This window comes from Pandoraea commovens, from assembly GCF_024704525.1.
GTDB lineage: Bacteria > Pseudomonadota > Gammaproteobacteria > Burkholderiales > Burkholderiaceae > Pandoraea > Pandoraea commovens.
Genome location: NZ_CP102780.1, coordinates 629,291 through 686,961, shown reverse-complemented (window position 1 = coordinate 686,961; position 57,671 = coordinate 629,291). Strand labels below are relative to the sequence as shown.

At 63.9% G+C, this 57,671-nt stretch carries 47 protein-coding genes (2 of these 47 running past the window's edge); 23 read left to right on the top strand and 24 right to left on the bottom strand.

Features of this window, described 5'->3' with window-relative positions; genetic code table 11:
• The 4 genes from NTU39_RS03545 to NTU39_RS03530 form a co-directional block, all read left to right on the top strand.
• Positions 1–650, top strand: the 3' portion of a protein-coding gene (locus NTU39_RS03545) for an AI-2E family transporter (protein ID WP_257959208.1). 379 nt of this gene lie to the left of the window's left edge; 650 of the gene's 1,029 nt are visible here — the last part of the coding sequence; its start codon lies off the left edge, out of view; its stop codon occupies positions 648–650.
• Between the two features lie 100 nt (positions 651–750).
• Positions 751–1,425, top strand: a complete 675-nt coding sequence (locus NTU39_RS03540; protein WP_257959207.1) for a helix-turn-helix transcriptional regulator — start codon at positions 751–753, stop codon at positions 1,423–1,425.
• A complete protein-coding gene (locus tag NTU39_RS03535) occupies positions 1,422–2,402 on the top strand; it encodes a threo-3-hydroxy-L-aspartate ammonia-lyase (RefSeq protein WP_257959206.1) in 981 nt (326 codons plus the stop codon). The genes NTU39_RS03540 and NTU39_RS03535 overlap by 4 nt, the downstream gene beginning before the upstream one ends.
• Positions 2,399–2,797: a RidA family protein gene (locus NTU39_RS03530; protein WP_039395603.1), complete on the top strand. Its 399-nt coding sequence runs from the start codon at positions 2,399–2,401 to the stop codon at positions 2,795–2,797. Before NTU39_RS03535 ends, NTU39_RS03530 begins: the two co-directional genes overlap by 4 nt.
• Before the next feature lie 110 nt (positions 2,798–2,907).
• Here the strand turns inward: NTU39_RS03530 and NTU39_RS03525 are convergent, their stop codons facing one another.
• A complete protein-coding gene (locus tag NTU39_RS03525; RefSeq protein ID WP_257959205.1) occupies positions 2,908–3,372 on the bottom strand; it encodes a hypothetical protein in 465 nt (154 codons plus the stop codon).
• Positions 3,373–3,405: 33 nt separating this feature from the next.
• On the bottom strand, positions 3,406–3,864 hold the full coding sequence (locus tag NTU39_RS03520) for a hypothetical protein (RefSeq protein WP_257959204.1): 459 nt from the start codon (positions 3,862–3,864) through the stop codon (positions 3,406–3,408).
• A 278-nt stretch (positions 3,865–4,142) separates the two neighbouring features.
• Between NTU39_RS03520 and NTU39_RS03515 the strand changes: the two genes are divergently transcribed.
• Positions 4,143–5,144 (top strand): hypothetical protein, encoded by a 1,002-nt coding sequence (locus tag NTU39_RS03515; RefSeq protein ID WP_257959203.1) that lies wholly within the window; start codon positions 4,143–4,145, stop codon positions 5,142–5,144.
• 74 nt (positions 5,145–5,218) lie between these two features.
• Here NTU39_RS03515 and NTU39_RS03510 read toward each other — a convergent pair whose 3' ends face one another.
• The 5 genes from NTU39_RS03510 to NTU39_RS03490 all read right to left on the bottom strand — a co-directional run bounded on the left by NTU39_RS03510 (position 5,219) and on the right by NTU39_RS03490 (position 11,450).
• The gene (locus tag NTU39_RS03510) at positions 5,219–5,767 is read right to left on the bottom strand and encodes a phosphonate degradation HD-domain oxygenase (protein WP_150665377.1); all 549 of its coding nucleotides are present in this window, start codon (positions 5,765–5,767) and stop codon (positions 5,219–5,221) included.
• Positions 5,727–7,553, bottom strand: a complete 1,827-nt coding sequence (locus NTU39_RS03505) for a Na/Pi cotransporter family protein (RefSeq protein ID WP_150665376.1) — start codon at positions 7,551–7,553, stop codon at positions 5,727–5,729. The genes NTU39_RS03510 and NTU39_RS03505 overlap by 41 nt, the downstream gene beginning before the upstream one ends.
• A 252-nt stretch (positions 7,554–7,805) precedes the next feature.
• Positions 7,806–9,260, bottom strand: a complete 1,455-nt coding sequence (gene phnY / locus NTU39_RS03500) for a phosphonoacetaldehyde dehydrogenase (protein WP_257959202.1) — start codon at positions 9,258–9,260, stop codon at positions 7,806–7,808.
• 116 nt (positions 9,261–9,376) lie between these two features.
• Positions 9,377–10,630 (bottom strand): phosphonoacetate hydrolase, encoded by a 1,254-nt coding sequence (gene phnA, locus NTU39_RS03495; protein WP_150665374.1) that lies wholly within the window; start codon positions 10,628–10,630, stop codon positions 9,377–9,379.
• A 94-nt stretch (positions 10,631–10,724) separates the two neighbouring features.
• Positions 10,725–11,450: a phosphonate utilization associated transcriptional regulator gene (locus tag NTU39_RS03490; protein ID WP_150665373.1), complete on the bottom strand. Its 726-nt coding sequence runs from the start codon at positions 11,448–11,450 to the stop codon at positions 10,725–10,727.
• Between the two features lie 415 nt (positions 11,451–11,865).
• Here NTU39_RS03490 and NTU39_RS03485 point away from each other — a divergent pair, with 415 nt between their 5' ends.
• From NTU39_RS03485 to NTU39_RS03455, 7 genes are all read left to right on the top strand, one after another.
• A complete protein-coding gene (locus NTU39_RS03485; RefSeq protein WP_150665372.1) occupies positions 11,866–12,906 on the top strand; it encodes a putative 2-aminoethylphosphonate ABC transporter substrate-binding protein in 1,041 nt (346 codons plus the stop codon).
• 97 nt (positions 12,907–13,003) lie between these two features.
• Positions 13,004–14,086, top strand: coding sequence for a putative 2-aminoethylphosphonate ABC transporter ATP-binding protein (locus NTU39_RS03480; RefSeq protein ID WP_257959201.1), 1,083 nt, complete (start codon positions 13,004–13,006; stop codon positions 14,084–14,086).
• 5 nt (positions 14,087–14,091) lie between these two features.
• On the top strand, positions 14,092–15,885 hold the full coding sequence (locus tag NTU39_RS03475) for a putative 2-aminoethylphosphonate ABC transporter permease subunit (RefSeq protein WP_150665371.1): 1,794 nt from the start codon (positions 14,092–14,094) through the stop codon (positions 15,883–15,885).
• 65 nt (positions 15,886–15,950) lie between these two features.
• Positions 15,951–17,084: a 2-aminoethylphosphonate--pyruvate transaminase gene (locus NTU39_RS03470; protein ID WP_150665370.1), complete on the top strand. Its 1,134-nt coding sequence runs from the start codon at positions 15,951–15,953 to the stop codon at positions 17,082–17,084.
• A 553-nt stretch (positions 17,085–17,637) separates the two neighbouring features.
• Positions 17,638–27,393, top strand: coding sequence for an autotransporter-associated beta strand repeat-containing protein (locus tag NTU39_RS03465; RefSeq protein ID WP_257959199.1), 9,756 nt, complete (start codon positions 17,638–17,640; stop codon positions 27,391–27,393).
• A gap of 118 nt (positions 27,394–27,511) precedes the next feature.
• Positions 27,512–27,892, top strand: a complete 381-nt coding sequence (locus tag NTU39_RS03460) for a DUF488 domain-containing protein (RefSeq protein WP_150665368.1) — start codon at positions 27,512–27,514, stop codon at positions 27,890–27,892.
• 317 nt (positions 27,893–28,209) lie between these two features.
• A complete protein-coding gene (locus NTU39_RS03455; protein ID WP_246184658.1) occupies positions 28,210–29,535 on the top strand; it encodes an MFS transporter in 1,326 nt (441 codons plus the stop codon).
• Positions 29,536–29,622: 87 nt separating this feature from the next.
• Here the strand turns inward: NTU39_RS03455 and NTU39_RS03450 are convergent, their stop codons facing one another.
• The 4 genes from NTU39_RS03450 to NTU39_RS03435 all read right to left on the bottom strand — a co-directional run bounded on the left by NTU39_RS03450 (position 29,623) and on the right by NTU39_RS03435 (position 34,811).
• A complete protein-coding gene (locus NTU39_RS03450) occupies positions 29,623–30,906 on the bottom strand; it encodes an MFS transporter (RefSeq protein ID WP_257959198.1) in 1,284 nt (427 codons plus the stop codon).
• A gap of 138 nt (positions 30,907–31,044) precedes the next feature.
• On the bottom strand, positions 31,045–32,145 hold the full coding sequence (locus NTU39_RS03445) for a M14 family metallopeptidase (RefSeq protein WP_257959196.1): 1,101 nt from the start codon (positions 32,143–32,145) through the stop codon (positions 31,045–31,047).
• A gap of 243 nt (positions 32,146–32,388) precedes the next feature.
• Positions 32,389–33,297 (bottom strand): LysR family transcriptional regulator, encoded by a 909-nt coding sequence (locus tag NTU39_RS03440; protein ID WP_150665365.1) that lies wholly within the window; start codon positions 33,295–33,297, stop codon positions 32,389–32,391.
• A 158-nt stretch (positions 33,298–33,455) separates the two neighbouring features.
• Positions 33,456–34,811 carry an MFS transporter gene (locus NTU39_RS03435; protein ID WP_257959195.1) on the bottom strand — a complete coding sequence of 452 codons (1,356 nt, stop codon included), beginning with the start codon at positions 34,809–34,811 and terminating at the stop codon, positions 33,456–33,458.
• Positions 34,812–34,924: 113 nt separating this feature from the next.
• On the opposite strand from NTU39_RS03435, the gene NTU39_RS03430 reads away from it, so the two are divergent.
• Both NTU39_RS03430 and NTU39_RS03425 read left to right on the top strand, forming a co-directional pair.
• Positions 34,925–35,935 carry an asparaginase gene (locus NTU39_RS03430; RefSeq protein ID WP_257959194.1) on the top strand — a complete coding sequence of 337 codons (1,011 nt, stop codon included), beginning with the start codon at positions 34,925–34,927 and terminating at the stop codon, positions 35,933–35,935.
• A 48-nt stretch (positions 35,936–35,983) separates the two neighbouring features.
• On the top strand, positions 35,984–36,664 hold the full coding sequence (locus NTU39_RS03425) for a GntR family transcriptional regulator (protein ID WP_174984882.1): 681 nt from the start codon (positions 35,984–35,986) through the stop codon (positions 36,662–36,664).
• Positions 36,665–36,712: 48 nt separating this feature from the next.
• On the opposite strand, the gene purU is transcribed toward NTU39_RS03425, so the two are convergent.
• From purU to NTU39_RS03410, 3 genes are all read right to left on the bottom strand, one after another.
• Entirely contained in the window at positions 36,713–37,585 is an 873-nt protein-coding gene (gene purU / locus NTU39_RS03420; protein ID WP_046290690.1) for a formyltetrahydrofolate deformylase, read from the bottom strand.
• Between the two features lie 150 nt (positions 37,586–37,735).
• Entirely contained in the window at positions 37,736–38,587 is an 852-nt protein-coding gene (locus tag NTU39_RS03415; RefSeq protein ID WP_150665361.1) for an NUDIX hydrolase, read from the bottom strand.
• 109 nt (positions 38,588–38,696) lie between these two features.
• Entirely contained in the window at positions 38,697–41,186 is a 2,490-nt protein-coding gene (locus tag NTU39_RS03410; protein WP_257959193.1) for a GcvT family protein, read from the bottom strand.
• Positions 41,187–41,451: 265 nt separating this feature from the next.
• Between NTU39_RS03410 and NTU39_RS03405 the strand changes: the two genes are divergently transcribed.
• Both NTU39_RS03405 and NTU39_RS03400 read left to right on the top strand, forming a co-directional pair.
• Positions 41,452–41,988 carry a dihydrofolate reductase family protein gene (locus tag NTU39_RS03405; protein ID WP_150665359.1) on the top strand — a complete coding sequence of 179 codons (537 nt, stop codon included), beginning with the start codon at positions 41,452–41,454 and terminating at the stop codon, positions 41,986–41,988.
• Positions 41,985–42,557, top strand: a complete 573-nt coding sequence (locus NTU39_RS03400) for a TetR/AcrR family transcriptional regulator (RefSeq protein WP_257959192.1) — start codon at positions 41,985–41,987, stop codon at positions 42,555–42,557. The genes NTU39_RS03405 and NTU39_RS03400 overlap by 4 nt, the downstream gene beginning before the upstream one ends.
• Here the strand turns inward: NTU39_RS03400 and phnN are convergent.
• From phnN to phnF, 3 genes are read right to left on the bottom strand one after another with little or no spacing between them, the layout of a single operon-like run.
• On the bottom strand, positions 42,531–43,103 hold the full coding sequence (gene phnN, locus NTU39_RS03395) for a phosphonate metabolism protein/1,5-bisphosphokinase (PRPP-forming) PhnN (protein WP_257959191.1): 573 nt from the start codon (positions 43,101–43,103) through the stop codon (positions 42,531–42,533). The genes NTU39_RS03400 and phnN overlap by 27 nt on opposite strands.
• On the bottom strand, positions 43,100–43,849 hold the full coding sequence (locus tag NTU39_RS03390; RefSeq protein WP_150665357.1) for a DUF1045 domain-containing protein: 750 nt from the start codon (positions 43,847–43,849) through the stop codon (positions 43,100–43,102). Before NTU39_RS03390 ends, phnN begins: the two co-directional genes overlap by 4 nt.
• A complete protein-coding gene (gene phnF, locus NTU39_RS03385; RefSeq protein ID WP_150665356.1) occupies positions 43,846–44,607 on the bottom strand; it encodes a phosphonate metabolism transcriptional regulator PhnF in 762 nt (253 codons plus the stop codon). The genes NTU39_RS03390 and phnF overlap by 4 nt, the downstream gene beginning before the upstream one ends.
• Before the next feature lie 94 nt (positions 44,608–44,701).
• On the opposite strand from phnF, the gene phnG reads away from it, so the two are divergent.
• From phnG to NTU39_RS03350, 7 genes are all read left to right on the top strand, one after another.
• Positions 44,702–45,193 carry a phosphonate C-P lyase system protein PhnG gene (gene phnG, locus NTU39_RS03380; protein ID WP_150665355.1) on the top strand — a complete coding sequence of 164 codons (492 nt, stop codon included), beginning with the start codon at positions 44,702–44,704 and terminating at the stop codon, positions 45,191–45,193.
• Positions 45,194–45,826: a phosphonate C-P lyase system protein PhnH gene (gene phnH / locus NTU39_RS03375; RefSeq protein ID WP_257959189.1), complete on the top strand. Its 633-nt coding sequence runs from the start codon at positions 45,194–45,196 to the stop codon at positions 45,824–45,826.
• Entirely contained in the window at positions 45,826–47,049 is a 1,224-nt protein-coding gene (locus NTU39_RS03370; protein ID WP_257959188.1) for a carbon-phosphorus lyase complex subunit, read from the top strand. Before phnH ends, NTU39_RS03370 begins: the two co-directional genes overlap by 1 nt.
• The gene (locus NTU39_RS03365; protein ID WP_150665352.1) at positions 47,046–47,972 is read left to right on the top strand and encodes an alpha-D-ribose 1-methylphosphonate 5-phosphate C-P-lyase PhnJ; all 927 of its coding nucleotides are present in this window, start codon (positions 47,046–47,048) and stop codon (positions 47,970–47,972) included. The genes NTU39_RS03370 and NTU39_RS03365 overlap by 4 nt, the downstream gene beginning before the upstream one ends.
• Complete coding sequence (gene phnK / locus NTU39_RS03360) at positions 47,969–48,784, top strand: phosphonate C-P lyase system protein PhnK (RefSeq protein ID WP_373275358.1); 816 nt, start codon at positions 47,969–47,971, stop codon at positions 48,782–48,784. The genes NTU39_RS03365 and phnK overlap by 4 nt, the downstream gene beginning before the upstream one ends.
• Positions 48,785–48,864: 80 nt before the next feature.
• Complete coding sequence (phnL, locus tag NTU39_RS03355) at positions 48,865–49,569, top strand: phosphonate C-P lyase system protein PhnL (RefSeq protein ID WP_052253167.1); 705 nt, start codon at positions 48,865–48,867, stop codon at positions 49,567–49,569.
• A 17-nt stretch (positions 49,570–49,586) separates the two neighbouring features.
• Positions 49,587–50,732: an alpha-D-ribose 1-methylphosphonate 5-triphosphate diphosphatase gene (locus NTU39_RS03350; RefSeq protein ID WP_150665351.1), complete on the top strand. Its 1,146-nt coding sequence runs from the start codon at positions 49,587–49,589 to the stop codon at positions 50,730–50,732.
• Positions 50,733–50,801: 69 nt separating this feature from the next.
• Here the strand turns inward: NTU39_RS03350 and phnE are convergent, their stop codons facing one another.
• The 7 genes from phnE to NTU39_RS03315 all read right to left on the bottom strand — a co-directional run.
• Complete coding sequence (phnE, locus tag NTU39_RS03345; RefSeq protein ID WP_150665585.1) at positions 50,802–51,608, bottom strand: phosphonate ABC transporter, permease protein PhnE; 807 nt, start codon at positions 51,606–51,608, stop codon at positions 50,802–50,804.
• Positions 51,609–51,756: 148 nt separating this feature from the next.
• Positions 51,757–52,725 (bottom strand): phosphonate ABC transporter substrate-binding protein, encoded by a 969-nt coding sequence (gene phnD, locus NTU39_RS03340; protein ID WP_233326784.1) that lies wholly within the window; start codon positions 52,723–52,725, stop codon positions 51,757–51,759.
• A 27-nt stretch (positions 52,726–52,752) separates the two neighbouring features.
• Complete coding sequence (phnC, locus tag NTU39_RS03335) at positions 52,753–53,622, bottom strand: phosphonate ABC transporter ATP-binding protein (RefSeq protein ID WP_150665349.1); 870 nt, start codon at positions 53,620–53,622, stop codon at positions 52,753–52,755.
• A gap of 554 nt (positions 53,623–54,176) precedes the next feature.
• Positions 54,177–54,932 carry a DeoR/GlpR family DNA-binding transcription regulator gene (locus tag NTU39_RS03330; RefSeq protein WP_039395533.1) on the bottom strand — a complete coding sequence of 252 codons (756 nt, stop codon included), beginning with the start codon at positions 54,930–54,932 and terminating at the stop codon, positions 54,177–54,179.
• 73 nt (positions 54,933–55,005) lie between these two features.
• Positions 55,006–55,620: a LysE family translocator gene (locus tag NTU39_RS03325; RefSeq protein WP_257959187.1), complete on the bottom strand. Its 615-nt coding sequence runs from the start codon at positions 55,618–55,620 to the stop codon at positions 55,006–55,008.
• A 59-nt stretch (positions 55,621–55,679) separates the two neighbouring features.
• Entirely contained in the window at positions 55,680–56,231 is a 552-nt protein-coding gene (locus NTU39_RS03320; RefSeq protein WP_084009576.1) for an adenine phosphoribosyltransferase, read from the bottom strand.
• A 124-nt stretch (positions 56,232–56,355) separates the two neighbouring features.
• A protein-coding gene (locus NTU39_RS03315) for a monovalent cation:proton antiporter family protein (protein WP_150665347.1) crosses the window boundary here: on the bottom strand, positions 56,356–57,671 show its 3' portion. 667 nt of this gene lie beyond the right edge of the window; 1,316 of the gene's 1,983 nt are visible here — the last part of the coding sequence; the start codon falls outside the window, past its right edge — the gene reads right to left on this strand; it ends in the stop codon at positions 56,356–56,358.

Genomic DNA, 57,671 nt, shown 5'->3' with positions numbered 1-57,671 from the left:
CGGATACCGACGACATTCATCAGGGCGTGACGGAATTCCTGAAGGATCACACGCAGGAGATGTCGCTTGTCGGCAAGGAAGCGCTGAACGCGATGGTGCACATCATCGTCGGGCTGGTGCTCGGCGCGCTCGTGGCGCTGTCGACGGTGCGTCCGGTGCAGCACATGCGCCCGCTGGCCGCCGCACTCACCCGCCGCGTGACGCTCTTCGGCGACGCCTTCCGTCGTATCGTCTTCGCACAGGTGAAGATCTCGCTCATCAACACGGTTTTCACGGCCATCTTCCTGATCGGTATCTTGCCGTTGTTCGGCATCCATCTGCCGCTGCGCAAGACGATGATCGTGGTGACGTTCGTGGTCGGCCTGCTGCCGGTCGTCGGCAACCTGATCTCGAACACCTTCATCGTGGTACTCGGTCTGTCGGTGTCGCTGTATGTGGCGATCTCGGCGCTGGTCTTCCTGATCGTCATCCACAAGCTCGAATACTTCCTGAACGCGCGCATCGTCGGCACGCAGATTCAGTCGCGTGCCTGGGAGCTGCTGCTGGCCATGATCGTGATGGAGGCCGCATTCGGCCTACCGGGGTTGATCGCCGCGCCCATCTACTACGGCTACCTCAAGAGCGAACTGGCGGAAAAGAAGCTCGTCTGAGCGCCTGACTGTACACAGCCACGCCCGCTGCCCACCGGCACCGGGCGTGTTTTTTGATGCGAATTTGACATTTCGTCACTCAATGACATAATGTCAAATCATGAAATCCACCAAATCTCCTGCTACGGGCAAGCTCGACGAGAACTCGCTGCTGTTGCGTGAGGGACGCAAGATCGTCGAAGCGCTCGGTCAGACCTTCGCACCGCTCGTGGAAGTGGTGCTGCACGACCTGACCGATCCCGACCATGCCATCGTGGCCATCGCCAACAATCTGTCAGGTCGCGAGCCAGGCGACGCCGTCACGGAGATGGGACTTGCACGTATCGCCGACCCGGCGTTTCCCGAGGTCATCGCGAACTACGCCAACCGGTTTCCGGATGGGCGTCCGGCCAAGAGCACGTCCATCGGGCTGAAGAACAGCGAGGGCGAGTACGTCGCCGCCATCTGTCTGAATATGGACATTTCGATGTTGGCGGCAGCGGCAGCGAGCATTCAGCAACTGGTGAGCGTGCCCAATCAGGCACCCGCCACCGTCAGCGAGACGCTGGCCAGCCGACGCCTCGACGACATCCGCCCGCTCATCGCCGACTTCGCGGCGCAGCGCAACACCACCCCGCAAGGCCTGACGCTCGCGCAACGCCGCGAAGCGATCCGTCTCATCGAGGCGCGTGGCCTGCTGGACCTGCGTCACGCGCATGCCGAAGTGGCGCGCACGCTCGGCGTAGCCCGTTCGACCGTCTACACCTACCTCTCCGACCCGAAAGGTTCCTCATGACTACCCCCACGTTGGCGATTACGTATGGCGATGTCGTCGCCGCTCACGACCGGATTCGCGAAGCGGCGCATCGCACGCCGGTGCTCACGTCGCGCACGGCCGACGCCATGACCGGCGCCCGCCTGTTCTTCAAGGCCGAGAACTTCCAGCGCATGGGCGCGTTCAAGTTTCGCGGCGCTTACAACGCGATTTCCCAGTTCACGGCCGAGCAGAAGCGCGGCGGCGTGCTGGCGTTCTCGTCGGGCAACCACGCACAGGCCATCGCATTGTCGGCCCGCGAGTTGGGCGTGCCCGCCGTCATCCTGATGCCGCAGGACGCCCCGCAAATGAAGATCGACGCCACGCGTGGGTACGGTGCGGAAGTGATCCTGTTCGATCGCTACAAGGAAGATCGCGAAGCGCTGGCGAAGCGTCTCGCCGAGGAACGCGGCATGACGCTGATCCCGCCGTACGACCATCCGCACGTGATGGCCGGTCAGGGCACAGCCGTCAAGGAACTCATTGAAGACGCCGGCGAACTCGACATGCTGCTGGTGTGTCTGGGCGGTGGCGGTTTGCTCTCGGGCAGCGCCGTCGCGGCACGCGCGCTCAATCCGAATATCGAGATCTACGGCGTGGAGCCGGAGGCCGGGAACGACGGGCAGCAGAGCTTGCGCACGGGCGAGATCGTTCATATCGAGACGCCCCGCACCATCGCCGACGGCGCACAGACGCAGCACCTCGGTCAGTACACGTTCCCGGTGATTCGCTCGCTGGTGGACGACATCCTGACCGTGACCGACGACGAACTCGTGCAGACGATGAAGTTCTTCGCGAGCCGCATGAAGATTGTGGTCGAGCCGACAGGTTGTCTCGCGGCCGCTGCCGCGATGCAGGGCAAGGTCGACGTTCGCGGCAAACGCGTGGGCGTCATCCTGTCCGGCGGCAACGTCGATCTCGCACGCTTTGCAAAACTTACGCTCGGGGAGGCCGTATGAGCACGCAGGAACGAGGTATCGAATCGGTGAACGTACCGACATTGCAACCGCCGCGAGGCCACTATTCGCACGGGGTTTGCGCGAACGGCTTCGTGTTCGTCTCGGGACAGTTGCCGGTCACGCCTGAGGGCGAGCGCCTGGTCGGCGCGCCATTCGCCGTGCAGGCAAAGCAGGCGCTGGACAACGTGGCGGCCATCCTTGCCGCCTGCGGCACGAGCGTCAGCCGTCTGGTGCAGGTGCGCGTGTACATTACGAACGTCGACGACTGGGGTCCGTTCAACGAGGTCTACGCCGAGTGGGCGGGCGAAGCGAAACCGGCGCGTTGTGTGGTGCCGGTGCCAGCGCTGAGTCATGGCGTTGCGGTGGAGATCGAGGCGACGGCGCTGGCGGGGTGAAGCGCATGCACGTCGGGACTCGCAAGACGGCGCATGGGGTGCACCACTTCGTGTGAATCAAAGTACAAATGCCCGCTTTCGCGGGCATTTGTCTGAGAGCGCCATATCCTCTATATCAGCTCATGTTCGGCCAGGCGCGCCCGCACGATATCCAATATTCGGACCATCTCCGCGTCGTCAGTGTTCTCTTCACACATCGCGCGCCAGGCCGCTTCGCGCTCGAACTTCGGCACGCCCAACAACTCCTCGAATACTCGAGTGATCTCACTCTCCATTTCCTCTGGGAGCGGCTCATCTTCGGTTGACGAGGGGCTCGTCATACGCGAACTTCGAAGGACGCCCGACGACTGCCCCATCTCGCCAGAACTCCCGTGCTGGGACAATAGTGCATCGCGAAGCTCGGCGGAACGAACGATCTTCGAATCGGCCATTACCGTGCCGCCTTCCGCCTCAGCCACATTTCGCGTTTGTTCAAAGTCAGTATCGAAACCCTCCGCAGGCGGCGATGTTGCCTCCGCCTGCTGTATGTCCGGCGTCGTGATTTTCTGAGCGGTTGCTTGGGTATTCACTTCCATGACGAATCTCCATCGTTGGGGGAGATTTCAGCTTCAGGTCGACGATTCCGGTTGCACACTCAAGCGCATTTCGGCGCTAGCAATGGCCGCTCTCGCAAGGTGCCAATCCTTACCATCGAACATCTGCGGAATTAGATTGCCTTTAAAGTAGGACTTGAAGGTTTCGAGCTCGCTTTTGTTGCAATCGCTCAACAGCTTTTCCCAGATCGCAATGCGCTCGGCAGCCGCCGCCTTCATCATGTCCACAATCCGCTGCCCGCACTCGCTTCCGCCTCCGCCTCCGGACGCGAGACCGCACGACATAGGTGCCAACAGCCCGGTGGCGCCGTCGACCTGAGCACCCGTCGTCGCCGCGCCATCTTCAAACCAAGCCACATTTCGCGTTCCTTCCAAGTCAGCATTGAAACCTTCCGCAGGTGGCGATGTTGTCCCGGCCTGCTGGATCTCGGACGTTGTGATTTGTTGAGCGACCGTTTGCGCACTCACGTTCATGACGAATCTCCGTCGGGTGGGGGGGAGATTTCATCGTGTCACCTATCGAACGCAAACCTTTGCGATTCGGACGGTCACCTTCGGGTTGACGTCTCCCGACAACGCAACTTGGGACCTTCCGCAAGATGGTGATGGGAAGACACATCATGGATCGATCGACGGCACGCCCGCTTACATCAACAACTCCAAGCGTTTGCGCCCGGCCCCGGGGAATTTGAGGCGGCCTGATCGATCAGACCGGTACACTTCGCTCTACGAATCCCAAAGTTCATCGAAACATGACGACACCCGATTTCCAGACACCGACACGCGCGCCTTCCGATGCCCCCTTCGCTCCTCCGTCTGCACCGCTGACTCAGCAGCGTATCGATGACGAACCGCTGCGGCTGGTCACGAGCTTTAACGACATCTTCGTCGTCGTCGCGTCGTGGCTGCTTTCGTTCGGCACGGTGTGGCTCACGGCATCGCTGCCCTCGTGGCTGCAGATGCTGATCGCCGCCGCCATCACGTGGGGACTCTCGGAGATCTTCGTGCGTCGCCGCCGTATGGCACTCCCCGCGCTCTGCTTCTCGTTCAGCTTCGTGAGCACCGCAGCAATGCTCGGTTTCGGGAACGCGTCACTGCTGCATCAGGGCGGAGAAAGCGTGCGTGCCTCGATGAGCTGGTGGACGCTCGTCGCCACCTGCGTCTGCACGGCGCTCGGTGCCACCCTCTTTTGGTGGCGCTTCCGCGTGCCCGCAGTGATTGCCATGGGCGTGGCGGGCGTGGTCGCAGTAGTGTGGGCACACGTGCTGGTACTGACCGAGAACAATGGCTGGCTGCTGGTGGCGAACGTCATCGTCGGGTTGGCGATTTTCATCTGGGCACTGCGATGGGATGCACAGGATCCGCAACGCACGAGCATCCGCTCCGATGTGGCCTTCTGGCTGCACCTGCTCGCCGCCTGCATGGTCACGCATCCGATCTTCTGGATGCTCGCACCGAATCACCCCGGCGCGGTCATCGCCGTATTCGTGCTGCTCACTGCCGTGTCGCTCGCCATCGACCGTCGCGCGCTGATGCTGTCGTCGCTGCTATACGTCATGAGCGCAATCTTGCGGATGTTCATGACGCCCGCCGCGAACGGCGACGAACTCTACACGCACTCCAGCATGTCGCTGCCAGCCACGGCGGTGATCGTCGGCGGCGTGCTGCTGTTGCTCTCGGTGTTCTGGCAACCGTCGCGTCGGGTCGTGCTTCGCCTGCTGCCGTCGGCATGGCGCGCGAAGTTGCCGCACTGAATCGCATCTGACGTCAAAAGCAAAAAGGCCGCGCCGGATTCTTCCCGGCGCGGCCTTACTTCTTTTCACTCACGTCACTGAATCGTCACGCGCTCCAGCACCTTCATGTAGTGATCGAGCGGCGGCGTCTGCATACCGGCGATCTTCGCGCGGTCGTCCCAGCGACGCAGGCGAAGCGCCGCCTCGGCATGCTCGCGTGCAAGAAACGCCTTCGCTTCGTCATCGCCGAACACGCCACCTTGCAGCGCGAGACTGCGCACCGAATCCACCGACAGCTTGCCGTAGTACTCGGGATCGACGGCGCAAAGGCAACGCTTGGCGTCCACATGCAGACGAATCGGATCGAGGACCGCGTCGCTGAAGAGCGGCCTGAGGAACGGCAGTGCGAAGTATTGATGCAGATCGTCGATGCCGCGCTCGGTGGGCGTTTCGCCCTGAAGATTGAGCAGATGGCCGAGATCGTGAAGGAAACTGGCGGCGACGAGCGCCTCGTCGGCGCCCTCGCTTTCGGCGAGCGCGCCGCTTTGCAGCGCGTGCTCCAGTTGGGTGACGGGTTCGCCGCTGTAAGCGATCGAACCGAATTTATCGAACAGGGTGCGGATGTCCGGCAGGCTCAGGGCCATCGTGAGAACTCTCGTTGTCATCGCGAGAATCGGGGGCAGCCCCGGCAGCGGCCGTCGCGACATCGGCAAACGCCGCCAGTTTCGACGCCTTCGTTTCCTTCGGCGTCTTCATATCCTTGTTGTCCTTGCCGTCCTTGGCTTCCTTCGGCTTGTCGCGCATGCGGCTCTTGCGCAGCGCGCCCGCGTCGTCGAGTACCGGATACGCCGTCGAACAGAACAGCGAATTCAGACGCTTCATGTCGCTGATGATATCCAGGTGCAGCGAAGACGTCTCGATACTCTGCACCGACTGGCCCGCCAGACGATTCAGGTGCGTGTACGAATACGCGCGCTCCAGATCGCGGAAGCTCTCCTTCTCAGCCATCAACCGCTGCGCGCTGCGTAAATCCGTATTCAGAAACACCGACAGGCCGAGTTGCAGGTTCGTCACCAGCCGCGCGTGCATGTCGCAAATCTCCTGCAACCCCGCCTCCGAGAACGACAGCTTGTGCGATATCTTCTTCTCCTCGACCTCCACCACCATGCGCTCGATGATGTCGCCCGCATGCTCGAGATTGATAGTGAGCGAGATGATGTCCGTCCAGCGGCGGCTGTCCTGCTCGCTGAGGTTTTCGCGCGACACGCGCGTCAGGTACATCTTCACGGCGGTGTAAAGATGGTCGACATCGTCGTCCAGACGGCGCGTTTCTCGGGCGCGCGCCACGTCATTACTCTTGATGACGTAAAGCAACCCGTTGAGCATCTGCTCGATGAGGTCGCCCATGCGCAACGTTTCACGCGTGGCATTCGCCAGCGCTACCGAAGGCATTTCCAGCGCGCTCTCGTCGAGATGTCGGGCACGCGTAACACCATCGGCTTCCGGCTTTTCGGCCAACAGACGCACGCACAAACGCGCCATCGGCTCGGTGAACGCGAGGCAGACAAGGCAGCGAACGAGGTTGTACAGCACGTGGAAGTTGACGACGGCTTGCGCAGGGGCGTCCGAGAGCCAGCTCACCAGCATCGGCGCATAGTCGACGAACGGCAGCACGATCAGGCAGCCGATCAGCTTGAAGATGAGGCTGCCGAACACCACACGACGCCCCGCCGCGTTCTGACCGGCCGACGTCAGCATCGCCAGCATGCCGCTGCCGAGGTTCGCGCCGATCACGAGACACAGCGCCACTTTGAGCGAGATGACACCGGAAGACGCCAGCGTCGCCGTCAGCAGCACGGCGGCGAGGCTCGAATACGACACCATCGCGAAGAGCGCGCCGATCAGCGTGTCGAGCATGACGTCGCCCGTCAGCGAGCCGAACAGCACCTTCACCCCGGCGGCTTCGGTCATGGGCGTGGTCGCGCCCACGATCAGTTGCAACGCCAGGATGATCAGCCCGAGACCGATGGACACGCGGCCCAGCTGGCCTGCGCGCGTCTGCTTTCGTGAGAGGAAGAAGATGACGCCGAAGAAGATCAGCAGCGGCGAGAGCCAGTGCAGATCGAACGTCAGGATCCGCGCCATCAGGGCGGTACCGACGTCCGCGCCCAGCATGATCGACAGGGCGGGCGCCAGCGCGATCAGCCCCTGCGCGCCGAACGACGACACGATGAGCGCCGTCGCGTTACTGCTCTGCACGAGGCCCGTGACGAGCACGCCCGCCGCAAAGGCGAGGAAGCGGTTCGAGATGCTGTGCGACAGAATGCGTCGCAGGTCGGCACCATAGACGCGCAGGACCCCGGTACGCACAATGTGCGTCCCCCAGATCAGCATCGCCACGCCGGAAAGAAGGTTGAGCAGAGTCAGCATGCCAGTGTTCCGTGATCTTATTGTCGACGGGACAGGCAGCGCTTCGCGCCGCCAACATGACGCGTGGCCTGGTTTTCTAAACCGGCATCCCGCGTCAGACGAACACTGGCGTCGGGATGCATGTTAAGTTCACGCAAGTAAGTTCACGCGTCATGCGTATCCCCAATCGATACACCGTACACCAATTTGACCAGCGCAACAATCCTGTCATCAAATTGTCACAATTTTTGCGCTCGTTCTGCTACGCCTCGCTCAGACGCCCCACGGCAAGGTGAAGGTCTTGGTGTTAGTGAAGCTTTTCATCGCCTCCTGAACCCCTTCCTTATAGCCAAGCCCGGAGTCCTTGATACCACCGAACGGCGTCAGTTCGATGCGATACCCCGGCACTTCCCACACGTTGACGGTCCCGACCTGCAATTCGTTGGTAAAACGCGTCACATAATCAAGCCGGTTCGTACAAACGCCGGACGACAGGCCGAACGCAGTGCCGTTGGAGATGGCGATGGCTTCGTCGATGCTGCCGAACGTGATGATCGGCGACACCGGCCCGAAGGTCTCTTCGCGCACCACCGTCATCTTCGGGTCGACACGGTCGATCACCGTCGGCGAATACAGTGCGCCCTCGCGCTTATTGCCGACCAGCAGACGCGCCCCCTGCGACACCGCTTCGTTCACTCGCGACTCGAACAGGCGCGCGGCCGCTTCGTCGATCACCGTGCCCATGTCGTTGCCGCCATCGGCCGGATCGCCGTACTTCCACGCACGGGTCTTCTCGACCACGAGTTCGGTGAACTGCGCGACGATGTCCTTGTGCACCAGCATGCGCTTGACCGCCGTGCAACGCTGACCCGAGTTCTTGTACGACCCTTGCACCGCGAGATCGGTCGCGCGCTCCAGATCGGCGTCCTCCATCACGATCAGCGGGTCGTTGCCGCCCAGCTCCAGCACGATGCGGCGATAACCCGCCTTGGACGCGATGTACTTGCCGATCGACACGCCGCCCGTGAACGTGATCATGTCGATGTTCTCGTTCGTGATCAGCTCGTCGGCAATCTCCATCGGATCGCCGGTGATCACTTGCAGCATCTCCGGCGGCAGACCGGCTTCATACAGCGTGTCGGCCAAATAGTAAGCTGAGAGCGGCACCTTCTCGGACGGCTTGAGCACCATCCGATTATTCGTCGCAATCGACGGCGCGACCTTGTGCGCCACCTGATTCATGGGGTGATTAAACGGCGTGATAGCCGCAATCGCGCCCAGCAGCGGCTCGCGCTGCGTCACCACACGACGCTTCTTGCCGTGCGGCGTGAGATCGCATGAGAACGCCTGTCCGTCGTCCTTGAGCGCTTCGCCTGCGGCGAAACCCAGCACGTCGGCGACGCGGCCGATTTCGTAGACGGCGTCTTTCTTGCAGAGCCCCGACTCCATCGTGATGATGGCCGCCGCCTCCGCCGTGCGTGCGCGCAACAGTGCGGCCGCCTTCTCCAGAATGTTGGCGCGCTCGAAACGCGTGAGCGTGGAGCGGTACTGCTTGGCAATCGAGAACGCGCGACGCACATCGTCGAGCGAGGCTTTCGGCACGGTGCCGACCAGATCGCCCGAATACGGATTGAACACTTCGATGATCCGTTCGCGGGTCACTTTTTCGCCACCGATGCGAAGCGCTTCGGCGCGGAACTCGGGGTGCAGCTTGTGCGGCGCGTTCATGGGGTTCTCCACTGCGTCTCTAACTGGACAGGGGCCGGGTCGTTCGAACGTTCTGAGGTTCGTTCGACCCTGGCGCTCATGCTCTGCTCTTGGGTCAGACGTCAATCCAACGTGTCTTAAACGTGATTCAGCGCCACATCGAGAATGTCGAAGTTACGAAGTCGCGCCTTGCCCGGAATCCCTTCGGTCTTGCGATTGAAGAGCAACGGCACCGTCTGCTCCGAGATACCGCCGTGCGAGCGCAGCGGCACCGTCAGTCCCGACAGATCGTGGCGGCTCGCGCTGGTGCCCAGCACGACCGACTGATCGCTCACGACCACCAGATCGCCTACGCGATCGGGCGGCAGCTCGAAACGTGCACAGGCTTCGGCGTTGGTCAGCACCACCTCAATGCCCGGCAGCGCGGCGATGCGTGTGCGAATGGCGTCGCGATCGGCGTCTTTGGGCAGATAGATCGTGGCGTAGGAACCGAGCGCACCGTGGTGCACCACGTACGGATCGGTGATCGGCAGGATCACGCGTGCGCCGCCCGCTTCCACGCCCTTGCCGAACCAGTCGTCGAGCAAGTCCTGCAAATAGATGACGTTGGGCTGGCCGGTCTTCGGATCGTGCTTGGCGTTCATGCCGTGATCGGCGGTCAAGCCGATGACCGCACCGAGTTCGTCCATCCGCGCGAGGTACTTGTCCATCATCGCGTAGAAGGCGTTCGCGCCGTCCGTGCCCGGGGCCCACTTGTGCTGGATGTAGTCCGTCGTCGAGAGATACATCAGGTCGATGTGACGCGTCTCCAGCAAGCGCACGCCCGCCGCGAACACGAACTCGGAGAGTTCTGCGCTATAGACGTCCGGCACCGGCATGCCGACGAGGTCGACCACGTCTTCGATGCCGTTCTCTTCGAGCGTGACCTGATCGGCCTTCTCCGACGAGAAGCAGATGCCCTTCATGCGATAGCCGAGCAACTTGCGCAGCTTGTCCTTGGCGGTCACGACGGCAAGACTCGCACCGGCGTCGGCAGCCGCCGCAAACACGGTGCCCGCGCGCAGGTAGGCGGGGTCGTTCATCATGACTTCCGCGCCACGACCGCCGTTGGCGGCCGGGTCGAAGAAGTAGTTGCCGCAGATGCCGTGCACGGCGGGGGGCGCGCCGGTCACGATCGACAGGTTGTTCGGGTTGGTGAACGACGGCACGACACAGTCGCCCTGGAAGACGGCACCCTCAGCGAGCAAACGCTTCAGATAGGGCGCAACGCCTGCGGCGGCGGCGGCTTCGATGTACTCGAACTGGCAACCGTCGACGCATACGATGACGGTCGGTTGCTTCGGCAGGCGGTACTGACGGCCGTTCACTTGAATCTGTGCGGGCTGGTTCACGTCGGTTCTCCTCAATAACCACTCGGTTGACCGTAATGGGCATCGCGCTTCGTGCGATGGCCTGCATGCGGCCGAAATATCAACAAGACAATCCTTAGCCTGCCTTTGCCTGCGGCCCAGCCCCCGATGCACCGGGCGCACGCGCGAGCATTTCGCGAATACGCGTACGGCCTCGCACCAGGTGGTCGCGCGTGACTTGCGCGGCACGCTCGGGATCGCGCGACGCAATCGCGCTCACGATGTCCCGGTGCTCACGCTCCGACTTCGGCGGCGCGGACGAGTCGCCCGTCAGCGCTTCGTGACGGAACAGGCTCAGCTCCTTGACCAGACGGCGATACGTTTCCAGCAACTTGCGGTTGCCGACCATCTCGACGAGCGCATCGTGAAACGCCAGGTTCAGTCGGTAGTAGCCCTCGCTGTCGCCGTTTTCTACCGCGTGATGCATCGCCTCGACGGATTCACGCAAGCGCGTGAGTTGCTCGGAGGTGATTACCTCGGCCAGCGTGCGGGCGACGTACTCGTCGAGGACGCCACGCAGCGCGTAAATCTCTTCAGCCTCTTCAAGCGAGATGACCCGCACGAAGACGCCGCGATTCTTTTCGGTTCGCAGCAGGCCCGCTTCTTCGAGCGCCCGGAACGCTTCACGCACCGGACCGCGCGACACGCCAAGGCTGCCCGCCACCTCGATCTCGTTGAGCTTGGTCCCCGGCGTGAGCGTGCCCGCCATGATCTGGCGCTCGATTTCGTGCTGGACGAGCGTGGTGAGCGACTGGCTCTGCAACAACTCGATTGCGGTTGGCGACGTGGGCTTCGGAGTCATACCGGCCTTCCTCATTTCTAAACACTGCTCTGGACATTGATGCCATCGCGCGATGTCGGCGCCCTCGCACCGGACACAAACCGCCGTTCCATCGACATTTGGCAATTTGTGGCATCACGTGATTATTTTTGTTGTTGACATTCAAGCACAGCAATTTGTAGATTGTCAACAAAACACATCCGACATTGCAGACAGATTTTGCAACACCGTCGGGTCGAGTCGATTGCGGCAGCGACAAAACCCTATCTGAATCAACGATTTCCATACTATTGGAGGTATTTGACGAACAGATGACAAAAGCCAAGGGTTTCAAGAAAACGACATAATTTGCCAATATCATGCAACAAATCGCCTCACAGAAGGCTGTCGAGTGTACTTACAACGCGACCCTGATCGCGACCCACAGGAGCCATCCATGAATTCATCCTTGCGCCGTGCCATGCGCGCTGCCGCCGTCCTCGCCGCAGGACTCGTCTGCGCTGCACAGGCCGGTCACGCGCTCGCGAAGACCACGCTGACCGTCTATACCGCGTGGGAAGTCGAGGTCATGCGTCCGTATGCCGAAGCGTTCCAGAAGGCGAATCCGGACATCGAGATCAAGTACGTGCGCGACTCCACTGGCGTAGTCACGGCCAAGGTACTCGCGGAGAAGGCCAACCCGCAGGCAGATGTGATCGCGGGGCTTGCCGCGTCGAGTCTCGAACTCATCAAGCAGGAAGGCCTGCTCACGCCGTACGCGCCTAAGGGCTTCGATCAACTCACGCGCGCCTATAGCGATAAGGCTAATCCGCCGTCGTGGGTCGGTCTCGACGTGTGGGGCGCGACCGTCTGTTTCAACACCGTGGAAGCGGCCAAGCGCAATCTACCCAAGCCCACGTCGTGGGAAGACCTCGCCAAGCCCATCTATAAGGGGATGATCGTGATGCCCAACCCGGCTACGTCCGGCACAGGCTTTCTCGACGTCACGGCCTGGTTGCAGATGTTCGGCAAGGACGGCGGCTGGAAGTACATGGACGCGCTCGACAAGAACATCGTGAAGTACACGCACTCGGGCTCGAAGCCGTGTCGCGACGCGGGCGCGGGCGAGTACCCCATCGGCATTTCGTTCGAATTCAATGCGCATCGCACCAAGGCGGCGGGCGCGCCCATCGATCTCGTGTTCCCCAAGGAAGGGCTGGGCTACGACATCGAAGCGGCGGGCATCGTGAAGACGACCAAGAAGCTCGACGCCGCCAAGCGTTACATGGACTGGCTCGCAAGCAAGGAAGCCAACGAGATGTACGCGAAGGACTGGGCCATCGTGGCCTACCCGGGGGTCGCGAAGAAGTTCGAGACCATTCCGGCCAACTACCCCGACATGCTCGTGAAGAACGACTTCACGGACATCGCGAAGAGCCGCGAGTCGGTGCTTGCCGAGTGGCAGAAACGCTACGGCGCGAAGTCGGAGAAGAAGTGACGACGTGATGACGCAGCGTGCGGCCCGCATTGATCGCATCGATCGCGCCGCACGCGCACTCACGCACACCGGCACAACCATGCAGGAGGTCTCCCGAATGAGCGACGACACATATCTCCACCTAGCAGGCATCCACAAGCGCTTCGACAGCACCGTGGTGCTGCATGACATCCACCTCACCGTGCGGCGTGGCGAAATGCTCTGCTTCCTCGGTCCGTCGGGCTGCGGCAAGACCACGCTGCTGCGCATCATCGCCGGGCTGGAGGCGCAGACGCAGGGCACGCTGTCGCAAAACGGACGGGACATCTCGTCGTTGCCGCCGATGCAGCGCGATTACGGCATCGTCTTCCAGTCGTACGCACTCTTTCCGAATCTGAGCGTCGCACAGAACGTGGCGTATGGACTGACGAACCGTCGCGTGCCACGCGCCGAGCGCGACGCGCGCGTGGCCGAACTGCTATCGATGGTCGGGTTGCCCGATGCAGGCGGCAAATTTCCCGGTCAGCTCTCCGGTGGCCAGCAGCAACGCATTGCGATTGCACGGGCACTCGCGACGTCGCCCGGCCTGTTGCTACTCGACGAACCGCTCTCGGCGCTCGATGCCCGTGTGCGCGTGCGGCTGCGCAGCGAGATCCGCGCGCTGCAACAACGGCTGGGCATCACCACGATTCTCGTTACGCACGATCAGGAAGAAGCGCTGTCGATGGCCGACCGCATCGTCGTGATGAACAACGGCGTCATCGAACAGGTCGGCACGCCCGGTGAGATCTATCAGCATCCGGCCACGCCGTTCGTCGCGGACTTCGTGGGCAAGACGAACATCCTGCCCGCACGTCTGGGCGACGCGGGACGCGTTCACGTCGGCCAGTACGAGCTGACGTGCGGCACGCTCAACGGCTGCCGCTCGGGCGAAGACATCCGCGTCTTCTTCCGGCCGGAGGACGTGCGCGTGCGCGATCTGGACGACCTCGACGACACCGCCAACGTGTTCGACGGCAACGTCGAGAAGATCGAGTTTCTCGGGGCCTTCTCGCGCGTGACGCTGCGCATGCACGCCTGCGACCACGCGCTCTACGCCGACCTCTCGCCTGCGGACATGCAGGCCCTGCAACCGTCGACGGGCGGCGCACTGCGCTTCTCGGTGCCGAGCGCCGCCGTGCGCGTCTTCCGTCAGGGGTAGCCACGATGAGTTCCTTAAGTTCAGCAGGCTCGACACTGACGGCCAATCCGGCATCGCCCAAGACGACGGATCGCCCGCCGCCGTCAGCGGTGCGTCCGGTAAGACTCGCCTCGCACTGGACGGATCGTCTCGCACAGGCACTGCTGCTGGTCGCTGCCGCAGCAGGCGTGCTCTTTCTGCTCGCGCCGATGGCGGCGATTCTCGTCAAGAGCGTGCAGGACAACGACGGACACTTCGTCGGGTTGCGACACTTTCGCGAATATTTCCACTCCCCTGCGCTCTTCGGCTCGATCTGGAACAGCGTATGGATCTCGATGGTGACGACCTGCATTACGGTGCCGCTCGCCTTCATCTTCGCGTACGCGCTCACGCGCAGCTGCATCCGCCACAAGACCCTGCTGCGCAACATCGCACTGATTCCGATTCTCGGCCCGACGCTGCTGCCCGCCATCTCGTTCATCTTCTGGTTCGGCAATCAGGGACTGCTGCGTCCGTTCATGGGCGACGTGGACATCTACGGCCCGCTGGGCATCGTGATGTCGCTCGTGAACGCCACGTTCCCGCATGCGCTGATGATTCTGATCACCGCGCTCTCGCTCACCGATGCACGACTGTATGAAGCAGCCGATGCACTCGGTACGCCCGCACTGCGACGCTTTCTCACCATTACGCTGCCCGGCGCGAAGTACGGGGTGATCAGCGCGGCGATGATCGTCTTCACCTACGCGATATCGGACTTCGGTATTCCCAAGGTCATCGGCGGTGATTTCAATGTGCTGGCCACCGACATCTACAAGCTGGTGATCGGACAGCAGGATTTCTCCAAGGGCGCAGTCGTCGGACTGGTGCTGCTGGTGCCCGTCGGCATTACCTATCTGGTGGACTCGGTCGTGCAGCGCAAGCAGCAGGCGCTGCTCTCCGCGCGCGCGGTGCCATATGTGCCGAAGCCGTCACGCGGATTCGACTGGCTCATGGCCACGCTGTGCTGGGGGATGGCCGCGATCATGCTCGCGATTCTGGGCATGGCGGTGTACGCGTCGTTCGTGAAGTTCTGGCCATACAACTTCAGTCTGTCGCTTGGTCACTATCGTTTCGGGCTGATCGAAAGCGGTGCCGTGGACTCGTACCTCAACAGCTTGCAGATGGCGTTCTGGTGCGCTGTGTGGGGAACGGCAGCGATCTTCGTCATCGCCTACCTGCTGGAGAAGACGCGCGGCATGGCGTGGGTGCGCGGCTTCATCCGCATGATGGCCGTGCTGCCGATGGGTGTGCCGGGGCTGGTACTAGGTCTGGGCTACATTTTCTTCTTCGTCTCCGAGGCAAACCCGCTGCACAACCTGTACGGCACGCTCGCGATTCTGGTGATCGTCAACGTCGTGCATTACTACTCGTCGAGTCACCTCACGGCAGTCACGGCGCTCAAGCAGATCGACCCCGAGTTCGAGTACGTGTCGGCGTCGCTCAAGGTGCCCTTCTACCGCACATTCTGGCGCGTGTCCGCGCCGATCTGCCTGCCGTCGATCATCGACATCAGCCGCTATCTCTTCGTCAACGCGATGACGACGGTCTCCGCCGTCGTCTTCCTTTACTCCGCAGATACGTCGCTCGCGTCGGTCGCCATCGTCAACATGGATGAGACCGGGTCCATCGGACCCGCCGCCGCGATGGCCACGCTCGTGGTGCTCACGTCGATGCTGGTGTGCCTGCTCTATCACGGCGTGCAGATCGTGGTGGAGCGTTACACGCAGGCGTGGCGTCGGCCGTCCGGCAAGGTGCCGGGCACGCGCAACGGACATTGAAGTTGGTTTTGGTCGCGCACTTACTTACGAATTTCAGTTATTTCCCCGCTTAATAGGAGGCGGTCATGATTCTCGGTCAGGAACCGATTCTGCTCACCCCCGGCCCGCTCACCACGTCGCCGGCCACCCGACAGGCCATGCTGCGCGACTGGGGTTCGTGGGACGCCCAGTTCAACCGCATCACCGCGTCGCTGTGCCGCGATCTGGTGGACATTGTGCACGGTGGCGACGAATACGTCTGCGTCCCGCTGCAAGGCTCGGGGACGTTCTCCGTCGAAGCGGCGATCGGTACGCTCACGCCACGCAACGCTCGCATTCTCGTGCCGGATAACGGTGCGTACTGCCAGCGCATTCTGAAGATCTGCCGCTATCTCGGCCGGGACGCCATCGCCCTGCCCATCGCCGAAGATCAGGCAGCCAGTGCGGCGGCCATCGACGAAGCGCTCTCGCGCGATCCGTCGATCACGCACGTCGCACAGGTCCATCTCGAAACCGGCGCGGGCGTGCTGAACCCGCTGGCCGATATCGCACGGGTCTGCCAGAAGCACGGCAAGGGGCTGATCGTCGACGCGATGAGTTCGTTCGGCGCGGTGGAAATCGATGTGCGTTCGATGCCGTTCGACGCGTTGATCGCCGCAAGTGGCAAGTGTCTCGAAGGCGTGCCGGGCATGGGCTTCGTCATTGCGAAGAAGACGGTGCTCGAAGCGAGCAGTGGCAACAGCCACTCGCTGGCGATGGACTTGCACGACCAGTACACCTACATGCAGAAGACCACGCAATGGCGCTTCACGCCGCCGACACACGTGGTCGCCGCGCTGCGCGCCGCCGTCGATCAGTTCCTCGCCGAGGGCGGACAGCCGGTGCGCGGTGAGCGCTACCAGAAGAACTGCCGTGCGTTGGTGGACGGTATGGCGTCGCTGGGCTTCCGTCCATTCCTCGAAGCAGAGGTACAAGCGCCGGTCATCGTGACGTTCCATGCGCCGACTGACAGCAAGTACGACTTCAAGGCGTTCTACGCAGCCGTGCGCGAGCGCGGTTACATCCTCTACCCCGGCAAGCTGACGCAAATCGAGACGTTCCGGGTCGGCTGCATCGGTGCCATCGACGACAACGAGATGCGTAACGTCGTCACGGCGATCTCGCAGTCGCTGGCGTCGCTGGGCATTCGTCAGGTCGCGCCGCTCACGCGCGCTGCGTAGGTAGCGACACATCGTTGTTCGTCTACCGTTGTAAGACGGCGAGTGAACCAAGCGGTCGCTCGCCGTCGATGATTTAGGGAATCGTCCGAAACTCTGCGTTTCTCGCGGTGCTGCAATGGCGTCGCTTCGTCCTTCACAAGGCCACGCACGGCCTTGATTCCCCTGCCAAATCCCGCGTCCCGCGATGTCACTCGGCGGGCCTCGTCAGCGGCATACCCCGGGCGCTTTCCCATCGCGCTTTCTAGAATGGCCCGCACATTTATCGCGCATTAGCGCTTCGTCCTGCAGCCCTGTCACTGCATTGCTGCTGTCGTCGCCTCCCCCCGAATGCCGCCGCCAAGGGCGCGTTGCCATCGAGCATCGCCCCCTTTCTGCACTCCATGCCATTGGGAACCGGAGCACGATGAACAAGCACCTCTATCGTTTGGTCTGGCGGCATTGCCGCGTCGATGTCGTCCCCGCGCCGGAAACAGCGCATCAGAATGCGGGCGCGCCGGCGTCGCGTGTGCGTCGTGCAAGACGGTTCCCGATCCTTCGAGCGGCAGTTCCCTCGATGTCGCTCACGCGCGTATGCCTTGCCTGCATCGTGGTACTCGGCGCGTTGGCACCAGCGACGTCCTGGGCGACCTGCACGACAGCAGGCAATATCGTGACGTGTAGCGGCGCCGCGAATCCGCTCGCACCGTCCTATTCGAATGCCGCGAGCAACTTGCAGGTCACCGTCAACAGCAGCGCCGGTGTCGGTGTGTTGCTCGGCGTGGGCGGCACGGCGTTGTCGCTCACGGGGAGCAACGTCACGCTCGTGAACGGCGGCACCATCGACCCATCGCTGCTGGGCGGCATCGGGCTACTCGCATCGGGCACCGTGATCGGCAACGGCACTGCCGGTGGCAGTACGCAGACCGTGACGAACAACGCGATCATGCGAGGCACTGTGGGAGTGTTGGGCGTCAATCTGCCAGGGCTGACGGGTTTGGCGCTAACAGTGCAGAACGCCACTGGCGGCACCACGACCCTCAACAACAGCGGCACGTTGGGAGCCACGCCTATCCTCGGGGTCACGCTCACGGGGAACGGCAGCGCACCGGTGGTGGTGGCGTATGGGGGCGCGGGCGTCAACTTCTCCAACACGGGGACCATTCTCGGACGCGTCGCCTTTCAGCCCAACGGCACGACGGGCACAGGCAATACGTTCAGCAATGAGGGCACGCTAAGCGGCAGTGTCTCGCTCGGCGCGAACAGCAACAACACGTTCACGGCAGTCACCGGCTCCACGTTCAACGACGGCGGCAGTACCGGCATTGGCGCGCTTCCCGTCGTCGGCTTCAACCTGGGCTTCGCGGCGGCGGGCGTGATCGACGGAGGCGCAGGAGGCACCAACGCGCTGGTGCTTCGCAACTCCGCCAACAACGCGACCACGACGGGCACCGGCACGCTGAACGGCGCGAGCTACGTGAACTTCACGAGCGCCACCGTGAATGGCGGCACGTGGACGTTCACCGGTCCGCTGGCCGTCACATCGACGACGCTCAACGGTGGTCTCGCCGTTTTTGATAACGCAGGCAGTTTCGGCACCGGCTCGCTCACGGTCAACGGCGGGGCCATGCAAGCGGCCAGTGCGGGACTAACGATTGCCTTGCCAACGACGCTGGGCACCAACGGCCTCTCTGTCTCAGGGACCAACCCGCTGACGTTGGGCGGGGTCGTCAGCGGTACCGGCAGCGTGTCGCTGGGCGGCACGGGAAGCCTCTCGCTCTCAGGCATCAACACCTACTCCGGAGGGACATTTCTCTCCAGCGGCACGCTCGTCGCGGGCAGCAGCACAGCGCTTGGGAGCGGCACGGTTCAGGTATCGGGCACCACCGGAGTACTCGACGCCAGCGCACCGGTGTCGCTCGCCAATACGATTGCCATCGGTGGCGGCAGTACGTTGACGCTCGGCGGCAGCACGGCGCTCACGCTGTCAGGTCTGATCGGCGGTAGCGGGAGCCTGGCCAAACAGGGCGCGCAGACCGTCACGCTGACAGGGGCCAATACGTTCAGCGGGGGTGTCAATGTCGTGGCGGGAACGCTGGCGTTGTCGGGCGCAGGCAGCTTGCAGATCGGCGGTACCCCGCTTGCGCTTTCCGGGGCCGGTGCCGTCTTCGATATGTCGGCGGCGAACGGCGACAGAACCGTCTCGGGATTGTCCGGCGTCGGCAACACGCAAATCGCGCTCGGCGCCAACAATCTGACGCTCGGCAGTAGCGCGAACAGCACGTTCGCCGGTGCCATCGGCGGCACGGGCGGCATCGTGAAGACGAATGCCAACACGCAGACGCTGAGTGGCGTGAACACCTTTACCGGCGGCACGCGAATCAACGCGGGTGGCATTACGCTCGGGGCCGGTGGTTCACTCGCCAGCACCGGCGCGGTGTCTCTGCTCGGCGGCGGTACCACGTTCGACATCAGTCAGGCGTCGGCGCAAACCATCGGCGCGCTGTCGGGCATCGCCAACACGTCGGTCGCACTCGGCAACAACGCGCTGACGTTTGGCGATGCGACCAATCAGACGTTCGCCGGTGCGTTCACGGGCAGTGGCGGGAGCCTCGTCAAACAAGGCACAGGTGTTATGACGCTGACCGGGACAAGCACTGCCGGGGGCGGGATCAACGTACGTGCAGGCACGTTGACACTTCAGGGGGCTGCCTTCGCCAACGCCACCCCGCTCGCGTTGACAGGCAGCACAGCGACGCTGGATCTCTCCACCGCCGCGAACATGACGTTCGGTGCGCTCTCCGGCGTCGCCGGATCGACGGTCCTCATCGGCAATCAGACGCTCACTGTCGGAGACGCAGGAAACACGACATTCGGCGGCTCGATTTCCGGGACCGGTGGCCTCGTCAAGCAAGGCACGGGTTCGCTGCTGCTCTCCGGGGCGCAGACGTTTACGGGGGGCATCGACGTCGCGGCGGGACGTCTCGCGCTTCAGGGGAACAATTCGCTGGCAGGCAGTAACGTCGTCACGCTCGCCGACGGTGCAACGTTCGACATCGGCGGCGCGGGCCCCGTCTCCATCGGCTCACTGATCGGCACGGCCAACAGTCAGGTCACACTGGGCAGCAACACGCTCGCACTCGGCGATGCGGCGAGCCAGACGTTCGCGGGCAGCCTCGGCGGCACGGGCGGCATCGTCAAACAAGGCACCGGCACGCAAACGCTGACCGGACAGAACGCCTTCACCGGTCAGATCACCATCAATCAGGGCACGCTCGCCCTTGGCGGCACGGGCACGCTGTCGGCGAATCCAATGAGCATCGCGAGCGGTGCGGCACTCGATATCAGCGCCGGTGAAAATCAGACGATCAGCGCACTGTCGGGTGCAGTCGGCAGCACGATCAATCTGGGCGACAACACGCTCTCCTTCGGCGACAACACCAACCGGACCTTTGCGGGCACGCTGACCGGCACCGGTGGCGGCATCGTCAAGTTCGGGACAGGCACGCAAACCATTACCGCCCAACAAACGTTTACGGGCAGCGTTGTCGTGGGTGGCGGTTCGCTTGTGATCGGCGCGGGAGGCGGATTGTCGGCCCAGAACGCTGTGACGCTCGGCGATAGCTCCACATCGCTGGACATCAGCGCCGCCGGTCCGCAGACCATCGGCTCACTCAGCGGCGGCACCGCGCAGGTGCAGTTGGGTGCGAACACGCTGACCTTCGGCGACAACACGGGGGAGACGTTCAACGGCAGCATTCACGGCACCGGGGGGCTCATCAAACAAGGCGGGGGCGTGCAGACGCTTGGCGGTGCGAGCGACTTCTCCGGCGGCGTGACGCTCAACGCTGGTGGGCTGCAACTGAGCAACGCGAGTGCGCTCGGCACGGGAGCGCTCACGCTCTCCGATCAGACCACGCTCGACACGACACAAGCGTTGACGCTCGCCAACAACATCACACTCGGCGGCACGTCTGCGGTGCTTGGTAGCGCGGATCTGACACTGACGGGTGCTGTGACGGGAAATGGCGCCCTTCAGAAGGCGGGGGCTGCGACGCTCACGCTCGCAGGCGCGGGAGGATGGACGGGAGGCACCACCATCAACGACGGGGTGCTCGCACTCGGCAGTGGCGGCTCGCTGGCGTCGCAAGGCGCTGTCGTGCTAGGCGGCCCGACAGCGACGTTCGACATTAGCGGCGCGGCCGCGCCGCTGACCATCGGCGCGTTATCGGGCACCGGCGGAACACTCGCGCTTGGCAACACCACGCTGACCTTCGGTGACGCCACCGACCAGACACTCGCCGCCACGATCACCGGCACGGGCGGACTCGTCAAACAGGGCGCGGGCAAACAAACAATCACCACAACGCAAATGTATATGGGTGCCATCGCCATCGCCGACGGAACGCTGGCACTAGGGGGCGGCGCAGCGCTTCAAGCGGGTAACGCGCTCTGGCTCAAAGGCGCTAACAGCGTGTTCGATATCAGTGGCGGTGCTGCGTCGACCCTCGGCACGCTCGACGGCGTGACCGGCAGTGCCATCTCGCTGGGTGCGCAAACGCTGACATTGACCAATTTCCGTGACGCGACATACAACGGCGCGATTCACGGCACGGGTGCGCTCGTCGTCTCAGGCTCCAGTGTCCAGACGCTCTCAGGTGCCAGCGATTTCTCCGGCGGAGTGCGTGTCGGTTCTGGCGGACTGGTCGTCGGCAACGACCTCGCAATGGGCACGGGGGCAGCGACATTCGGCAACAACGTAACGCTCGACAGCACGCAAGCTGTCACCCTCGGCAACAGCGCCACACTGCTCGGCACGCTGACCGTCCTCGGCAGCCACGATCTCACGCTCAATGGCGCGCTGTCGGGAAGCGGTGGCATCACCAAGTTGGGCGGCGCAACGCTCACGCTGGGCGGCAGCAACACGTATGCGGGTGCGACAACGATCAATGCGGGCAGGCTGGCGCTCGGGGCCGGTGCGTCGCTCAATGCCACGGGCAGCGTGAGCGTCGCCGGCGGTGCAACGCTCGATCTTTCAGCTGGCAACGGCACGCAAGTAATCGGTGCAATCGACGGTGCAGGCACTGTGAACATCGGTGCACTGGTCACCGAAATTGGCGGAGCGGGCAACGATACGTTCAGCGGCGGACTCACCGGCACGGGATCGGTCGTCAAGATCGGCGCGGGCACCGAAACGCTCACAGGACAAAACAGCTACACAGGCGGCACCGTCATTCAGGCGGGCACGCTGGCCCTCGGCGGCGCAGGCACGCTCGCTACGAATGGTGCCGTCACCCTTTCCAACGCAGGATCGACGTTCGACATCTCGGGGGCCAATGGACCGCTCACCATCGGCGGGCTCTCCGCCGATGCGGGCACGCAGATTCGATTGGGGATCAACACGCTCACGTTCGGCGATGCAACAACGCATACCGTCGCAGCGGTCATCAGCGGTGCAGGCAATCTCGTTAAACAAGGCAGCGGCGCGACGACACTGCTCGGCACACAGCTGTACACCGGCACCACCACAATTACCGACGGCACACTCGCGCTCGGCGCCGTGGCCAGCCTCGCGCCGGGCGCGTCCGTGTCACTCACCGGGACGGGGGCAGTGCTCGACCTCAGCGCGGCGGGGAATCAATCGCTGGGACATCTGTACGGCACCGGTGGCAGCGTCGTGCTGGGCGGCGGCAGTTCGCTGACGGTCGGCAACAATGATAGCGACACGCTCGCCAGTGCCATCTCCGGGACCGGCGCGCTGATCATGGACGGCAGCGGCAGGCTCACGCTCGGTGCGCAGAACACGTTCACGGGGAACGTCAGCGTGAATAACGGCACGCTCGCACTGGATGCCAATGGCACGCTGTCGAATGCGAACAATGTGACGGTCGCGTCCGGTGCGACATTCGATGTGAGCGCCGCCACGACGCCCGTCATCGGTGCGCTAAGCGGAATCGCTGGCAGCACCGTCGACTTCGGCACGCAGACGCTCACGCTGGGCAGCACCAACAACGCCATTTTCAGCGGCGCGCTCAATGGCACGGGCGGCCTCATCAAGCAAGGCAGTGGCACTCAGACGCTGAACGGTAGCGTCGCGTTGACGAGCGATGTCCGCATCGACGCGGGAACGCTGGCGCTGAGCAACGGCACGCAGCTCGGCGGCAAGAGCGCCAATCTCAACGGCGCGACGGCCGTCCTCGATCTCTCCACGGGTCCCAATCAGACCGCTGCGACGGTGAGCGGTGTCGCAGGCAGCGCCCTCAATCTCGGCGGCACGACGCTGACGCTTGCGGACGCTGCGGGCAGCGCACTGGCGTCCGACATTCACGGCGCAGGCGGCAGTCTCGTGAAGCTCGGTAGCGGCGTTCAGACGCTCTCGGGGAATAGCGATTTCACTGGCGGCGTCGACGTTCAGGCAGGTGGCATTTCAGTGGGTAGTAATACGGCGTTGGGTACGGGCACAGTGAACTTCTCCGACGGGACATCGATCGACGCCACGCAAGCCAGCACGCTCGGCAATCAGATCACCCTCGGTGGCAATCTCACCGTCGTCGGCACGAACGACCTCACGCTTAACGGTGCGATCAGCGGCGCAGGTGGCATCACGAAGAACGGCGCGGCCACGCTCACCCTCAACGGTCAGAACACGTACGCCGGGGCGACCCACGTCAACGCCGGGACGCTCGCACTCGGCGCAGGCGCGAGTCTGAATGCGGCGGGCGTCGTCGATGTGCAGACCGGCGCGACCTTCGATCTGTCGGCGGGCAACGGCACGCAAACGTTCGGTGCACTCACCGGTGGCGGCAACGTCAACATGGGCAGCAATACGCTGGAGGTCGGCGCGAGCGGGCTGAACGAGACGTACAGCGGCGGCGTGATGGGCACCGGCAGTCTGGTGAAGGTCGGGACTGGCGTCGAGACGATGACCGGCTCGAATACCTTCACTGGCGGCACGGTCGTGCAGGCCGGGACGCTGGCACTCGGCGGTGCGGGAACGCTATCCTCCAACGGCGCAGTCACGCTACAGAACGCGGGCGCAACGCTCGACATTTCCGGCGCAAACGGCAATCGCGCGATCGGCGCGCTGACGGCACAGGCGGGCACCAACGTCACACTCGGGAGCAATACGCTGGCATTCGGCGATGCGTCGAGCCACACCGTGAGCGGTACGATCAGCGGCACAGGCGGCATCGTCAAGCAAGGCAGCGGCACGCAAACACTCCTCGGTCAGCAACAGTTCACCGGCACGACCACCGTCGCAGACGGCACGCTCGCGCTCGGCGCGACCGGTCGACTGGCCAATGGGGCGAACGTTGCGATCACAGGCGCGAATGCGACGTTCGATATCGCGGCGGCCGGTAATCAAACACTCGCGACACTTGCAGGCACCGGCGGCACTGTGAACGTTGGCGGCAATACGCTGACCTTCGGCGATGCCACCCATCAGACGCTTGGCGCAGGTATCGCGGGCACCGGCGGCATCGTCAAAGCCGGTGCAGGCACGCAGACGTTGACGGGACAGAGCACGTTCACCGGTGGTATCGACGTGGCGGGCGGCACGCTGGCGCTCGGGGCGGGTGGCGCGCTTGGCGGGGCGAACGACGTCACGCTTGCGGGTGGCACCGCGCTCGATCTTTCCGGCGCGACGACACCGGTCACTGTCCGGGGACTCGATGGTGCCGCCAACACCACGGTCTCGCTCGGCGGGCAATCGCTCACGCTGGGTGGCGCCGCAAACAACGCCTTCGACGGCAGCATCACCGGTACCGGCGGCATCACAAAGCAAGGGAGCGGCACGGTAACCCTCGGCGGAAACAATACGTTCTCAGGACAAACGACAGTGTCCGGCGGCACGTTGAAGTTGGGCGCGTCCGGGCGGCTCGGCAACACTTCGGGCATCTCGCTTGGCAACGCAGGGTCTACGCTCGACGCATCCGCCACGACGGCACCGCTCGTGCTCGCGACGCTCAACGGCGGCACCGGCACGCAGGTCATTCTCGGCAGCGGTGGGCTCACGACCGGCGACACCGGCAATCACGTCTTTGACGGCACGCTGTCCGGCGCGGGCGGGCTGGTCAAGAGCGGGAGTGGTTCGCTGTCGCTGGGGGCAGCCAACACATTCACCGGCGGCACGACGTTGAACGCAGGCACGCTGACCGTCGGCAACAGAGCGTCGCTCGGCACCGGCGGCCTTGCCGTGAACGGTAGTGGCGCACTCAACGCAAGTGCGCCAGCGACGCTCGCGAACGGCATCACACTCAACAACGGATCGACACTGTCCGTCGGCGGCACCGCTGCGCTGACGCTTGGCGGGAGCATTTCCGGTAACGGCGGCTTGTCGTTGAACAACCCGCAGGGCGTCACACTCGGCGGCGCGAACACCTTCACGGGCGGCACGACAGTGAATGGCGGCGGCGTCACGCTCACGTCGCCCGGTGGGTTAGGCACCGGCGGGCTGACCGTCGCACAGGGCAGCGTGACGACACAAGGCGTCAACGTCACACTGCCGTCGCTGAACGGCACGACACAGGGCGGACTCACGATTAACGGCGGTTCGGTATCGGTGGCGACGGGCAATTTCCCCGGCAGCGTTTCCGGCACGGGCGGTCTCACGAAGACCGGTGGCGGCACGCTCACGCTGGGCGCGCAAAATCCGTTGACGGGACCGACCACCGTCGCGGGCGGCACGCTAGGTATCGGTGGACTGCCCAACTCGCCGGTCACCGTCCAGACAGGAGCCACGCTGACGACACCTGCACCGGTCAGCGCCGGTGGCTCGGGTGCGGGCGCGCAGACCGGACCGCTGACAGGCGCAAGCGGAAGTCAGATCGTCATCAGTGCGCCAGGGTCGACGCTCAGTGTCGGTGGCAACCTCACGCTGGCGCCGAGTTCGACGTTGCAGGTCAACGCGGCCCCGGGCACAGCGCCGAGTCAGGTCAGCACCACCGGGAGCGCCACGGTCGGCGGCAGCAATCTCGTCGTCAACGCGGCACCGGGGACACAACCGGCAGATGCATCGGGGGCCGTCGTCGTATCGGCGACGGGCGGCGTCTCCGGGCAATTCGCATCGACGTCCACCAACCTCCTCTACCTCACGCCACAGGTCAGCTACACGCCGACCTCCGTGTTGCTGACGTTCGCGCCGAACGGTACGCCCCTGCCCGCCGGTGCCGTCACGCCGAATCAGCGCGTGGTAGCCGCCGCGGTCGCATCGCTGGGCACCGGCAGTGCGCTCTATCAGGCCGCGCTCGGTCTGACGGCCGCCACCGCGCCCGCTGCGTTCGAAAGTCTCGACGGGAGTCTGCATGCGTCAGTGGCGTCGATGCTGCTGGGTCAGTCGCAGATTGCACGCGACGCGGTCTCGCAGCGACTCCGCGACAGTCTCTCGCTCGCACTGGAGTGCAATACAGCAGCATCGGGCGACGAACGTGCGGGCAACCGCATGACGTCACCGGATCAGCGCGACGATTGCCGTTCACAACCGCGCGCGACACAGGCATGGGCATCCGTCTACGGCAACGACGGGCAGATGCGTAACCGCTCTGTCGCCGATGGCGGCTCGGGGGCTGCGACACTGCATCGCCGTGGCATGGGCATGCTCGTCGGGGTGGACGCGCCCTTTGCCGACGCATGGCGCGGGGGCATGTTCGGCGGACTGGGGCACAGCACGTTCAACACAGGTGCCAGCGCGTCGGGCAACAGCAACGATGCGCAGATCGGCGCATATGTGAATCGGCGCTTCGGACGTCTGGGTGCCACGGTCGGCGGCGCATACGGCTGGCAGCAGATCAGCACGCAACGCGCCATCGCCATCGGTCCTGTCGCACAGACAGCACGGGCGAAATACGACGCTGCCGTATGGCAGGTGTTCGGCGAGGCGGCGTGGCGTCTCGATGCCGGGCGCGTCGTCGAGCCCTTCGCGAACGTGGCTTACACACGCGTGCGCACCGACGCGTTCGACGAATCCGGCAGCATTGCCGGACTCCATGCCGACGAACAGTCGCACGGCATCACGTTCTCCACCGTAGGCCTGCGCGGTGAGATCCCCTTCGCCACAGGGACCGGGCTTGCGGCATCGGGACGCTTACGACTGTCAGCCGGGTGGCGTCATGCCTACGGCGCGAACGCCCCGGACATGCAACTGGCGTTCTCGGGGACGTCTGCGGCCTTCACCGTGGGCGGCGTGCCGATTGCCCGTGACGCAGCGGTCGTGAGCGCCGGTATCGATGCCTTCGTCAGCGATGCCGTCACGCTCGGCGTGAGCTATACGGGTCAGTTTGGCGGCAAGGTCAGCGACAACTCGGTGTACGGCAACGTCAATTGGCGCTTCTGATGTGTCCTGTCGTGGGGACTCGCCTCTAACGACCGCCTCCGGTAAGCTCCGAAGTATTGCGCGCCCGCTCAGCGCGAGCTGCGCGCGCTCACTCGATCACTACCGGAGGCCGTCCCCCATGCCGTCCTACAACATTCGCTTCAAGCGCGTCTACGACGCCCCCGACGCTGCCGACGGCCAGCGTGTTCTCGCCGACCGCCTCTGGCCGCGCGGGTTGGCCAAGGTCAAGGCGCACATCGACTTCTGGGCAAAGGACGTCACGCCGAGTACACCGCTGCGCAAGTGGTTTCACGAGCATCCCGAGGCGTTCGCGGAGTTCCGCACTCGCTTCCTCGAAGAGCTTTCGACATTGGATGCAGATCACAACGCGATGCTCGCCGAGTTGCGCAAGCGTCTGACCGAAGGTCCGGTCACATTACTCACGGCCGCACATCGACTGGAAGACGACGAAGCGCATACGCACCTTGACGTCCTCCGTGACTTTCTTGAGTCGCATTAACGACTTACGAAGTTCATCAGATAAAACGTGATATCGCCCTACAGCACGGCATTCCGCTGTTTGAAACGACGCATCGCGCTATCACCTCGTCCGAAACCCGCATGACGCCTCGCTTCCCCTCTCAACGGGACGAGCAGCACCGGAATTTGCTATAACCGCAGAAAGCGTCATCTGCTTCAACGTCTGCGCTTTACCCCGGTACCCCCCGTGCTGCACCTCTTGCCGTACCTCGTTCGCTTACTCTCGTTGCCGCGACGGCAACGCCATGCCTCATGCTTGTTCCACTGATAGTTGCCTGCGCGCTGTTCATGGAGAACATGGATTCCACCGTGTTGTCCACCTCCTTGCCGTTGATCGCGAAAGATCTCGGCGAGAGCCCGATCACGCTCAAGCTCGCCCTCACGACGTACCTCATCAGCCTCGCGGTCTTCATTCCGGTCAGTGGATGGATCGCCGATCGCTTCGGCACGCGTAACGTCTTTCGCACCGCCATCGGCGTGTTCGTCGTCAGCTCCATCTGCTGTGGCATCTCGACCAACTTGCCGGAGCTGGTGATTGCACGCTTCGTGCAGGGCATGGGCGGCGCGATGATGGTGCCCGTGGGGCGACTCGCACTGCTCAAGTCCGTGGAGAAGCGCGACATGGTGCGCGCGCTCAACTACCTCACGATCCCGGCGCTGGTCGGCCCGGTGCTCGGTCCGCCGCTCGGCGGCTTCATCACGACGTACTGGCACTGGCGCTGGATCTTCTTCATCAACATCCCCATCGGCGTGCTCGGTTTCATCCTCGCGACGAAATACATCCCCGATCTGTATGAAGACGAAGTGCCGCCGCTCGACGTCAAGGGCTTCCTGCTCTCGGGTTTCGGGTTATCGATTCTGATGCTCGGCCTGTCGACCATCGGCCGGCATCTGATTCCGACGCCGCTCGCCCTCGGGCTGGTCGCCGTCGGCGCTACGCTGATCGTCGCGTATCTGCGTCATGCGAAAGGGATTGCGCATCCGTTGTTGCGACTCGATCTGTTTCGCATCCCTACGTTCCGCGCGGGTGTCGGTGGCGGCACGCTGTTTCGCATCGGCGTCGGCGCGACACCGTTTCTCTTGCCGCTGATGCTGCAACTCGGCTTCGGCATGACGCCGCTGGAGTCGGGCGCACTGACGTTCATCTCCGCCGCCGGTGCGATGTTCATGAAGACGCTCTCTCTGCGCATTCTTCAGCGCTGGGGGTTCCGTCGCGTACTGATGACGAATGCGGTCATTGCGGCCGCGACCATCGGAGGGTATGGACTCTTTACCGACCAGACCTCGCACCTGGTGATTCTCGGCACGCTGCTGTTCGGCGGTTGCTTCCGCTCGCTGCAATTCACGAGTCTGAATGCGATTTCCTACGCCGACGTGCCGGGGCATCGCATGAGTCAGGCCACGAGCCTCGCCAGCGTCGCACAACAGGTGTCGCTCACGCTCGGGATTACGATTGGTGCGGCAGTGTTGCAGACGTCGTCGTGGCTGCATGGGCGCGACCATGTGACGAACGTCGACTTCCCGTGGGCGTTTCTCGTCGTCGGCCTGATCGCCGTGAGCTCGACGATTTCGATTGCGCGGCTTTCGCGCGATGCGGGCAGCGAACTGGCACAGCGCACCTGATACGTTTCGCGCGCGATAAAAAAGCCCGAGACTACGCGTCCCGGGCTTTTGCGTTTGTGCGATGTGCCGCTTCTGGCGACACGGACTTCATAGACGCAACTTCAACGCCCTGATCCGCAGCAACGCCATCATGCTGATCACTGCCGCGCCCATCAGGTAGAAACTCGGCGCGAGTTTGCTACCGGTGACCTGTATCAGCCAGGTGATGATGAAGGGGGCGAAGCCGCCGAAGATCGTGACCGCCAGGTTGTAAGCGATCGACATACCCGTCGTACGGGTTTGCGTCGGGAACAGCTCACTGAGCAGTGCAGGCATGCCGCCGTAGTACGCCACGCTCACCAGCCCGATACCGATCTGCATGGCCATCATGGTGCCGAACGTGGCATGAAGGTCGAGCACGTAAAACGCCGGCCAGGACAGCAGCAGGAACACCACGGCGGCACCGAGCATCATGCCCGTGCGCCCGTGCTTGTCCGACAGGTGCCCCACGATCGGCGCGCCCACTGTCTGAATCACGCCGGTGGCGATGATGGCCGTGAAAACCGTCGAAGCCGAAACACCGAGCTGCTTGACGGCATACGTCGGCATGAACAGGATCAGGTAGGCTGAAACCGTGGCGAGCACGACGACGCCGATGGCGAGCAACAGGCGTTCCTTCTGGCTCGAGAACGTATCGGCCAGCGGCGATTGCGTGGTCTCGGCCGCCACGAACTCGGGCGTCTCGTCCATGTGCGTGCGGATGTAATACGCCACCGGGCCGATCGTCAGGCCGAACAGGAACGGGATACGCCATCCCCAGCTTTGCATCTGGGCATCGCTCAGACTGCTCGTGAGCACGGCCCCGAAGACCGATGCCAGCAAGGTCGTCATGCCCTGACTCGACGACTGCCAGCTCGCGTAGAAGCCTCGGCGCGACGGCGCTTGTTCCGCGAGATACGCTGTGGCACTGCCATACTCCCCACCAGCTGAAAAGCCCTGGATCATCCGCGCGAGAACCAGACCGATCGGCGCAAGCACGCCAATGGAAGCGTAGGTCGGCATCAGGCCGATGATGAGTGTGCCGGCCATCATCAACGTGATCGACAACGTGAGTGCGGCCTTTCGGCCAGCCTTGTCGGCATAAACGCCGAGCACGATCGCGCCGAGCGGACGCATGAAGAACGACACGCCAAACGTGCCCAGCGTGAGCAGCAACGAGACGGTCGAGTCGCCCGCCGGAAAAAACAGCCTGGAGATCGTGACGGCGAAAAAGCCGTAGACGACAAGGTCGAACCATTCGAGGGCATTGCCGATGGTGGCGGCCGCGATGACCCGCCACGCAGGCGTGGCGGGCTTCGCATCGGCCGACATTGCGAGAGACGCATTGTTCATTGCGATTCCTTGAAGTGCAGAAGACTTGCCGAATCGAGGGTGACGCGACACCCGCGAGATGCCGCGCCGACCCGATAGATCATCAACCACGCGAGATGATGCGTGACGACGCACGCGCACCCGGAAGCGGGCGCAGCATCACGTCGTTGACAGCCCGCAAAGCGCCTGAAGCACAGCGACCCGGCTTTGGCCGAGCACCATGCCCTTCCACACGTCGTGATCGCAATAGAACGCGTCGCGCACGCGCCGACGCAACGCCGTTGCAACGTCGGTCGGCGCGTCCGGATGCGCGCGCAGCCAGGCTTCGCCACGCAACGCGCCGACGACAGCCTCGAACGGCTGCGTACCGTACTCCATCGCCATCAGGGTCGGGCGCGATTCGGGGCAGCACGTGTAGATCGTCGAGGCAAGCTGCCCCGTCACGTCCACCGACGCCGACGTGCCTGCAAACGGCACCGCGATGTCCGCGCCCCACCATTGCCGCGCGCGATCGACTTCCTGCTCGTTGCGCTGACCTGCAAAGATCTTCTCGCCGTGTCCCTGCGGCCCGAGTCCGGTGTGGTAATCGATCCAACCGATGTCCGCGAAGCTCGCGGCCTGCGTGCGCAGGACATGCGAGACAGTCTGCAGCGAACGGCTTTGTGCCTGACCTCCATAGAACAGGCCACTGGCGTGCGTGTATTGCCCGCTGGAAACCGCGTTGCGGAAACGTTGTACGCCGTGGCGTTCTATGTACTCGGCGATGGCGCGCTCGTTCTGCGGCGTGGGCGGCCATTCGGACGGCACGAGCCAGTCGTGGACATCGCCATAGTCGGCGTTGACCGGCAGCGGTTGCGCGCCGAAGGCCTGCGCGTTGCGATTCAGGTCGATGTTGTCTTCGTTGGTACGACTGCCCCACGAGAAACCATACGGATTGACCGCGTGGATCAGCAGCAGGGCCACACCGGCCTCGGCCGCTCGTGCAAGCATCGGCGCGTCGTCAAGCAACGCCACCTGGCAACCTGAGCCGCAATGCCCCTCGGCGCCGTGCGTGGCCGACGTCAGGATCAGCAGGCGGCGGGCGTTCGGCGGCGCGATCATCGCCACGTCGGTCGACAAGGCTTCGCCCTGCGCGCCAGTGGCGTCGACCGGGTACGAATCGATCCGGTCGGTGTGCCGTCGTGCTGCGCTCAGAAAACGCTCGCGCGCCTCGGCGTAGGTCGAAGAAAAGTAACGCTCGGTGTCTTGCGATGTCGTCATCCCCATCCTCCTTGCCCGCACACCGGCCTGGCCGGTGCAGGTATCGGTTGTTGTAGTGACTCGTCTGCGTCGCCGTACTGTGCCACCGGAGAGGGCGCCACGTTAAACGTCGGCAGACGGGTTACGGGGATCTTATCGCTGCGCCCCTATACCCAAAAGATAAGAAATATATTCCTGATATCAGCATTTCTTATCGCACGAGGCGGGTGAATCAACAGGAGGCGATCGTCATGCGCAGCCGTCTCAGACGTCGGCCGCCGTGAAACTCGCCGCCGCTTCCGCGAGGCAGTTCATCAGACAGCGCGCCGCCGGCGTGGGCTGCGACCCCGGCCGTGTCACGAGCGACAGCCACGCCATCGGCAGCGGTTCGGCGGGGTGAAACAGGCTCAGGTTCGCGATGCGCTGGCGCCGGTCGAGCACCACGCGCGAGAAGATCCCGAGCGCGTCGGAGTTCTCCATGATGCTCAACGCCGTCACGATCGAGCGACACGAGATCACGTCTTGCGGTGGGTTCAGGCGATAGTCCCGGAACACGCGACTCAGATAATCGGTCGCACTGTCGCCAATGCCCGGCACGAGCCACAGGCTGTCGCGCAATTCCGCAATCGACTTCGCGCCGCGCAGCGGATGCCGCTTGCGACCGACCACGACCAGTTGCATGGGCAGCAGCACGGTGCGCTCGAATCCGTCGGCGGCACCGCCTTCGAGTTCGGTCAACACGGCGAAGTCGAGACGCCCGGCTTCCAACTGGTCCTGTGTGTGGGGGGGCGCAGACTCGCTGATCGTGAGTTCGACGCGCGGCATGCGCTCGCGAAAGCGCTGCAACGCCGACGGAAACAGCGACAGCGCTGCGGTCGACGAAATCGCGATGTTCAGGCTGCCGCCCGCACCGTCGCGCATCTGGTCGAGTTCATCTTGCGCCTTGCGCGCTTCCTCGAGAATCAGATGAGCGCGTTTGAGCAATGCCTGACCGTACGGCGTGAGCTCGATCCCCTTGCTGCCGCGATGCAGCAGGTGCGTGTCGACGTTGCGTTCGAGCTCGCGCATGATGCGTGTGACCGCTGGCTGGGACAGACCGAGCACGCGCGCTGCGCTGCGAATGCTTTGCTGCTGGGCCACGATGGTGAAGGCGTGCAGATGCTGAAGGTTCATGCGGGCGTCTCGCGCGAACGCCGGCCGGTGTTGGGTGCCGGCCGGCGCATCGTCCTTGTTTTGTTTCTGCTTTCCTGAGCGGCATCGAGATGCCGGTGATCAGGAAATGATATCGCGAGAGGCGCGAGTCCCCGTTTTCTGTTGCATGCCGGTCAGGATCAGGCCGACACCGTCTCGCCCTCACGACGCGTGAGCTTCGGGCCGACACCCGGCTTGACCTGCAGCATGGCGAAAACGCCGACCGCCGTGGCGACGGCCGTGGCAATGAACATCGACGAATAGCCATACTTGGCCGACAGAATCCCGGCAAGCGTGGGGGCAAGCACTGAGGCAATGTTCGCGATGAAGTGCATCAGACCGCTGAACGTGCCCACGCGCGTGGGTGCCGTGTCGATCACCACCGCCCAGTACACCGAGTTCGGCAGGGCATTCAGCGCGTTGCCGAGCGTCATCAGCGCGATCACCGCCCACACGCTTTGTGCCTGCGACACCAGCAGGAAGCACAGCGTCGTGCAGGTCAGCGCGGCGGCCGCGAACCAGCTACGGGCGATCACCAGCTTGCCCGTCTTGCGATACAGCCAGTCCGAGATGCGACCGCCGAGCAACACCGTCACACACGCGCCCGTCCACGGGATCATGCCGATATACCAGAGCGACGACAGCGTGAAATGGAATTCGTCCGCAAGATACTTCGGTGTCCACGTCAACAGCATGAAGTTCACGTAGATGAAGGCAAAGTAGCCGATCGAGTTGAACACCAGTGTCTTGCTCTTGAAGAAGCTCCACCACGGCATGTCGCTCGCAGCTGCGGCGGCGGACGTGTTCTGCGCCGGACGTCCCGCCTGAATCAGCGCCACTTCGGCGGCGTTCACGCGCGGGTTCTCTTCGGGGCGATTCGTATAGACGCGTGCGAACAGCGCAATCAGCACGAAACCCGCAATGCCGAGCACAACATACATCGTGCGCCAGCTATCGGTCAGCAACAGCAGGCCGACGGCCACCGGTGCCGTGAGCAGCGCGCCCAGCGGCGTGCTCAACAGGCCGATCGACACCGCGAAGCCGCGCTCAGACGGCGACGCCCATGCAGACATCGTCTTGTTGATGATGGAGTAGGCCGGTCCCTCGGCGAAACCGAACAGCACACGAATCGTGGCGAACCCGGTCAGTGCCGAGCCACCAAATACCGCGATCCCGATGTCGCCCGCCCAGATCATGGCAATGGCGAACGCCGACCATGCGATGCCGGCAATCACCCATACCTTCTTGGCGCCCAGACGGTCCGCCAGTGCGCCCCCGAAGAGCGCGCCGAACATGTAGCCGTAGCCGAAGTAGCCGAGTACGGCCCCCCAGCCCGCGCGGTCGAAGCCGTATTCGGCCGTGATCTGCGCGGCGGAATACGAAATTGCGCCGCGGTCGATGTAGTTCACCAGGGCAATCACCACGATCAGCGCGAATACGGCGAACCGGTATCGCGTCGCTCCAGCGGCCGGATGGCCCACGGTTGTTGGTTGCATGACGTCTCCTCATTGTCGGTCTGTGCGAAGCGCTCGATGCCCTTCGCAAACGATTGTCGATTATATATAATGCACAATGCATATCAACTGAAATCAAAAACCCACCCTCCACCATGTCCAATTTGCTTCCCGTGGTTGCCGTCGCCTCGCTTGGCGGCACGATCAGCATGACGCCCTCCGACGCCGCAGGCGGCGTCGTCCCTACGCTAGACGCCGCGCAACTGGCGCGCTCGGTGCCCGGTTTATCCGAGGCCGCGACGATCACGACGGCATCGATTCGTCAGCTTCCCAGCGCATCGCTGCGCTACGACGATTTGATGGAGGTGCTTACCTGGGCCGAGCAACAGATCGCGGCGGGCGCCGTCGGTGTGGTGCTCACCCAGGGCACCGACACGCTGGAGGAGACGGCATTCCTGCTGGACTTGTTCTGGAAGCTGCCCGCACCGCTGATCCTGACCGGCGCGATGCGCGCGCCGCAGGCGGCCGGTGCCGACGGTCCGGCCAATCTGCTGTCGGCCGTGCGCACGGCGATCCATCCCGACAGTGCAGGCCGGGGCGTGTTGGTGGTGATGAACGACACGGCGCACTATGCACGCTGGGTCAGCAAGGGCGATTCGCTAGCGGTTCAGGCCTTCGTGTCGCTCGACGGCGGCGTTGCTGCACGCCTGGTGGAAGGTCGCCCGACGTTTTTCCACGCCGCCCCGATGCGTGCGCAGCCGTTGGCACGACCGGTTCGTGCGTGGCCGAAGGTGGCTTTGGTGAGCGCCGTGCTGGGCGACGAGGGCGAGCTTGCCGAGCTCGCCGTGCAAGCGGGTTATGAGGCCGTGGTGATCGCGGCGCAGGGCGCGGGCCACGTGTCGTTCGGCTTTGCCGAGCGTATCGGCGAGTTGACACAAAAGGTCCCGGTGGTGATCGCGAGCCGGGCAGCGGGTGGCTCGACGGCGTCGCAAACTTACGGCTACGTGGGGGCGGAAATCGATCTGGTCCGGCGCGGGGCCGTGATGTCCGGCTGGCTCTCGGGACTCAAGTCACGACTGCTCGTGACGGCGCTCCTTGCCTCGGGCGTGGCACCCGGCGCCGTGACGGAGGCCCTGACAAATTGGAGTAAACTCACGCGTCGATAATCCTCACACCACACCGCTTTGAAAAGCACGTCCTCCGCATCTGCCAGCGTGTCCGGCACCTCTGGCCGCCGCCGTCTCACGGCATATCAATATGCCATCGAGACACTGCGTACCGAGATTCTGCAAGGCAAGCTCAAAGCGGGCGACCGCCTGCGGCAGGACGACCTCGCGCGCCGTCTGGAGATGTCGACCACGCCGGTGCGCGAAGCACTGCGCACGCTCGTCTCCGAGGGGCTGGTGTTCTTCGACGTTCACCGCGGCGCGGTGGTGCGCGGTCTGACGGTCGACGACGTCAACGAGCTCTACCGATTGCGCAAGACGCTCGAACCGATGATGGCCGAGCAGGCGATGGCCACGATCAGCGAAGCGGACATCGCGCGCGCACAGGCGCTTCATGCGGAAATGCTCGCCACGCAGGATGTCGCCAAATGGACCGAGCTGAATCAGGCGTTTCACGCAGCACTGTGGGCCTCGCAGGACGAATCGCGTCTGGCGCATCTCATCAAGACGTTACGCGATGCGTCCGGTCCTTACATTGCGCTGTCGCTGTATATGCGTCCGGTGCACGTCGAGGTCAGTAATCACGAGCACCAGCAAATGCTGGACGAGTACCGTGCACGCGACGTGGCCGCCGCCAGGCGGCATACGGAAGATCACCTCGACGCCACGCTGCGCATCATCGTCAAGGCCATCGAGCAGAGCGAAGCCGAAGCGGCCGCCAACGACTGATTGCATCGTCTGCGGCGCGCTGCCCATCCGTATTTTTGAACTGGCCGCTTAGCGGAAGATCACCGTCTTGTGGCCGTTGAGCAGAATGCGGTGCTCGGCGTGAAAGCGCACGGCGCGCGCGAGGGCCACACATTCCACGTCGCGCCCGATGGCGGTCAGTTGCTCCGGGTCCATCGTGTGGTCGACGCGCTCGACTTCCTGTTCGATGATCGGACCTTCGTCGAGATCGGACGTCACGTAATGCGCCGTCGCCCCGATCAGCTTCACGCCACGGTCGAACGCCTGATAGTACGGCTTTGCACCCTTGAAGCTCGGCAGGAACGAATGGTGGATGTTGATGGCGCGGCCCGCCAGCTTCTTGCACAGGTCGCTGGAGAGCACCTGCATGTAGCGGGCCAGCACCACCAGATCGATGTTGTTGTCTTCGACCAGCTCGAACACCTTGGCTTCCTGCGCAGCCTTCGACTCGGGCGTCGCGTTCATGAGCGGCAGATAGTGGAACGGGATGTTGTAGCTCGCCGCCAGTTGGTAGAAATCCTTGTGGTTCGAGACGATCACCGGGATTTCGACGTTGAGCTGGCCGGTCTTGTAGCGGAACAGCAGGTCGTTCAGGCAGTGCCCGATCTTCGACACCATCAGCATGACGCGCGGCTTGATCGACGCGTCGACCAGTTCCCATTCCATCTCGAACTGCTCGGCCAGCGGGGCGAAGTCACGCTGGAGCGACGCCAGATCGGTCTGGCCCGGCAGTTGTTGAAAATGCACGCGCATGAAGAAGCCGCCCGTGAAGCGATCGTTGAACTGCGCCGAGTCGAGAATGTTGCCGCCGCGCTCGACCAGGAAACCGGCCACCGTGTGGACGATGCCGGGACGGTCCGGGCAGGACAACTTCAGAATGTAGCTATTTTCGATCGGTGCCATGATTGCTCCTGGGCAAAGGCTTGCAATGAGCGTTGCAGTGTTGAAATTCGGTAATTCGTTGATTTGGTCGATGCGCTCGATTCGCTCGATTCGCTCGATTCGATGCCGGGCCGCGTGCGCACTCGGCATTCGGCGCAGTCCGGCGCGGGCTTACTCGTCCGCTGGCTTGAACAACGCCTCGATACCGGCGCAGTCCTTCACGCGAATCGCGCCTTCGCGCAGCAGGAAGTCGAGGCTCGCGAGGCTTGCATCGACCGTCATCTTGCCGCGCGCGATCACGTCGCGTACGTCGCCCGCCGAGCACAGCCAGTGCGCGCTCGCCTCGCCGTCCTGATTCTCGGGAACGAACCCGCGCGGCAGCGCAAGATCGTAGACGAAAATCTGCTCGGACTGCACGCCCTCGGGAATTTCCGCGAGGATGTGCAGCGTACGGCCCGGACGCGCTTCGTTGGCCAGATGCGCCGGAATACCCGCTTCTTCCCAGCATTCCTTGACCAGCGTGTCGCCCACGCCGATGCCGTTACCGATGCCACCCGCCGACAGGTTGTCGAGACAGCCCGGATCGGTGGCCTTGAGCACGCTGCGGCGCGCGATCCACATCTTCGGCGCTTCGCCGACGAAGCGAGCGGGCACGTAGCCGTTCACATGCACGGCGAACGTGCGCGTGCCGAAAAAGCGGGAGGCGGCGCGTTCGATCCACGCCAGCGGCGTGTCGTACAGGCGTTGACGGATCGCGTAATGTTCGTTGCGCCAGCCGGTGATGCGCCCCTCGGCAGCGAGGGCTTCGATCACGGGCGCCAGCGCCGCCGTGCGGGCTTCGCACGTATCGTGACGCGGATGAATGCGCACGGCGAGCGAGCTGATCTCGAACACCTCGGGCCAGCGGCACAGCGACTCGACGTCGCTACGGCGAATCCAACCAAAACGCTGCGAACCGATCACGAGCGGCAGATGCGCTCGGTCGTCGAAGCGGCGCGCCGCCGCAATACAAGCAAAAGACATACGTCAGAGACCGGACGCGCGCCAGGCGTTGGCGCACGAAATCGAGGCAAAAGCGGCATTTTACAGAAGCGGCGACGAGTTCGCCCGAAGCGTGGCTCATGAGGGGCGTTCAGCCCTTTACCCGCTCGCCTTTCGGGTCATACAGCGCGCGCAGTTGTACGCGCGCGTCGAGCAGTTCGCCCGCGAGATCGACCTGATAGCGACCGGCCTCGACGTACTCGGCGGACACCGGGCCGTCCGGGTTGGTCAGATAGGCGAGGCCCACGGGCGCGTCGATGGTGTGGCCGAAGGCCGCCGAGGAGATGAACCCGACAGGCTGACCGTCGCGCAACACCGCTTCCCCGCCCCACAGCATCTTGTCGCTCGCGCCATCGAGGGCGACGCTGACGAGCCGACGGCGCACGCCTTTCGACTTCGCAAGCTCGACGGCGGTACGTCCCGTGAAGGCGATGTCGCTCGCCAGCTTGCAGGCGAACGTCAAACCCGCCTCGACCGGGTTCGCATCCGGCGTCAGTTCGCGTCCCCATGCGCGATAGCCCTTCTCGATGCGTAACGAATCAATGGCGTAGTAGCCCGCATCCTTCAATCCGAACGCAACGCCCGCCGTATGCAAGGTTTCGTAGACGCCAACCGCGAATTCGACCGGCACGTACAGCTCCCAGCCGAGTTCGCCTACGTAGGTCAGGCGCGTCGCGCGCACCGTCGCGTAGCCGAGATCGATCTCGCGGCTCGTGCCGAACGGGAACGCCTCGTTGGAGAAATCGGCTTTGGATACCTGCTGCAACAGCGCGCGCGAGTTCGGTCCCATCAGCGCAAGCACGGCATACTGGCCGGTGACGTCGACCACGGTACAGCGCGGATCGTCGGGCTGGCTGGCGATGCGCCGCTCCAGATAGTCCATGTCGCGTGTCGTCTGCGCCGAGCCCGTGACCATCAGGTACTGGTCCGGCGCGAGGCGCGTGAGTGTGAAGTCCGATTCGTAGCCGCCACGCTCGTTGAGCATCGCGGTGTAGACGGTGCGCCCTGGCGCGACGGCAACGTCGTTGCTGCATAACGTCTGCAATACCCGTTCGGCGTCGCGTCCCTTGATCAGCAGCTTCGAGAACGAGCTCATGTCGAACAGCGCTACGGCGTCGCGGCACGCATGATGCTCCGCCCCGCTCCACGCATGCCAGTTCTGCTGACCGAAGCTGTAATCGAGGCTCGCCTGTTCGGGCGACGGCGCAAAGAAGTTCGGCCGCTCCCATCCCATCTTGCTACCGAAGCACGCGCCCTTCGCGAGCAACGTCGCGTACAGTGGCGAGCGCCGGAACGGACGCGCCGTATCGAGTTCGCGATTCGGCCACGGCATGGCGTAATGCAGACCCAGCGTTTCCTTCACGCGATCGTGCAGCCACGTGTCGTTGCCGTTAAAGCCCGCGAAGCGACGGATGTCGACTGGCCAGAGGTCCATCGTCGGCTCGCCCGCCACGATCCACTCTGCAAGCGCCATCCCTGCACCGCCGGCCGACGCAATGCCCATCGAATTGAAGCCTGCACCGACGTAGAAATTCCGTAGCTCGGGCGCTTCGCCGAGGATGAAGTTGTTGTCCGGCGTGAACGATTCCGGCCCGTTGTAGAACTGGCGGATCTGCGCCGTCTCCAGCGCGGGCACGCGAATGAGCGCGTTCTCCATGAGGATTTCGAACTGGTCCCAGTCGTCGGGCAACAGCTGGAATTCGAAATTCTCCGGAATGCCGTTCATGCCCCACGGCTTGGCATTCGGCTCGAAACCGCCCATCACGAGACCGCCAACCTCTTCCTTGAAGTAGATGTAGCCGTCGGGATCGCGCATGACCGGCAAATCGGTATGCACGCCCGGGATACGGTCGGTGACGATGTAATAGTGCTCGGCGGAATGCAATGGCACGGTGACACCGCACATGCGACCGACGGCCTTGGCCCACTGACCGGCACAGTTGACGACGATCTCGGCATCGATGCGTCCGTGCTCGCCGTCCTTGTTCTGCCACGACACACCCGTCGCCGTGCGAATACCGTTGGGCGACGCCGTGTGAATCTGCGTGATGCGCGTGTTCTCCGCGATGCGCACGCCACGGCTACGCGCCCCGCGTGCGAGCGCCTGCGTGAGGTCGGTCGGATTGGCCTTGCCGTCGCCGGGCAGCCATACGGCCCCCACGAGATCGTCGGTACGCATGACCGGCCAGAGTTCGCCCGCTTCGCGCGCCGAGATCACATCGCATTGCACGCCGTAGGCACGCGCCACGGCGGCCGTGCGCTTGAGCTGCGTCATGCGCTCGGCGCTGCGCGCCACCGACAGCGAACCGCACTGCTTCCATCCCGTGCCAAGCCCCGTTTCCGCCTCCAGCTCGCTGTAGAGCTTCGTGGAATAGCGGATGAGCTTCGTCATGCTCTCCTGCGAACGCAACTGCCCCACCAGCCCGGCGGCATGCCACGTGGTGCCGCACGACAGCTGCCCCTGCTCCAGCAACACGACATCGGTCCAGCCGAGCTTGGCCAGGTGATAGGCAACGGAACAGCCGACGATCCCGCCGCCGACGATGACGACGCGGGAATGAGTGGGCAAGGCTGAAGGCATGGACGGACTCCGGAAAGGCTTGCACCGGCCAGCGCCGGGCAATGACATGAGCGATGACGCGAGACTACTCAAACTTCGAAATCATTGCAATAATTTGCAACATTACAACACACAATGCAACACTATATCGATGGCACATGAGCGACATCGATGCCGCGATCACACGTGTGCCATGCCTGCATCGACATGCCGTCGCCCGTACGCCTTGTGTTTGGCGGACGTCTGCGCAAAAATATACGACGTATAAATAATGACGAAAAACGCCATGACGACAGCGCACGCTTTTATCGCCACCAGCCTCGACGGTTTCATCGCCCGACCCGATGGCGACATCGACTGGTTGCTGCAACGCGACGATCCCACCGAGGATCACGGCTACGCCGCCTTCATCGCCGACAAGGACGCGATCGTGATGGGGCGCGGTACGTACGAGAAGGTGCTGACGATGGGCCCGTGGGCCTACGATCTGCCCGTGACGGTGTTGTCGACGCAATTGGCGAACACGCCGGTACCCGATGCGCTCAAGGGAAAAGTGCGCTTCTCCGACCTGTCACCGGTGGCACTGATGCAGGCGTTAGCGCGGGAGAACGTGGGCCGCGTCTATGTCGACGGTGGAAAGGTGGTGCAGTCGTTTTTGCGCGATGGGCTGATCGCGGACATCGTCGTCACGACGGTGCCGGTGCTGATCGGTGCAGGCAAACCGCTGTTCGGCGCATTGTCGGATGACGTGGACTTGCAGTTGATCGACAGCCAGCGCTTTGCGTCGGGATTGGTGCAGTCCGCTTATCGGGTCGTGGCATGAGGCGGCCGCGCGGACGGCCAGCGCAGGGCACCGGGGTCACGCGAGACGCCATCCTGACAACGGCGCTCGCGCTGCTCGACGAGGCGGAAAGTACCGGTGGAAAGGGACTGAGCATGCGCGCGCTCGCCAGTCGGCTCGGCGTCACGCCCATGAGCCTTTACCATCACGTCGAGGATTACGCCGGGTTGTTGCGCGCGTTGTCGGACGCGGTGTACGCCGACGTGCTCAAAGACATCGAAGCGGGCCTCGCGTGTCATGAGGAAGTGCGCGAGATTCTGATCCGGTATCACGCCGCCGTGCGTCGCCACCCGCAACTGACGCTCGCGATCTTCGCTACGCCCGAGGCGTTGGCCGGTGTGACGCGCGAGATCACCGACCGGCTGACCGGGCTGCTGCAAACCATGACGACGGAACCGCTTCTGTGGCGGGACATCCTGATCGATCATGCGCACGGCAGTGGCCTGCCCTTTGCGCATGACGACACGCCCGCCGCGCCACCACCGGACGATGGCGACTATCGGCGGGCGCTCGACTGTCTGTTGTCAGCGCTCGGACCGCGACGTCAATAAGGCGAGCAGCGTATCGCCCGCCGCTTCGAGTGCGCCGTCGTTATCGACCACCGAAAGCGGAACACCTTCGGGCGGCGTCCATGCCACGTTGTGCGCGACACGCTTGTCGAGCGCGTCGCCGGATTCGCGGCCACGCTTCGCGAGACGTTGCGCCCGCACGTCCGGATCGACGCGAATCTCCACCAGATGCAGACGCTCGGCATAGCGCGCGACGACCTGTGCGAGAAACGCACGCGAGCCATTCACCACGACATTCGCGCCCGCATGCATCCACGCATCGATTTCGACGCCGATGCCGTAACGGTAATCGTGGCTTTCCCAGTCGAGTGCGAAGCAACCGAGCGAATGCCGCGCCGAAAACTCAGCGTGCGACAACGCGATGTGGTTCTCTCCTTCCGACGGCGCACGCGTAATGTAACGATGCGCGAAACACACCAGCGAATGGGGAGACGACGCGTGATCGAGCTTCGCTCGTGCGTACGCAAGCAACGAGTCCTTGCCCGCACCGGACGGCCCCATCACGTAAAACAAGCGTGCGTGATTCATTCAGCTTCCCTGAAGGCAAAACGTTCGAACATGACGAAAGGCTCGGCGGGCGTCGGCTGCACGAAGATGGCGAGACTGTCGACGCGCATCGGCCCGAGCGCCTGTACGCGCGGCTGCCACCAATCGGTGATGACCGTGGCGTCGCCTGCCGTCACACGGTCGGAGAGCGTGACGTGGAAACGAAATTCGTCGAACACGTACGGATATCCCCACTGCGCCAGCCACTCGCGCTGACGCGACGTTAGCAGATGCGGATTTCGTTTGGCCAGTTCGGTGTCGTTCATCGGCGCGCGCAGCGTGTCGAATGCCTGCACGCAATCGGCCGCCAGCGCATTCACCGCCTTCTCGTCGGCAGCGCCCGCCTTCGGACGCAACGCGACGAAGCCAGGCGACTTGCCATTGTCGGTGCCGATAACGTCGGTATGGACCGTCAAATCGAACGGGACGTGACGCGCCGCCACCGCCGCCGCAATGCCCGACAGATCGCTCAGTTGCGCCTGCGGCGCGAGCCGCATCGGGGCTTTGAGCGTGGCATGCAATCCATAGCGTCGCGGATCGACGGTGAGGTCGTACAGCGAACGCGACAACCCTTCCACTGTCGGCGCATGAAGCACGCGCGCCGTGATCGCATCGCGCCCGAGCCAGCGGCTGCCTTCGTGCCACCAGCACGAACCAGATGGCGGCGCGTAGTAGATCGCAAAGCGCGCCACCGACAAGTCGAGTTGCTGCTGCTTTACCTCGTTCATTCTGTCGCCCCCTGCACCACGAGCTGCATACGGTCTGCCGGGAAGTAGGCAATGCCGTATTTGATCGGCTTGCCTGCTTCGTCCACATCCGTACTTTCTACGCTCAGCACAGGCTGCTGACGGTTGATCCCAAGGTGTCGTGCGATGTCGGCGTCGGGCATGCGCGCGCCGATACGACTCTCGAGACGCGTGTAGTCCTTCACGCCAAAGATAGCGAGCGTGGCGCTGATCGACTCATGCTCTGCGAACACATCCGGAAAGTCGGGAAAGCGCGACGCCGGAAACCAGTTCTCGCTGTACGCCAACGGCAGTTCGATGCCCTGCGTGTCAAGACTGCGACGGGTCAGTTCCAGCCGATAGACCGGCGCACCTGCACGCAACCCGAGCGCGTGCGCGACGCTGCCTTCGGCCTTGAGCTTGTGCGCGGAAATGATCTGCTGCGCGGTCTTCAGATTGTTCTGCGAGAGGTTCTCGGTAAAGCGCGTGCGGCGTCCGATCACATAACCGATGGCGGCCGCCTGCACGAAGGTGCCGCGTCCGTGCTCGACGTTCACGAGCCCTTGCTCGGCCAGACCGAGAATCGCGCGGCGCACCGTGTGTCGGTTCACGCCGAAACGCTGCGCAAGGTCCGTCTCGCTCGGCAGACGATCGTCCGGCGAGCCTTCCCCATAACGACGCTCGCCGATTTCTGTGGCCAGAATCTGCGCGATCTGCCGCCAGACCGCAACACCGCCGCCACGTTCGAGTTGTGCTGTCATCAAATTGACACCCCGGAAAGTTGTAATGAGGCCGCGAGCAGTACCCCATCTGAAGTTATTGCGATCATACACACGTCTATACGACTAGACAATTATGCCAATCACATCTCCCGACACCGCCCGTGACGAGGACGGCGCCGCCCCGCAGGAAAAGGCGGACCGCGCCCGGTGGCTAGCGTTGTTTGCGCGCGCCACGCGCGACGAACTCGACGACGCCATCGCCCGTTGCTCCGACGCCCCGCAATTCATCTGGCTGCGCGCCCCGCAGACCGGCCTTGTGCTGGTACAGGGCCGCGTGGGTGGCAGCGGCGACCGCTTCAATCTCGGTGAGACGACGGTCACGCGTTGCACGCTGCGCCAGCAGGACGGCGTGGTCGGCACCGGCTATGTGCTGGGCCGCGACGCCGAGCGCGCGGTGCGTGTGGCGCGTCTGGACGCCCTGATGCAAATGCCGCAGCACCGCAGCGTGCTTGCCGCCGGTCCGCTCGCGGCGATCTCTCGACGTCTGGCTGCCACCGCAGCGCAGAACGACGCCGACGTGGCCGCCAGCCGCGTCGAGTTCTTCACCATGGTCCGGGAGGCCTGAATGTTGACGGCAACCATGCCCGACTGGTCGGCACTGCAACCCGGTTTCGACGATCCGGTACACGACGCTCAGGGCGTCTTCCGCGCAGTCCTCGACGCGCTTGCCCGCCCCGGCCAATTGCGTCAGGTCGGCCAGCGTCTTGTCCATAGCGACGAAGCCAGCATTGCCGCACGCGCCACGCTGCTCGCGCTGGCCGACGCTACGACGCCTGTCTGGCTGCAAGCCCCGCTGGGCGAAGTCGCCAGCGCCCTGCGCTTTCACACGGGTGCACCGCTGCTCAGCGGCGAGGCAGGTCTCGCGCAAGCGCAATTCGCGCTGCTCACCGATCCCGCCAGTTGCCCGGCCCTTGAGCGCTTCGCCTTCGGCACGGCCGAATCGCCGGAGCACAGCGCCACGTTGATCGTCGACGTTCCCGCGCTAAGCGAGGGTCACACCGGCGACGGACTGCATCTGCGTTTGCGCGGCCCGGGCATTCAGACCCATGCGGACGTCACCGTCGGTGGTCTGGATGCTGCCTTCTGGCAGGCCCGCGCTGCACTCGCACCGCGCTTTCCCGCCGGTCTCGACCTGTTGATCGCCGCTGGCGACACGGTGCTCGGGTTGCCGCGCACCACGCATGTGGAGGTTTGCTGATGTACGTCGCAGTCAAAGGTGGCGAGCGCGCCATCGAACAATCCTGGGACCTGCTCGCCCGCGCGCGACGCGGCAATCCCGACATCCCCGCGCTCACCGTCACGCAAATTCGCGAACAGATGCGTCTCGCGGTCTCGCGCGTGATGAGCGAAGGCGCGTTGTACGACGAAACGCTCGCGGCGCTGGCCATCAAGCAGGCATCGGGCGATCTGGTCGAAGCGATCTTCCTGCTGCGTGCGTATCGAACGACGCTGCCGCGTCTGGGCACCACGAAGCCGATCGATACGGCGTCGATGCGTCTGTCGCGTCGCATCTCGGCCACGTTCAAGGACGTGCCCGGCGGTCAGGTGCTCGGGGCCACGTACGACTACACGCAGCGTCTGCTGGACTTCGCGTTGCTGGCCGAAGGTCTTGAAGGCGAGACGTCAGACGCCGCGATGCATGCGCCGCTCGCTGGCGAACTTCGCACGAACGCCGCACCGGCCGCAGCGCCGCAACCGAGCGCCGTCGCTGAGGTACCGGACGTGCCGCCCATTGCGGCCACCACGCGCGTCACCGACATCATGAAGCGCGACGGTCTGCTCGAACCGCTGAACACCGACGGCGCCGACCCCGAGCCACACGACCTCGTGCACTCGCCGCTCTTCACCCCAGCGTCGCGCACGGCGCGGTTGCAGAACCTCGCACGCGGCGACGAAGGCTTCCTGCTCGCGCTCGGCTATTCCACACAGCGCGGCTACGGCAATGATCACCCGTTCGCGGGCGAAATCCGTCTGGGTCAGGTGTCCATCGAGATCGAACCGGAAGAACTCGGCTTCGCCATCGACATCGGCGAGATCGCAGTGACCGAGTGCCAGATGGTCACGCAGTTCGGTGGCAATCAGGACATTCCGCCGCAGTTCACGCAGGGCTACGGACTGGCGTTCGGCCACAACGAGCGCAAGGCGATGGCCATGTCGCTCGTCGACCGCGCATTGCGCACGAACGAACTGGGCGACGAAGCCACCTCGCCCGCGCAGCAACAGGAATTCGTGCTTTATCACAGCGACAACGTCGAGGCGTCGGGCTTCGTGCAGCACTTGAAGCTGCCGCACTACGTCGACTTCCAGGCCGAGCTGGAACTGGTGCGCCGTCTGCGCGCCGAGCACGCCGCCAAATACAGCACACAAGCGAGCGACGACGCCACCGCCCCTGCCGCTCAGAACTCTCAGGAGGCAGCATGAACGACGCCGCCACGTTGCAAGACACCGCCCAACCGTCTGCGGCCAGCGCCGCCACAGCCGACGGCTACAACTTCGCGTTCCTCGACGAACACACCAAGCGCATGATCCGTCGCAGCCTGCTCAAGGCCGTGGCCATTCCTGGCTATCAGGTGCCGTTCGGCAGCCGCGAAATGCCGCTGCCGTATGGCTGGGGCACGGGCGGGATTCAGGTCAGCGCCGCCGTGATCGGGGCCGACGACACGCTCAAGGTCATCGATCAGGGCGCGGACGACACGACCAACGCCGTGAACATCCGGCGCTTTTTTGCGCGCACGGCCGGTGTCGCCACCACGACGAAGACGTCGGAGGCGACCGTCATCCAGACACGCCACCGCATTCCTGAAGTCTCGCTGCACGACGGCCAGATCCTCGTGTTTCAGGTGCCAATGCCCGAACCGATGTTCCGTCTGGAACCGCGCATCGTTGAATCGCGCAAGCTGCATGCGCTCGGCGAATACGGCCTGATGCGCGTGCGTCTGTACGAGGACATCGTGCGTCACGGCGCGATCGCGACGACTTACGACTACCCGGTCATCGTCAACGGGCGCTATCTGATGTCGCCCTCCCCGATTCCGAAATTCGACAATCCCAAGCTGCATATGAATCCGGCGCTGCAACTCTTCGGTGCGGGACGCGAACGACGTCTGTACGCGATTCCGCCGTACACGTCGGTCGAGAGTCTCGACTTCGACGATCACCCGTTCGAAATCCAGAAGTGGGACGCGCATTGCGCCCTGTGCGGCGCCACCGACAGCTTCCTCGACGAAGTCATCACCGACGACGAAGGCACGCGCATGTACGTGTGTTCGGACAGCGACTACTGCGGCGACCGCACGTCCGCGAACATGGCAGACGTGGCGCACGCCGCGAAGGAGCGCGCATGAACGCCGCGATGGACTCGGTGCAACGCAATGTTGCCCCCCTGGACGAACCGCTGCTGCGCGTAGCGGGACTGGGCAAACACTACGGCGACCGCATCGGCTGCGCCGACGTGAGCTTCGATCTGTGGCCGGGCGAAGTGGTCTGCGTGGTCGGCGAGTCCGGCTCGGGCAAGTCGACGCTGCTTAACGCGCTGGCCCTGCGTCACGAAATCGACGCCGGATCGCTCCACTATCGCGGCACCGACGGTGCGCTGCACGACCTGAGCGCGCTGGACGAAGCGCACAAGCGTCGTCTGCTTCGCACCGAGTGGGGGTTCGTCGAGCAAAACCCGCGTGACGGGCTGCGCATGAACGTGTCGGCAGGCGGCAACATCGGCGACCGTCTGATGGCGGTCGGTGCGCGTCACTTTGGCGATATCCGCGAGAAGGCCCGTCACTGGATGGCGCAGGTCGAACTCGATCCGGCGCGCGTGGACGAGATGCCTGGTGCGTTCTCGGGCGGCATGCAGCAGCGTCTGCAAATCGCCCGCAATCTCGTGACCGAGCCGCGTCTCGTGTTCATGGACGAGCCGACCGCCGGACTCGACGTGTCGGTGCAGGCGCGTCTTCTGGACCTGCTGCGCTCGCTCGTGGAGCGCCTTCATCTTGCCGCCATCATCGTCACGCACGATATCGGGGTAGCGCGACTCATCGCACATCGCCTGATCGTCATGCAGGCGGGGCGCGTGGTCGAAGCCGGGCTGACCGATCAGGTCCTCGACGACCCGCAACATCCCTACACGCAATTGTTGGTTTCCTCGGTACTGCCCGTATGAACTCCGGAACGAACCTTACTACGTCTGCGACGTCGCTCAGCGGTGCGGCACTTACGTTGGGCACGCGCGAAGACGACGTCATGCTGCGCGCACAAGGTCTGCACAAGACTTTCCGTCTGCACGCGCAAGGCGGCGCAGCGATTCCGGCACTCGAAGGTGTCGACCTCACGGTGCGACGCGGCGAATGCGTCGCGCTCGTCGGTCCCTCGGGCTCAGGCAAGAGCACGCTGCTGCGTTGTCTGTACGGCAACTACCTCGCGGGCGAAGGCCGCATCGAGATCCGTCACGATGCCGGTCAGGGCGAACACTGGGTGGATCTGACGACCGCCACCGCCCGCGAAGTGCTCTCCGTACGACGCACCACGCTCGGCTACGTCAGCCAGTTTCTGCGTGTGATTCCGCGCGTCACCACGCTCGACATCGTGGCGGAGCCGCTGCGACGTCTGGGTCACGGCGACGCCGACGCAGCCGGTCGTGCGCGCGATCTGCTCGCGCGCCTGAACATCCCCGAGCGTCTCTGGTCGCTCGCCCCGGCGACGTTCTCCGGCGGCGAACAGCAGCGCATCAACATCGCGCGCGGGCTGATCGCCGCCGCGCCAGTGCTGCTGCTCGACGAGCCGACGGCGTCGCTCGACGCACAGAACCGCGCCGTGGTCTCGCAACTGATTACCGAAGCACGTGCAGCGGGAAGCGCCATCGTGGGCATCTTCCACGACGAGGCGACCCGCGACGAAGTGGCGACGCGAACGCTCGCCATGCGTCCGGTGCTTCGTCCCGCACATTGATCCCCCGGAGTCTGTCCATGCTTATCAAGAACGCTCGCATCGTCACGCCCGACACGACCTTCACCGGCGTGGTCGAGGTCCGCGAGGGTCTCATCCACGCGGTGGAGGAAGGGACGACGCAGTCCGCCGAAGCCGTCGACTGGGAAGGCGATTATCTGGTGCCGGGGCTTGTCGAGTTGCACACCGACAATCTGGAGAAGCACCTCGCGCCACGCCCCGGCGTGTACTGGAACACGCACGCCGCGTTTGCGATTCACGACGCACAGGTCGCCGCCGCCGGTATCACGACGGTGTTCGACTCGCTGGTGATCGGCGAGCGCGACGCTTCGGGACTGCGCAGCCGCAAGCTGCAGGCCGAGTGCGGTCAGGCACTGCTCGACACCATCGAAGCGGGGCTGTTCCGTGCGGACCACTTCCTGCATCTGCGTTGCGAAATCGCGACGCAGGACGCGGCCGACACGTTCGCCGACATGTGCGACCACCCGCTGCTGCGTCTCGTGTCGGTGATGGATCACACGCCGGGTCAGCGTCAGTGGCACGACCCGGTGCTGCACCGTCAGTATCACGAGCGCAACGGCAAGGTGCCGGACGCGCAGTGGGAAGCAATGCTGGCCGATCTGCGTGCGCAGCAGCAGAGGTATGCGATTCCGCATCGCCGCTCCATCGTGGAGATGAGCCGTGCGCGCGGCCTGCCGCTCGCGAGCCACGACGACACCTCGCTCGAACACGTGGAAGAAGCGCAGCGCGACGGTGTGGCGTTGTCGGAATTTCCGACGACGCTGGTCGCCGCGCGTGCTGCGCACGACAAGTCGATTGGCGTGATCATGGGGGCACCGAACGTGGTGCGCGGCGGTTCGCACTCGGGCAATGTGGCGGCGGCGGAATTGGCACGTGAAGATGTGCTCGACATTCTGTCGTCGGACTATGTCCCGGCGAGTTTGCTGCAAGCGGCATTCCAGTTGCACAACGATCACGCCGACTGCGGCTGGACGCTCTCAAAGGCCATGCGCACGGTGTCGTGGAATCCGGCGCAGTCGGCAGGTCTCACGGATCGCGGCGGCATCAAGCCGGGCCTGCGTGCCGATATGGTGCGCGTGGCCGTGCGCCCCGGCATGCCGCCGATTCCGCGTGAGACGTATATGGTGGGGCAGCGGATCGCTTGATGGCGAATCGGTTGCACCATTGAGAAAGGCCGCTGACGCGGCCTTTTTCTTTGTGTGACGATCGCTACGTCAGATCACCATCTTGCGCACGCGGGCCGAGAAGACGTCGATACACGTCACCACGATCACCATGATCACCATCACCGCGCACGTCTGGGCGTACTGGAAGCTGCGAATGACTTCGTAGAGCACCACACCGATGCCGCCTGCGCCCACCATCCCGACCACCGACGCCGAACGCACGTTCGACTCGAAGCGGTACAGCGTGTACGAGATCCACAGCGGCATGACCTGCGGCAGCACGCCGTACAGGATTTCATCGATGGCGCGAGCGCCCGTCGCACGCACGCCTTCCACCGGACGCGGGTCGATCGCTTCGACCGCCTCGGCGAACAGCTTCGAGAGCGTGCCCGTCGTGTGCACCCACAGCGCGAGCACACCGGCGAAGGGGCCGAGGCCCACCGCCACGATGAAGAGCATCGCGAAAACCATTTCGTTAATCGCGCGGCATGCGTCCATCACGCGACGCACCGGCTGATACACCCACGCCGGCACCATGTTCGACGCCGAGAGCAAACCCATCGGAATCGAGCAGACGACAGCGAGTACCGTCCCCCACACTGCGATGTGAATCGTTACGAGCATCTCGTTGACGTACACCCGCCAGTCGCGGAAGTCGGGCGGGAAGAAATCGTGCGCGAACTGGCTCATGTTGCCGGAATCGCGAATCAGATCGAGCGGACGCATGTCGGCGCCGCTCCACGACCACACCAGGACCAGAAAGAAGATGCCCCAACTGATCAGGGACAGCCAAGAACGCTTGGGCGGCTCGCCCGGCAGGCGGCCATTGGCAGTGATTGATGCGCTGGTGTTCATGTCGAGTACCACGTGTCGTACCGGCGCGGCTGCCACCGGCGAATTTCGTATGACGGAGAAGATGGCGAACCCGACATCGGGTTCGCCATCACTTGAATCGTCTTGCTGACTTCTTCCCGCTGACTTCTTCCTGCTGACTTCTTCCGGCTTACTTCGTCTTGTTCAGCTCTTTGTCGAGCGCTGCCAGCTTGCCGTCGAGGTCGGCGAGTTGCGTCTTCTTCTTGGCGGCGTCGATGTTGGCGTCCGACTCAAGCTGCACCTTCTGCTTGAACAGTTCGAGCTGACGGATCGGCAGCAGCTGAGCATCCGACGACGCGCGGAAACCGCCGTAGTTGTAGATGTTCTTCAGCACTTCCTTCTCGTGCGCGTCCTTGCCGTAAGAGAGGAAGAAATCGCGGATCTTCTTCTTCGTGCCGTCCGGCAGGTCCTTGCGCCACAGCAGCGGATCCGACGGAATCAGCGGCGACTTCCAGATCACGTGCACCAGCTTGGCCTTCTCCGGCTGCGTGGCTTCGAGCTTGTTGAGCTCTTCGGTGTTGTTCGTCGCAACGTCGACCTGATTGTTGATCACTGCCATCAGGTTTGCGCCGTGGTTCGAGCTACGCGCCGTCTTGAAGTACGTGCGCGGGTCGATGTTGTTCTTCGCGAACACGTAGTAGCCCGGCACCAGCGTGCCCGACGTCGACGTCGGATCGCCCAGACCGAAGTTGATCTTCTTGCCGTTCTTGATCACGTCGTCGAGCGTCTTGTACGGGCTCGACGCGTTCGAGATCAGCAGCGAGTAGTAGCCCTCGGTGCCGTCGGCATACATGATCTTGGCGAAGACCTCGCCTTGCGAACGGTCAACGGCTTCCATCGCGCCCTTGTTGCCCATCCATGCGAGCTGCACCTTGTTGAAGCGCATGCCTTCGATTACACCGGCGTAGTCGGTGGCAAAGAACGGGGTCACCTTGATGCCCGTTTGCTTCTCCATATCGTCGATCAGCGGCTGCCAGCGTTGGCGCAGGGCTGCGCTGGAATCCGTCGAGATGATGCCGAAGTTGATTTCCTGCGCGTTTGCCGCCGCTACCGAGGCGAACATGGCCGCGCCGGCCAGCAGGGTTTTCCACAGTTTCATGAGAGCAAGCTCCTGGTCAGATAGGACTTAAGTGAGGCTTAGGGACATCGAGGTGAGGAATGGGGCTTGCGCGTCGGCCGGCTTCGCTTCGCCAGTTGCCGAGGCTTCGGAATCTTCCGAGCTTTCGTTGAGCAGTTCGCCCGCTTGCACGCCGTACAGACGGCGCAGCAGGTCCGGCGTGAGCGCCGAGGACGGGCCGTCGTACACCACGCGGCCCTGATGCAGCGCCACGGTGCGCACGCAGTAGCGCATGGCAACGTCCACCTGGTGCAGCGAAACGACGACCGTCAGCTTGTGATCGCGGTTCATGCGCGCGAGCATGTCCATGACCTTGCGCGCCGACTCCGGATCGAGCGACGCAATCGGCTCGTCCGCGAGAATGATCTTGGCGCCCTGCACGAGCGTGCGTGCGAGTGCCGCGCGCTGTTGCTGACCGCCCGAGAGCGTGCTGGCGCGCTGGAAGGCAAAGTCGGCGATGCCGACTTCTGCCAGTGCCGTAAGGGCAGCCTGACGCTCAGCGGTCGTAAAGCGGAACATCAGACTGCGCCACAGCGGCACGCGAGCCAGCAGCCCCGTGAGTACGTTGGTGATGACCGGCAGGCGGCCCACCAGATTGAATTGCTGAAAGACGAAGCCGATGTCACGGCGAATCTGACGCACTTCGCGCACGATGCGGCCGTCGCGCTGGATCGGACGACCCATAATTTCGATGCTGCCCGGCTGCTGGTCGGCAGGTACGAAGCCCGCGATGTGACGCATCAGCGTCGACTTGCCCGAGCCGGAGGCCCCGATCAGGGCGATCATTTCGCCCGGCATGACTTTGAGCGCCACTTCGTCGAGTGCACGGCGGCTCCCGAAGGTCTTGGTCAGTCGCTCGATTCGAATCGCTTCGTCCACGGTTCACCTGTGAGTCAGTTCGCCGGTCGGCCCCAATGCTCTGTGACTTGCGACGTCCTCCTTGAGGCGTTGTCGCTCGCATCGCTCGACTAGCTGTTTTGTGGCAATTTGTGCCAAAAGTGAACGCAGTCTAAAAAGCCCGGATGACAAGACAGTGACAATCGATCAGCTTTTTTTCGCCCAGCCAAAACCCTTATGTGTTCAATGGTTTGGCAACGTTTTCGGGGTGATGTAACGTGTCAGAGAAAAGCTGACTACGTCAGGAAGGGTGACATGATGCGGGGGCGTCGCCGCTCCCATTCGCCAACTTTGTCTACATATTTTTGGCATCCTGACGAACACGTATCGACAGGAAAAACCACCGCATAGGGCCGTGCGACAAGCCCCTCGCGGCGTGTTTGGCGGGAAAGATTTTCAGGGAGCGAAACGCGTCGTGGCGACGTGTGGCGTGCTGTGGCGACCTAAGGCACACGTGTGCAAGCAGGCGCTGCGATGTGCGACTGAGTAATGGGACGAGAGAGAAAGAAGACCGGTCCCGAACGGACCGGTCGTCGTCAGGCGATGAGCAATTCCGGGCCGCGCGCGCGAAGCTGGGCCAGCATGCTCTTGTGCGGGGCAGCGTCGCTGATGAGATAGCGGGCCGCTTCGAAGTGACGGATGCGCACGGGCGTCACGCGACCGAACTTGGTGTGGTCTGCGACGACGGCCGACACATTCGCACACAGCAGCATGCGCGCGCGCAGTTCGGCCGCAGCGCGGTTGAAATCGGTGATCCCGCCGTCTTCCGTCACGCCGCCCACACCGATGAATGCGAAGTCGGCGTGATATTGCGAAATCTGGTTGATGGCGTCCCAGCCCTGCACGGCGTCTTCGTTGTCCTGCAACTCACCGCCGAGCAGCGTCACGCGGTTGTCGTGATGGCGTCCGAGCAGGCGCGCGATCTGCCAGTCGTTGGTGTAGATGCGAAGACGGTGTTTGGAGAGCAGCGCCTGTGCGACAGCGCGCGTGGTCGTGCCGTAGTCGATGATGACCGACGCGCCGTCGGGCACCAGCTCCGCGGCGCGCACGCCGATGGCGCGCTTGCCCACGGCGTTGACGTTCTCACGCAGCGTCCAGTCGGGCTCACTCCGGTCGGCGGCCAGCGCACCGCCGTGGGTCATGAGCAGCAGACCGCGCGCGGCGAGCGTGTTGAGGTCGCGTCGCACGGTCTCGCGCGACACACCCAGCTCCCGCACCAGATCGCTGATCGCCAGCGCCCCGGTCTTGGCAAGTTGTTCGAGCACGTATTGTTGGCGTTGTTCGGCAAGCATGATCGAGCAATATCAGTTGGACTACGAATGACGGGACGACGTCCGCGAAAACGGGAACGTCACGTGTCGTGCATTACCCCTGTAACGCGACACGCAATCCCAGACCGATGAAGATCGCGCCGGCCACGCGGTCGAGCCAGCGCCCCGCCCCCGGACGACGCTTGAGCCACGTCCCCAGCACGCCCGCGAACCAGCCGTAGACGCTGAACACGACGATGGTCTGCGCCATGAACACGAGGCCGAGCAGCACCATCTGCCAGCCCGGATGAGCGGCGTCGGCGCTCACGAATTGCGGCAGGAATACGAGGAAGAACAGCGTGACCTTCGGGTTGAGCATGTTCGCGAACACGCTCTGACGGAAGACGGCACCGAGCGACTGCGGCTCAGTGTCGTTCGCCAGCGTCAGTGCACCGCGCGCGCGCAGCGCCTTGATGCCGATCCAGATGAGATAGGCCGCACCGAGCAGCTTGATCGTCTCGAACGCCCACGGCGACGAGCGCAGCACGGCCGCGAGGCCCACTGCGGCAATCGTCGTGTGGAAAAGGCAGCCGAAGGTGAAACCGGCCGCAGCGGCCAGTCCCGCGCGGCGGCCCTGCGCAATACCGCGCGCGATGACCTGCATGTTGTCGGGCCCGGGCGCAAGCGTGATAGCCACCGAGGTCAGCAGGAACAGCCAGAGATTGGGCATCGGTGCGTCCGGGTCGGAAGGTCAGAAATTGTTCGGTGCGCGCAGTGCGCTCAGTACGCTTAGTGCCCTTCGAACGAGCACAGCAGGAAGAGATCCAGCCCGGCATCGCGAATCAGCTTCGATCCGCCCAGCTCCGGCAGGTCGACGATGGCCGCCCCCTCGATGACCGTCGCGCCGAGGCGCTCCAGCAACTTCTTACCGGCAAGCATCGTGCCGCCCGTGGCCACCAGATCGTCGATCAGCAGCACGCGGTCGCCGGGACCGCAGGCGTCGGCGTGAATCTCTACGGTCGCGCTGCCGTATTCCAGCTCGTACTCTTCGGCGACCGTCTGATAGGGCAGCTTGCCCTTCTTGCGAATGGGGATGAATCCGATGTTCAGCTCGTACGCGAGGATCGAGCCGAGAATGAAGCCACGCGCATCGAGACCCGCAATATAGTCGGGGCGTTGCGCCATGTAGCGATGTACGAACACATCGATGAGCACCCGCAAGGTGCGCGGGTTCTTGAGCAACGGGGTGATGTCGCGGAACTGCACGCCGGGTGCGGGCCAGTCCGGCACGGTGCGGATCTGGCTTTTGATATAGGCGGCAGGGGACTCGTCGATCTGCACGGGGATCCTTCTTTCGGTACTGATAGGGAACACGCCACATTATGCCAAAAAGGCCCGGCCTCCCTGTGACGGTCCGACTTTCCGCCCGATTTGGCGTCCCGGGTCGGCGTCCCGGGTTGCCGCCCTAATCGTGTCCCAGCAACCGCGTCTCCGCTGCCACTAGCTTGTCGGGCAGGCCGCGCAACACCACGATGTCTTCGGCCATCAGACGCGTCTCCGCCACCGGCTCCACGCCGCGAATGCCATGGCGGCGGATCGCCGTCACCGTCACCCCGAGTTTGTCCAGCCGAAGCTCGCCGAGCGTGCGGCCGACGGCCGCCGCGTTGAGCGTGAGGGGCACCGATTGCAGGCGCACCTGCTCGCGCTCGCCGCCTTCGTCTTCGTCGTCCAGCCCGTGAAAGTAGCCGCGCAGCAGGCTGTAGCGCTCGTTACGCGCCTGCGCCACCCGACGCAACACCCGGCGCATCGGCACGCCCATGAGCACCAGCGCGTGCGAGGCGAGCATCAGGCTCCCCTCCACGATTTCCGGAACGACTTCGGTGGCCCCGGCGGCGATGAGGTCGTCGATATGCGTATCGTCGACCGTGCGAACAACCACGGGCAGCGTCGGCTCCAATGCCTGCACCTGCGCGAGCACCTTGAGCGCCGCCGGCGTGCTGTCGTACGTCACCACAATCCCCGCCGCCCGGTGAATCCCCGCCGCGACGAGCGCTTCGCGCCGGGCCGCGTCGCCGAACACTACGGTCTCGCCGGAACTGGCGGCCTCCATCACGCGGTCGGGGTCGAGGTCGAGCGCCACGTAGCCGATCCCCTCCTGCTCCAGCATGCGCGCCAGGTTCTGACCGCATCGGCCGTAACCGCAGATGATCACGTGCCCCGACGTCTTGATGCTCTGCGTCGCAATCTTCGTCATCTGCAACGACTGCATCATCCATTCGTTGGCGACGAAGCGCAGCGCAATGCGGTCGGCGTTGATGATGAGGAACGGCGCGCACAGCATCGAGAGCAACATCCCGGCGAGTACCGCCTGCGACAGCGACGGGTCGAGCAGACTCCGGTCGATCACAAGATTGAGCAGCACGAAGCCGAATTCGCCCGCCTGCGCCAGCCCCAGCCCGGTGCGGATTGCCGTGCCCGGCGGGCTGCCGAACAGACGCGCCAGCCCTGCGATGAGCGTGAATTTGACGATCAGCGGACCGATGAAGAACAACAGCACGAGCAACGGCTGCTTGAGTACGATGCCCGGATTGAGCAGCATGCCGGTCGTGATGAAGAACAGGCCGAGCAGCACGTCGCGAAACGGCTTGATGTCGTCTTCCACCTGATGGCGAAACGGCGTCTCGGCAATCAGCATGCCCGCAATGAACGCGCCCAACGCCATCGACAGCCCGAGATGCTCGGTGATGTAGGCCAGCCCCAGCGTGAGCAACAGCAGGTTGA

Coding starts and splice junctions, on each gene's coding strand:
- NTU39_RS03365 (WP_150665352.1), top strand. CDS start 47,046: ATGAACGACGCCGCCACGTTGCAAGACACCGCCCAACCGTCTGCGGCC.
- NTU39_RS03480 (WP_257959201.1), top strand. CDS start 13,004: ATGAGCGACGACACATATCTCCACCTAGCAGGCATCCACAAGCGCTTC.
- NTU39_RS03475 (WP_150665371.1), top strand. CDS start 14,092: ATGAGTTCCTTAAGTTCAGCAGGCTCGACACTGACGGCCAATCCGGCA.
- phnL (WP_052253167.1), top strand. CDS start 48,865: ATGCTGCGCGCACAAGGTCTGCACAAGACTTTCCGTCTGCACGCGCAA.
- NTU39_RS03505 (WP_150665376.1), bottom strand. CDS start 7,553: ATGCTGACTCTGCTCAACCTTCTTTCCGGCGTGGCGATGCTGATCTGG.
- purU (WP_046290690.1), bottom strand. CDS start 37,585: ATGGCACCGATCGAAAATAGCTACATTCTGAAGTTGTCCTGCCCGGAC.
- NTU39_RS03470 (WP_150665370.1), top strand. CDS start 15,951: ATGATTCTCGGTCAGGAACCGATTCTGCTCACCCCCGGCCCGCTCACC.
- NTU39_RS03325 (WP_257959187.1), bottom strand. CDS start 55,620: ATGCCCAATCTCTGGCTGTTCCTGCTGACCTCGGTGGCTATCACGCTT.
- phnH (WP_257959189.1), top strand. CDS start 45,194: ATGTTGACGGCAACCATGCCCGACTGGTCGGCACTGCAACCCGGTTTC.
- NTU39_RS03510 (WP_150665377.1), bottom strand. CDS start 5,767: ATGGCCCTGAGCCTGCCGGACATCCGCACCCTGTTCGATAAATTCGGT.
- phnF (WP_150665356.1), bottom strand. CDS start 44,607: ATGACAGCACAACTCGAACGTGGCGGCGGTGTTGCGGTCTGGCGGCAG.
- NTU39_RS03460 (WP_150665368.1), top strand. CDS start 27,512: ATGCCGTCCTACAACATTCGCTTCAAGCGCGTCTACGACGCCCCCGAC.
- NTU39_RS03415 (WP_150665361.1), bottom strand. CDS start 38,587: ATGTCTTTTGCTTGTATTGCGGCGGCGCGCCGCTTCGACGACCGAGCG.
- NTU39_RS03400 (WP_257959192.1), top strand. CDS start 41,985: ATGAGGCGGCCGCGCGGACGGCCAGCGCAGGGCACCGGGGTCACGCGA.
- NTU39_RS03350 (WP_150665351.1), top strand. CDS start 49,587: ATGCTTATCAAGAACGCTCGCATCGTCACGCCCGACACGACCTTCACC.
- phnE (WP_150665585.1), bottom strand. CDS start 51,608: ATGAACACCAGCGCATCAATCACTGCCAATGGCCGCCTGCCGGGCGAG.
- NTU39_RS03405 (WP_150665359.1), top strand. CDS start 41,452: ATGACGACAGCGCACGCTTTTATCGCCACCAGCCTCGACGGTTTCATC.
- NTU39_RS03525 (WP_257959205.1), bottom strand. CDS start 3,372: ATGGAAGTGAATACCCAAGCAACCGCTCAGAAAATCACGACGCCGGAC.
- NTU39_RS03485 (WP_150665372.1), top strand. CDS start 11,866: ATGAATTCATCCTTGCGCCGTGCCATGCGCGCTGCCGCCGTCCTCGCC.
- phnN (WP_257959191.1), bottom strand. CDS start 43,103: ATGAATCACGCACGCTTGTTTTACGTGATGGGGCCGTCCGGTGCGGGC.
- phnK (WP_373275358.1), top strand. CDS start 47,969: ATGAACGCCGCGATGGACTCGGTGCAACGCAATGTTGCCCCCCTGGAC.
- NTU39_RS03465 (WP_257959199.1), top strand. CDS start 17,638: ATGTCGCTCACGCGCGTATGCCTTGCCTGCATCGTGGTACTCGGCGCG.
- NTU39_RS03440 (WP_150665365.1), bottom strand. CDS start 33,297: ATGAACCTTCAGCATCTGCACGCCTTCACCATCGTGGCCCAGCAGCAA.
- NTU39_RS03435 (WP_257959195.1), bottom strand. CDS start 34,811: ATGCAACCAACAACCGTGGGCCATCCGGCCGCTGGAGCGACGCGATAC.
- NTU39_RS03455 (WP_246184658.1), top strand. CDS start 28,210: ATGGATTCCACCGTGTTGTCCACCTCCTTGCCGTTGATCGCGAAAGAT.
- phnD (WP_233326784.1), bottom strand. CDS start 52,725: ATGAAACTGTGGAAAACCCTGCTGGCCGGCGCGGCCATGTTCGCCTCG.
- NTU39_RS03445 (WP_257959196.1), bottom strand. CDS start 32,145: ATGACGACATCGCAAGACACCGAGCGTTACTTTTCTTCGACCTACGCC.
- NTU39_RS03410 (WP_257959193.1), bottom strand. CDS start 41,186: ATGCCTTCAGCCTTGCCCACTCATTCCCGCGTCGTCATCGTCGGCGGC.
- NTU39_RS03515 (WP_257959203.1), top strand. CDS start 4,143: ATGACGACACCCGATTTCCAGACACCGACACGCGCGCCTTCCGATGCC.
- NTU39_RS03540 (WP_257959207.1), top strand. CDS start 751: ATGAAATCCACCAAATCTCCTGCTACGGGCAAGCTCGACGAGAACTCG.
- NTU39_RS03530 (WP_039395603.1), top strand. CDS start 2,399: ATGAGCACGCAGGAACGAGGTATCGAATCGGTGAACGTACCGACATTG.
- NTU39_RS03390 (WP_150665357.1), bottom strand. CDS start 43,849: ATGAACGAGGTAAAGCAGCAGCAACTCGACTTGTCGGTGGCGCGCTTT.
- NTU39_RS03370 (WP_257959188.1), top strand. CDS start 45,826: ATGTACGTCGCAGTCAAAGGTGGCGAGCGCGCCATCGAACAATCCTGG.
- phnG (WP_150665355.1), top strand. CDS start 44,702: ATGCCAATCACATCTCCCGACACCGCCCGTGACGAGGACGGCGCCGCC.
- NTU39_RS03535 (WP_257959206.1), top strand. CDS start 1,422: ATGACTACCCCCACGTTGGCGATTACGTATGGCGATGTCGTCGCCGCT.
- NTU39_RS03330 (WP_039395533.1), bottom strand. CDS start 54,932: ATGCTTGCCGAACAACGCCAACAATACGTGCTCGAACAACTTGCCAAG.
- NTU39_RS03430 (WP_257959194.1), top strand. CDS start 34,925: ATGTCCAATTTGCTTCCCGTGGTTGCCGTCGCCTCGCTTGGCGGCACG.
- phnY (WP_257959202.1), bottom strand. CDS start 9,260: ATGAACGCGCCGCACAAGCTGCACCCCGAGTTCCGCGCCGAAGCGCTT.
- NTU39_RS03520 (WP_257959204.1), bottom strand. CDS start 3,864: ATGAACGTGAGTGCGCAAACGGTCGCTCAACAAATCACAACGTCCGAG.
- NTU39_RS03490 (WP_150665373.1), bottom strand. CDS start 11,450: ATGACTCCGAAGCCCACGTCGCCAACCGCAATCGAGTTGTTGCAGAGC.
- NTU39_RS03450 (WP_257959198.1), bottom strand. CDS start 30,906: ATGAACAATGCGTCTCTCGCAATGTCGGCCGATGCGAAGCCCGCCACG.